This window comes from Dactylosporangium sp. NPDC049742 (assembly GCF_040674675.1).
In the GTDB taxonomy this organism is placed as follows: Bacteria; Actinomycetota; Actinomycetes; order Mycobacteriales; family Micromonosporaceae; genus Dactylosporangium; species Dactylosporangium maewongense.
Genome location: NZ_JBFANF010000078.1, coordinates 1 through 55,022, shown reverse-complemented (window position 1 = coordinate 55,022; position 55,022 = coordinate 1). Strand labels below are relative to the sequence as shown.

At 72.5% G+C, this 55,022-nt stretch carries 54 protein-coding genes, 1 tRNA gene, 1 rRNA gene and 2 pseudogenes; 22 read left to right on the top strand and 36 right to left on the bottom strand.

The features are described 5' to 3' along the window. The first annotated feature begins 111 nt into the window (after positions 1-111). The 5 genes from AB0J72_RS51405 (at position 112) to AB0J72_RS51385 (ending at position 4,699) form a co-directional block, all read left to right on the top strand. Positions 112-999, top strand: coding sequence for a bifunctional DNA primase/polymerase (locus AB0J72_RS51405; protein ID WP_363414038.1), 888 nt, complete (start codon positions 112-114; stop codon positions 997-999). Then, on the top strand, positions 996-1,742 hold the full coding sequence (locus AB0J72_RS51400; protein WP_363414035.1) for a DNA cytosine methyltransferase: 747 nt from the start codon (positions 996-998) through the stop codon (positions 1,740-1,742). The genes AB0J72_RS51405 and AB0J72_RS51400 overlap by 4 nt, the downstream gene beginning before the upstream one ends. A gap of 7 nt (positions 1,743-1,749) precedes the next feature. Next, positions 1,750-3,054 (top strand): DUF3631 domain-containing protein, encoded by a 1,305-nt coding sequence (locus AB0J72_RS51395; protein ID WP_363414032.1) that lies wholly within the window; start codon positions 1,750-1,752, stop codon positions 3,052-3,054. A 236-nt stretch (positions 3,055-3,290) separates the two neighbouring features. Next, positions 3,291-3,494: a helix-turn-helix domain-containing protein gene (locus tag AB0J72_RS51390; protein ID WP_363414029.1), complete on the top strand. Its 204-nt coding sequence runs from the start codon at positions 3,291-3,293 to the stop codon at positions 3,492-3,494. Continuing rightward, positions 3,494-4,699, top strand: a complete 1,206-nt coding sequence (locus tag AB0J72_RS51385; RefSeq protein WP_363414050.1) for a site-specific integrase — start codon at positions 3,494-3,496, stop codon at positions 4,697-4,699. The genes AB0J72_RS51390 and AB0J72_RS51385 overlap by 1 nt, the downstream gene beginning before the upstream one ends. An 80-nt stretch (positions 4,700-4,779) precedes the next feature. Here the strand turns inward: AB0J72_RS51385 and AB0J72_RS51380 are convergent. Next, positions 4,780-4,853: transfer RNA gene (locus AB0J72_RS51380), tRNA-Pro, on the bottom strand. 94 nt (positions 4,854-4,947) lie between these two features. Here AB0J72_RS51380 and AB0J72_RS51375 point away from each other — a divergent pair. The 3 genes from AB0J72_RS51375 to AB0J72_RS51365 all read left to right on the top strand — a co-directional run bounded on the left by AB0J72_RS51375 (position 4,948) and on the right by AB0J72_RS51365 (position 6,808). Then, positions 4,948-5,364 carry a VOC family protein gene (locus AB0J72_RS51375; protein ID WP_363414026.1) on the top strand — a complete coding sequence of 139 codons (417 nt, stop codon included), beginning with the start codon at positions 4,948-4,950 and terminating at the stop codon, positions 5,362-5,364. Positions 5,365-5,462: 98 nt separating this feature from the next. Beyond that, positions 5,463-5,915: a response regulator gene (locus tag AB0J72_RS51370; RefSeq protein WP_363414023.1), complete on the top strand. Its 453-nt coding sequence runs from the start codon at positions 5,463-5,465 to the stop codon at positions 5,913-5,915. A gap of 86 nt (positions 5,916-6,001) precedes the next feature. Next, the gene (locus tag AB0J72_RS51365) at positions 6,002-6,808 is read left to right on the top strand and encodes a hypothetical protein (RefSeq protein ID WP_363414020.1); all 807 of its coding nucleotides are present in this window, start codon (positions 6,002-6,004) and stop codon (positions 6,806-6,808) included. A gap of 135 nt (positions 6,809-6,943) precedes the next feature. On the opposite strand, the gene der is transcribed toward AB0J72_RS51365, so the two are convergent. From der to AB0J72_RS51350, 3 genes are all read right to left on the bottom strand, one after another. Further along, entirely contained in the window at positions 6,944-8,329 is a 1,386-nt protein-coding gene (der, locus tag AB0J72_RS51360; protein ID WP_363414017.1) for a ribosome biogenesis GTPase Der, read from the bottom strand. 39 nt (positions 8,330-8,368) lie between these two features. Further along, positions 8,369-9,040 carry a (d)CMP kinase gene (cmk, locus tag AB0J72_RS51355; protein ID WP_363414014.1) on the bottom strand — a complete coding sequence of 224 codons (672 nt, stop codon included), beginning with the start codon at positions 9,038-9,040 and terminating at the stop codon, positions 8,369-8,371. Between the two features lie 77 nt (positions 9,041-9,117). Next, positions 9,118-9,657 (bottom strand): MarR family winged helix-turn-helix transcriptional regulator, encoded by a 540-nt coding sequence (locus tag AB0J72_RS51350; protein ID WP_363414011.1) that lies wholly within the window; start codon positions 9,655-9,657, stop codon positions 9,118-9,120. A gap of 120 nt (positions 9,658-9,777) precedes the next feature. On the opposite strand from AB0J72_RS51350, the gene AB0J72_RS51345 reads away from it, so the two are divergent. Then, positions 9,778-10,338, top strand: coding sequence for an NAD(P)H-dependent oxidoreductase (locus tag AB0J72_RS51345; protein WP_344513237.1), 561 nt, complete (start codon positions 9,778-9,780; stop codon positions 10,336-10,338). A gap of 22 nt (positions 10,339-10,360) precedes the next feature. On the opposite strand, the gene AB0J72_RS51340 is transcribed toward AB0J72_RS51345, so the two are convergent. Continuing rightward, complete coding sequence (locus AB0J72_RS51340; protein ID WP_363414008.1) at positions 10,361-11,335, bottom strand: WYL domain-containing protein; 975 nt, start codon at positions 11,333-11,335, stop codon at positions 10,361-10,363. A gap of 63 nt (positions 11,336-11,398) precedes the next feature. Between AB0J72_RS51340 and AB0J72_RS51335 the strand changes: the two genes are divergently transcribed. Then, entirely contained in the window at positions 11,399-12,334 is a 936-nt protein-coding gene (locus tag AB0J72_RS51335) for an ATP-binding cassette domain-containing protein (protein ID WP_363414005.1), read from the top strand. A gap of 83 nt (positions 12,335-12,417) precedes the next feature. Further along, positions 12,418-13,188 carry an ABC transporter permease gene (locus AB0J72_RS51330; protein ID WP_363414002.1) on the top strand — a complete coding sequence of 257 codons (771 nt, stop codon included), beginning with the start codon at positions 12,418-12,420 and terminating at the stop codon, positions 13,186-13,188. Positions 13,189-13,194: 6 nt separating this feature from the next. Here AB0J72_RS51330 and AB0J72_RS51325 read toward each other — a convergent pair whose 3' ends face one another. From AB0J72_RS51325 to AB0J72_RS51310, 4 genes are all read right to left on the bottom strand, one after another. Continuing rightward, the gene (locus AB0J72_RS51325) at positions 13,195-13,995 is read right to left on the bottom strand and encodes a pseudouridine synthase (protein WP_344513244.1); all 801 of its coding nucleotides are present in this window, start codon (positions 13,993-13,995) and stop codon (positions 13,195-13,197) included. Continuing rightward, a complete protein-coding gene (gene scpB / locus AB0J72_RS51320; RefSeq protein ID WP_363413998.1) occupies positions 13,982-15,079 on the bottom strand; it encodes an SMC-Scp complex subunit ScpB in 1,098 nt (365 codons plus the stop codon). Before scpB ends, AB0J72_RS51325 begins: the two co-directional genes overlap by 14 nt. Then, positions 15,076-15,999 carry a ScpA family protein gene (locus AB0J72_RS51315; RefSeq protein ID WP_363414047.1) on the bottom strand — a complete coding sequence of 308 codons (924 nt, stop codon included), beginning with the start codon at positions 15,997-15,999 and terminating at the stop codon, positions 15,076-15,078. The genes scpB and AB0J72_RS51315 overlap by 4 nt, the downstream gene beginning before the upstream one ends. A 160-nt stretch (positions 16,000-16,159) precedes the next feature. Beyond that, on the bottom strand, positions 16,160-17,095 hold the full coding sequence (locus AB0J72_RS51310; protein ID WP_203853951.1) for a ParA family protein: 936 nt from the start codon (positions 17,093-17,095) through the stop codon (positions 16,160-16,162). Between the two features lie 169 nt (positions 17,096-17,264). Here AB0J72_RS51310 and AB0J72_RS51305 point away from each other — a divergent pair, with 169 nt between their 5' ends. The 3 genes from AB0J72_RS51305 to AB0J72_RS51295 all read left to right on the top strand — a co-directional run bounded on the left by AB0J72_RS51305 (position 17,265) and on the right by AB0J72_RS51295 (position 20,455). After that, positions 17,265-18,569, top strand: coding sequence for a serine/threonine-protein kinase (locus AB0J72_RS51305; RefSeq protein ID WP_363413993.1), 1,305 nt, complete (start codon positions 17,265-17,267; stop codon positions 18,567-18,569). A 103-nt stretch (positions 18,570-18,672) separates the two neighbouring features. Beyond that, the gene (locus AB0J72_RS51300; protein WP_363413990.1) at positions 18,673-19,326 is read left to right on the top strand and encodes a SigE family RNA polymerase sigma factor; all 654 of its coding nucleotides are present in this window, start codon (positions 18,673-18,675) and stop codon (positions 19,324-19,326) included. Then, a complete protein-coding gene (locus tag AB0J72_RS51295) occupies positions 19,256-20,455 on the top strand; it encodes a hypothetical protein (RefSeq protein ID WP_363413987.1) in 1,200 nt (399 codons plus the stop codon). The genes AB0J72_RS51300 and AB0J72_RS51295 overlap by 71 nt, the downstream gene beginning before the upstream one ends. A 1,328-nt stretch (positions 20,456-21,783) precedes the next feature. Here the strand turns inward: AB0J72_RS51295 and AB0J72_RS51290 are convergent. Both AB0J72_RS51290 and AB0J72_RS51285 read right to left on the bottom strand, forming a co-directional pair. Then, positions 21,784-22,017, bottom strand: coding sequence for a hypothetical protein (locus tag AB0J72_RS51290; protein ID WP_363413984.1), 234 nt, complete (start codon positions 22,015-22,017; stop codon positions 21,784-21,786). Between the two features lie 225 nt (positions 22,018-22,242). After that, positions 22,243-22,824: a TetR family transcriptional regulator gene (locus AB0J72_RS51285; protein ID WP_363413981.1), complete on the bottom strand. Its 582-nt coding sequence runs from the start codon at positions 22,822-22,824 to the stop codon at positions 22,243-22,245. Between the two features lie 60 nt (positions 22,825-22,884). Between AB0J72_RS51285 and AB0J72_RS51280 the strand changes: the two genes are divergently transcribed. Then, a complete protein-coding gene (locus AB0J72_RS51280) occupies positions 22,885-24,096 on the top strand; it encodes an NAD(P)/FAD-dependent oxidoreductase (protein WP_363413978.1) in 1,212 nt (403 codons plus the stop codon). On the opposite strand, the gene AB0J72_RS51275 is transcribed toward AB0J72_RS51280, so the two are convergent. Then, positions 24,066-25,013 (bottom strand): site-specific tyrosine recombinase XerD, encoded by a 948-nt coding sequence (locus AB0J72_RS51275; protein WP_363414044.1) that lies wholly within the window; start codon positions 25,011-25,013, stop codon positions 24,066-24,068. The two genes, AB0J72_RS51280 and AB0J72_RS51275, sit on opposite strands and share 31 nt — an antisense overlap. A gap of 165 nt (positions 25,014-25,178) precedes the next feature. After that, entirely contained in the window at positions 25,179-26,294 is a 1,116-nt protein-coding gene (ald, locus tag AB0J72_RS51270) for an alanine dehydrogenase (RefSeq protein ID WP_360571926.1), read from the bottom strand. A gap of 188 nt (positions 26,295-26,482) precedes the next feature. Here ald and AB0J72_RS51265 point away from each other — a divergent pair, with 188 nt between their 5' ends. After that, positions 26,483-27,220 (top strand): RICIN domain-containing protein, encoded by a 738-nt coding sequence (locus tag AB0J72_RS51265; RefSeq protein WP_363413974.1) that lies wholly within the window; start codon positions 26,483-26,485, stop codon positions 27,218-27,220. 5 nt (positions 27,221-27,225) lie between these two features. Here AB0J72_RS51265 and AB0J72_RS51260 read toward each other — a convergent pair whose 3' ends face one another. From AB0J72_RS51260 to arfB, 3 genes are all read right to left on the bottom strand, one after another. Beyond that, positions 27,226-27,861, bottom strand: coding sequence for an epimerase (locus tag AB0J72_RS51260; protein WP_344513276.1), 636 nt, complete (start codon positions 27,859-27,861; stop codon positions 27,226-27,228). Between the two features lie 16 nt (positions 27,862-27,877). Next, positions 27,878-28,417, bottom strand: coding sequence for a hypothetical protein (locus AB0J72_RS51255; RefSeq protein ID WP_363413971.1), 540 nt, complete (start codon positions 28,415-28,417; stop codon positions 27,878-27,880). A gap of 185 nt (positions 28,418-28,602) precedes the next feature. After that, positions 28,603-29,028, bottom strand: a complete 426-nt coding sequence (arfB, locus tag AB0J72_RS51250; protein WP_363413968.1) for an alternative ribosome rescue aminoacyl-tRNA hydrolase ArfB — start codon at positions 29,026-29,028, stop codon at positions 28,603-28,605. Positions 29,029-29,147: 119 nt separating this feature from the next. Between arfB and AB0J72_RS51245 the strand changes: the two genes are divergently transcribed. Then, positions 29,148-29,552 carry an ATP-binding protein gene (locus AB0J72_RS51245; protein WP_344513282.1) on the top strand — a complete coding sequence of 135 codons (405 nt, stop codon included), beginning with the start codon at positions 29,148-29,150 and terminating at the stop codon, positions 29,550-29,552. Positions 29,553-29,562: 10 nt separating this feature from the next. Continuing rightward, positions 29,563-30,120: a GNAT family N-acetyltransferase gene (locus AB0J72_RS51240; RefSeq protein ID WP_363413965.1), complete on the top strand. Its 558-nt coding sequence runs from the start codon at positions 29,563-29,565 to the stop codon at positions 30,118-30,120. A 36-nt stretch (positions 30,121-30,156) separates the two neighbouring features. Here the strand turns inward: AB0J72_RS51240 and AB0J72_RS51235 are convergent, their stop codons facing one another. Together AB0J72_RS51235 and AB0J72_RS51230 are read right to left on the bottom strand one after the other, a co-directional pair. Beyond that, on the bottom strand, positions 30,157-30,531 hold the full coding sequence (locus AB0J72_RS51235) for a YchJ family metal-binding protein (RefSeq protein WP_363413962.1): 375 nt from the start codon (positions 30,529-30,531) through the stop codon (positions 30,157-30,159). A 1-nt stretch (position 30,532) separates the two neighbouring features. Then, entirely contained in the window at positions 30,533-31,456 is a 924-nt protein-coding gene (locus AB0J72_RS51230) for an AraC family transcriptional regulator (RefSeq protein ID WP_363413959.1), read from the bottom strand. Positions 31,457-31,532: 76 nt separating this feature from the next. Between AB0J72_RS51230 and AB0J72_RS51225 the strand changes: the two genes are divergently transcribed. Next, the gene (locus AB0J72_RS51225) at positions 31,533-32,006 is read left to right on the top strand and encodes an anthrone oxygenase family protein (RefSeq protein ID WP_363413956.1); all 474 of its coding nucleotides are present in this window, start codon (positions 31,533-31,535) and stop codon (positions 32,004-32,006) included. A 75-nt stretch (positions 32,007-32,081) separates the two neighbouring features. On the opposite strand, the gene AB0J72_RS51220 is transcribed toward AB0J72_RS51225, so the two are convergent. The 8 genes and pseudogenes from AB0J72_RS51220 to steA form a co-directional block, all read right to left on the bottom strand. After that, positions 32,082-32,666: an NUDIX hydrolase gene (locus tag AB0J72_RS51220; RefSeq protein WP_363413954.1), complete on the bottom strand. Its 585-nt coding sequence runs from the start codon at positions 32,664-32,666 to the stop codon at positions 32,082-32,084. After that, positions 32,663-34,372: a CTP synthase gene (locus AB0J72_RS51215; RefSeq protein WP_363413951.1), complete on the bottom strand. Its 1,710-nt coding sequence runs from the start codon at positions 34,370-34,372 to the stop codon at positions 32,663-32,665. The genes AB0J72_RS51220 and AB0J72_RS51215 overlap by 4 nt, the downstream gene beginning before the upstream one ends. 70 nt (positions 34,373-34,442) lie before the next feature. Beyond that, positions 34,443-36,539 (bottom strand): hypothetical protein, encoded by a 2,097-nt coding sequence (locus AB0J72_RS51210; RefSeq protein WP_363413948.1) that lies wholly within the window; start codon positions 36,537-36,539, stop codon positions 34,443-34,445. Further along, positions 36,539-37,624, bottom strand: coding sequence for a glycosyltransferase family 4 protein (locus AB0J72_RS51205; RefSeq protein ID WP_363413945.1), 1,086 nt, complete (start codon positions 37,622-37,624; stop codon positions 36,539-36,541). Before AB0J72_RS51205 ends, AB0J72_RS51210 begins: the two co-directional genes overlap by 1 nt. A 2-nt stretch (positions 37,625-37,626) precedes the next feature. Then, positions 37,627-39,156 (bottom strand): lipid II flippase MurJ, encoded by a 1,530-nt coding sequence (locus AB0J72_RS51200; protein ID WP_363413942.1) that lies wholly within the window; start codon positions 39,154-39,156, stop codon positions 37,627-37,629. A 224-nt stretch (positions 39,157-39,380) separates the two neighbouring features. Continuing rightward, positions 39,381-39,977 (bottom strand): annotated as a pseudogene (locus tag AB0J72_RS51195) (hypothetical protein); the annotation flags it as partial. A gap of 556 nt (positions 39,978-40,533) precedes the next feature. After that, positions 40,534-41,487 (bottom strand): copper transporter, encoded by a 954-nt coding sequence (locus AB0J72_RS51190; protein ID WP_363413939.1) that lies wholly within the window; start codon positions 41,485-41,487, stop codon positions 40,534-40,536. A gap of 46 nt (positions 41,488-41,533) precedes the next feature. After that, complete coding sequence (steA, locus tag AB0J72_RS51185; protein WP_363413936.1) at positions 41,534-42,706, bottom strand: putative cytokinetic ring protein SteA; 1,173 nt, start codon at positions 42,704-42,706, stop codon at positions 41,534-41,536. Between the two features lie 190 nt (positions 42,707-42,896). Here steA and AB0J72_RS51180 point away from each other — a divergent pair, with 190 nt between their 5' ends. After that, a complete protein-coding gene (locus AB0J72_RS51180; protein WP_363413933.1) occupies positions 42,897-43,112 on the top strand; it encodes a PASTA domain-containing protein in 216 nt (71 codons plus the stop codon). A gap of 186 nt (positions 43,113-43,298) precedes the next feature. Here AB0J72_RS51180 and AB0J72_RS51175 read toward each other — a convergent pair. The 7 genes and pseudogenes from AB0J72_RS51175 to AB0J72_RS51145 form a co-directional block, all read right to left on the bottom strand. Further along, a pseudogene (locus tag AB0J72_RS51175) lies at positions 43,299-43,757 on the bottom strand (VTT domain-containing protein); the annotation flags it as partial. Positions 43,758-43,808: 51 nt separating this feature from the next. Then, positions 43,809-44,591, bottom strand: a complete 783-nt coding sequence (locus tag AB0J72_RS51170) for an MOSC domain-containing protein (protein ID WP_363413930.1) — start codon at positions 44,589-44,591, stop codon at positions 43,809-43,811. Between the two features lie 1,076 nt (positions 44,592-45,667). After that, on the bottom strand, positions 45,668-47,425 hold the full coding sequence (recN, locus tag AB0J72_RS51165; protein WP_363414041.1) for a DNA repair protein RecN: 1,758 nt from the start codon (positions 47,423-47,425) through the stop codon (positions 45,668-45,670). A 39-nt stretch (positions 47,426-47,464) separates the two neighbouring features. Further along, the gene (locus AB0J72_RS51160; RefSeq protein ID WP_344513306.1) at positions 47,465-48,358 is read right to left on the bottom strand and encodes an NAD kinase; all 894 of its coding nucleotides are present in this window, start codon (positions 48,356-48,358) and stop codon (positions 47,465-47,467) included. Between the two features lie 64 nt (positions 48,359-48,422). Beyond that, positions 48,423-49,235, bottom strand: coding sequence for a TlyA family RNA methyltransferase (locus AB0J72_RS51155; protein ID WP_363413926.1), 813 nt, complete (start codon positions 49,233-49,235; stop codon positions 48,423-48,425). Beyond that, positions 49,235-49,393, bottom strand: coding sequence for a hypothetical protein (locus tag AB0J72_RS51150; protein WP_344513310.1), 159 nt, complete (start codon positions 49,391-49,393; stop codon positions 49,235-49,237). The genes AB0J72_RS51155 and AB0J72_RS51150 overlap by 1 nt, the downstream gene beginning before the upstream one ends. 41 nt (positions 49,394-49,434) lie before the next feature. Beyond that, positions 49,435-50,148, bottom strand: coding sequence for a hypothetical protein (locus tag AB0J72_RS51145; protein WP_363413923.1), 714 nt, complete (start codon positions 50,146-50,148; stop codon positions 49,435-49,437). 126 nt (positions 50,149-50,274) lie between these two features. Here AB0J72_RS51145 and AB0J72_RS51140 point away from each other — a divergent pair, with 126 nt between their 5' ends. Further along, positions 50,275-50,613: an SCP2 sterol-binding domain-containing protein gene (locus tag AB0J72_RS51140; protein ID WP_344513314.1), complete on the top strand. Its 339-nt coding sequence runs from the start codon at positions 50,275-50,277 to the stop codon at positions 50,611-50,613. 7 nt (positions 50,614-50,620) lie between these two features. On the opposite strand, the gene AB0J72_RS51135 is transcribed toward AB0J72_RS51140, so the two are convergent. After that, complete coding sequence (locus tag AB0J72_RS51135) at positions 50,621-51,613, bottom strand: HAD-IIA family hydrolase (RefSeq protein WP_363413918.1); 993 nt, start codon at positions 51,611-51,613, stop codon at positions 50,621-50,623. After that, positions 51,606-52,673: a hypothetical protein gene (locus AB0J72_RS51130; RefSeq protein ID WP_363413915.1), complete on the bottom strand. Its 1,068-nt coding sequence runs from the start codon at positions 52,671-52,673 to the stop codon at positions 51,606-51,608. The genes AB0J72_RS51135 and AB0J72_RS51130 overlap by 8 nt, the downstream gene beginning before the upstream one ends. Here AB0J72_RS51130 and AB0J72_RS51125 point away from each other — a divergent pair. Beyond that, on the top strand, positions 52,608-54,467 hold the full coding sequence (locus tag AB0J72_RS51125; protein ID WP_363413912.1) for a hypothetical protein: 1,860 nt from the start codon (positions 52,608-52,610) through the stop codon (positions 54,465-54,467). The genes AB0J72_RS51130 and AB0J72_RS51125 overlap by 66 nt on opposite strands. A 463-nt stretch (positions 54,468-54,930) precedes the next feature. Here the strand turns inward: AB0J72_RS51125 and rrf are convergent. Then, positions 54,931-55,022 (bottom strand): 5S ribosomal RNA (rrf, locus tag AB0J72_RS51120); the annotation flags it as partial.

Below are 55,022 nucleotides of genomic sequence, written 5' to 3'. Positions count from 1 at the left end.
GGTGGCGTCGGTCCTCGCCGCCGCCGCGAACCCTTCGGCCCCTAACGAGGTGCAGGTCTCCCGCCCGTCGGCCCCGAACCGCCTACCCCTTCGACCTCCGAAGGAGCAGATGTGGAGCTTCGCCCTGCCTCACAAGCGTTGCTGCGCAACGCGATCCGCTACGCCCAGCACGGCTGGCCCGTGTTCCTGCTCGGGCGCACCAAACGCCCCCTCGCCAACTGCGACCCGTGCCGGGAAGCATCCGACGACCACGACCCGGCCGCCTGCGACTGCCTCACCTGCCACGGCTTCTACGCCGCGACCACCGACACCGACCGCGTCACCGCGATGGTCACCGCCAACCCGTGCGGCATGCTCGCCATCCGCACCGGCGCGCCGTCCGGCACCGTGGTCATCGACATCGACCCCGCGCACGGCGGCCGCGTGGATCCCGCGCGCATGCCTGAGACGGCCTGTGTCGCCACAGGAAGCGGCGGATGGCACCTGTACTACCGCCACCCCGGAACAGCCGTCCTGTGTAGTCAGGGCCGCATTGCGGACGGCGTGGATGTGCGCGGGGACGGCGGCTACGTCGTAGCGCCACCGTCGATCCACCCACGCACCGGCCGCCCGTACCGGTGGACCGGTGGCCGGTCCCTGGTCGAGATGCCCCCCGCGCTGATCGAGGCGTGCCAGCCGAACGAGACGCTGCCGGTGACCGTCCTGACCAACCTCGCGCAGATGCGCAGCGCGGGGGGCATCACATCACCCGAAGCGCTGCTCAAGTCGCACCTCGACGCGGTCGCCAAGGCGCCGAAGGGCAAGCGCCGAACCACCCTCTACGGCGCCGCGCGTGGCGTCGCCCGGATGGTCGCCGCCGGAGCGGTCACCGAGGCCGACGCCCTGGCCGTCCTCACCGACGTCGGCCACGCCGCCGGGCAGAGCGAACGCGAGATCCGCGCCGCCATCGCCGGCGGGTTCCGCGACGAACACGTTGCCACGAAAGGGATCGCAGCATGACCGCCGCCGCGCCGGACGGGCCGCTCAACGTGCTGGAGCTGTTCGCCGGGATCGGCGGCCTGTCCCTTGGCCTGCAACGCGCCGGGATGCGCATCGTCGGCCACGTCGAGATCAACCCGTACTGCCGCGCAGTCCTGCACAAGCACTGGCCGGAGGTGCCCAGCCATGACGACGTCCGTACAGCCATCGCCTGGTGGCGTTCCACCGACCGACCACGGGTCGATGTCGTCGCCGGCGGCTACCCCTGCCAGGGAGAGTCCCTGCTCGGCCACCGACGCGGCGCCGACGACCCGCGCTGGCTCTGGCCCGTCATGGCCGATGTCATCGCCGACCTGCGACCCCGCTACGTCATCGGCGAGAACGTCCTCGGCCACCGCACCCGCGGCCTCGCAACCGTCCTCACCGACCTCCGACGCATGCGATACACCGCCCGCGCCGGCGTTGTCCGAGCTTGCGCAATGGGCGCCGCACACCCACGAGCCCGCCTGTTCGTCCTGGCCCACGCCCAGAGCAGCGGACGCCCACCGCGGTGCCTTGACCCCCGAAACGATCGCCCGCAAACAGCAGACCCGCAAGAACGGCCTCAGCCTCACCGACGCGATCGGTGGCCGACCGAACCCCGAATGGGTCGAGTGGCTGATGGGGTTCCCGCCCGGGTGGACCGACTTGCAGCCCTCGGCAACGCCGTCGTCCCCGCCGTCGCCGAACACATCGGCCGACTCATCACCCACGAAACCAGGTGATCCGATCATGAACATCGACACCCAAGCACCCGACGGCGCCGCGATCCTCGACCGCCTGCACGCCACCATCACCCGCTACGTCGTCCTGCCCTCACCCGAGGCCGTGGACGCCGTGGTCCTGTGGATCGCCGCGACCCACGTCCAGCAGGCATGGGCGCACGCGCCCCGGCTCGTCATCCGCGCGCCGGAGAAGCGCTGCGGGAAATCCCGGCTCCTCGACGTGGTCGAGGGCATGTGCTGCAACCCGCTCATCACCGTAAACGCGTCACCGGCCGCCGTCTACCGGGCCATCGGCACCGACGAGCCGCCCACGCTCCTGGTGGACGAGGCCGACACCATCTTCGGCGGCAAGAACGCCGAGGCGAACGAGGATCTCCGAGGGTTGCTCAACGCTGGTCACCAGCGCAACCGGCCCGCGATCCGCTGGGACAACAACCTCCACCGGCTGGAGAAGATCCCCACGTTTGCCATGGCCGCGCTCGCCGGGATTGGCGCCATGCCCGACACCATCGAGGACCGCGCCGTCGTCGTACGCATGCGCCGCCGCATGGCAGGCGAGACGGTAGCGCCGTACCGGCACCGCCGCGACGGGCCGGTCCTGCGCAAGGTCGCCGTCGAACTGACGCAATGGCTGCGCGCGCACCTCGCCGAACTGGAGCGCGCCGAACCGGCGATGCCCCTCGAGGACCGCGCCGCCGACACGTGGGAGCCGCTGATCGCGGTCGCCGACCTCGCGGGCGGTGACTGGCCGGCACGCGGCCGGGCCGCCGCCACCGGCCTCACCGCCGAGGCCGAGGACACCGGGCAGGTGTCCAACCGCATCCGGCTCCTGACCGACATCCGCGCCGCGTTCACCACCCTCGGCGACCCGCCCGCCGCGACCACCGCCGACCTGCTCGCCGCACTCAACGACGACCCGGAAGCACCCTGGCAGGGGTTCGGCCCGGCCGGACTGACCGGCAAGCGCCTCGGCGACATGCTGCGGGAGTTCGGCATCAGCTCCGAGACGATCCGCTTCCCCGTCGGGCAGGCCAAGGGGTACGTCCGCGACGCGTTCACCGACGCGTGGCAGCGGTACTGCCCGGCACCCACGCAGGGGGCAACCGTACCAAACGTACCAACGTCGTTTTCCCAGGTCAGCCCTGGTACGGATTACCTCCCTGGTACGGATCGATCCGTACCACGAACCGTCCCTGGTACGGATCAAAGCGTACCGGCCACCCAATCCGTACCAGCCCTGAGCAGCAAAAACGAGCTTGGTACGGATGGTACGGATACCCCCGGGCGACGTCGGCACGGCGGTGCCGCGTGAGCGCCCGCCGATCGCTGCCGACCAGAGCAGCAACCGCCCCAGAAGCTCTCAGCACCATTCAGCCAAGGGAAGACATCGACGTGCGTAAGATCTTGCGTCCACGGGTCGTACAGCGGCCCGCGAAAGCCGTTCAGCCGGAGACGACCGCCGTGCCAACCCAGGACCGAACCGACGCCCGGACGGCGCTTGTCGTGCACCTGGAGCCGCGTAACACCCCGACCTACGAGGGAGCCAACGTGACCGCCGCCCGGCGACTGCTCAGCACGGAGGACCTGGCCGAGCTGCTCGACGTCGACCCGTCCACGATCCGCCGGTGGCGCACCGCCCGCCCGGTGCAGGGGCCGCCGTTCATCCAGATCTCGGAGAGGGTCACCAAGTATCGGCCCGAGGACGTCGAACGGTGGCTCGACGGCCTGCGCGTTGTGCCCGAGGCTGCCTGATGGCCGCACCGCAGATGCCGCCGATCGGCGTGGACCTGGCCGCCGACGTCGAGCACCGGCCCGACCGAGCGAAGCCCTACCGCGCAAGGGTTCGATGGGTCGACCCGCACACCGGCCAGCGGCGCTCCAAGTCCGAGGCGCACCAGGAACCGGAAGGGGCGCAACGCTGGATCGAGGCCATGCAGCGCGCAGCGCGCGGCGGTGTCGACCCGACCGCCGCAACCATGCGCCTCACCGACTACGGCGAGGCCGTCATGACCCTCGCAACGCGCGGCCTGGAGCGCAAGACCCTCGACCCGTACCTCGCTGGCTGGCGGAAGCGGGTCGTGCCGACCCTCGGCCACCTCCCCGTACGGATGATCACGAACGGTGCCGTTGACCGGGCCGTGCACGGCTGGATCGCCGACGAGTGCGGACGCTCGACCGTGAAGAACAGCATCGCGATCCTCGTACGAGTCATGGAGCAGGGAGTTCGGGACGGCATCATCGACCGCAACCCCGCACGGATCAGCGGATGGCAGCACGCGTACAGGCTCGCCGAGGACGAGTTGGACGACCCGCGCTCGCTCGCCCTGCCGGACTGGGATTCGTTGCTACGGCTCGCCGAGGCGGTCGTTGCCCGGTCACACGGCCAGTTCGCCGGATGGGGAGACGTAGTGGTGTTCGCCGCGTGCACCGCCGCCCGCATCGGCGAAGTGTCCGGCGTCCGCGCCGGGGACATCGACCGGAACACCTGGACGTGGACAGTGCGCCGGCAGACCACGCCCGGACCGGGTGGCCTGATCGACAAGGGCACCAAGGGCAAGCGGGCGCGGCAGGTGCCCATCATCGTGGAGGCACGCGAGTTGCTCACGCCGCGCCTCGACGCCGCCAAAGGACCCGATAGCCGGTTGTTCACCGGGCCGCGTGGCGGGCGGATCAGCACGGCGGTGCTCCGTGACGCCACGCACTGGGATGAAGTGGTGGGAACGCTCGGGTTCGAGCATCTCCGGCGTCACGACTTGCGGCACACGGGGCTGACGTGGCTCGCCGACGCGGGGGTGCCCGTGCACGTGCTGAGGAAGATCGCCGGACACGGGTCGATCACCACGACACAGCGGTACCTGCACCCCGATCGACGCTCGATCGATGACGCCGGAACGGCGCTGAGTGCCCATCTTGCGGCCCGCCGGTCCCCAAATGGTCCCCAGCTTCGAGCGGTCTAGCGCCATTCATCACATCGTGTCACACAGCAAAACGGCCGTTGACCAGGGCGTATGCTCTAGTCGACGGCCGTTTCGGCTTGTCGGGACGGCGGGATTCGAACCCACGACCCCTTGACCCCCAGTCAAGTGCGCTACCAAGCTGCGCTACGTCCCGTGCAACCGGACTCGTCCGGAGCAGCCGCTACAGACTAGCGCATAGGGTTACCGCCGCGCGCAGGAGTATCCCCTGTCCCAACTACGGTGGGGGGATGCGGCTGGATCTGGTGACGGTGGTGGTGGAGGAGTACGACCCGGCGATCGTCTTCTTCACCGAAGTGCTGGGGTTTGAGCTGGTGGAGGACTCGCCGGCGACGACGACCGAGGGGGCGGCGAAGCGGTGGGTCGTGGTGCGGCCGCCGGGTGGGGGGACGGGGTTGCTGCTCGCGCGGGCCGATGGGCAGCGGCAGCGGGAGGCGGTCGGGGATCAGGTGAAGGGCAGGGTGGGGTTCTTCCTGCGGGTGGAGGACTTCAGGGCGACGTTCGAGCGGCTGGAGGCGGCCGGCGTCACGATCGTGCGGCCGCCGCGGGCCGAGGTGTACGGGCAGGTCGCGGTCTTCGAGGACGTCGCCGGCAATCTGTGGGATCTGCTGGGGCCGCCGAAAGCGGGAGACGGCGAAGCGCAGTGACGTAGCGCACACAACCGGCCGGCAACGGAACGAGCGCTGAAGCGCAGCCGGGCGCGGTGAACCTGATGGTCTCAACGGCACAGCAGGAGGTTCACCCGATGAACACGGCCATCGCGTCCGAAGCGCAGACCGCCCGGATTCTCGTCGTCGACGACGACCCGGATCTGCGGGGCATGGTGGCGTACAAGCTGGTGAAGGCGGGCTTCGAGGTCATCGAGACCGACAACGGGCTGGCCGCGGTCGACGCCGCGGTCGCCTGCCTGCCCAACCTGGTGATCCTCGACATCATGATGCCGGGGCAGGACGGACTCACCGCGTGCGAGCAGCTGCATGCGGACCCTGAGACGGCGCAGATCCCGGTGATGCTGCTGTCCGCGCTGTCGCAGCCGGACGTCGTACGCAGCGGCGTGATGGCGGGGGCGGTGCACCACATGGTCAAACCGTTCAGCCCGGACGCACTGCTGCGCAGCGTGCAGTCGCTGCTGCGGGTGCACCCGACGCCGGTGGACCCCAACACGGGCCACGATCTGGGCCGCAGCTATCGGTGGTGACCGAACGTGTCTGTCGTGAAAGCGCAGTCAACGTATCGACAGCGTGATCACGTGCTCTCTTCAAGTAACCACACTTGGAGGGCACCATGGGATACCTCACCCCACCGGTGGACGCTCCGCAGCGTCCCGGCAAACCGCAGGATCAGGCCGACGAGAACCTGAAGGCCAGGATTCTCTACCTGCGCTCCTTCCTGCTGATGCGCACCCTGATCGGCGTCATGGGCATCCTGCTGCCGGTGACGCTCCTGCTCGGCGACGGCTTCCTGTTCGAGGGAGGGAAGCCGCGGGGGTCGCTGAGCGCGTACTACTACTCCGGCATGCGCGACATCTTCGTCAGCTGCCTGTGCGTGACCGCGTTCTTCCTGATCTTCTACAAGTTCTTCGAGCGGAACCTGGAGAACACGCTCAGCATCGTCGCCGGCGTGACGGCGGTGGGTGTGGCGCTGTTCCCGACGGGGCGGCCGGGCGGCGGGACGGTGCCGCTGTCGCCGTTGCAGGAGAAGCTCGGCGAGCAGACGGTGCAGAGCGTGCACTACGTGTGCGCGGCGACGTTCATCCTCTGCCTGGGCGTGATCAGCTACTTCTTCGGCCGCCGCGAGGGTGCCAGGACGCAGCACCGCGACGGGCACCTGGCGCGGTTCTCCCCCGCGTTCTGGCGGTCGTTCCACTACGCGTGCGCGGCGGGGATCGCCCTCGCCGTGGTGTACATCGCGGCGACCCAGGTGTCCCACCGGCTCGACGCGTACAGCCTGATCATCGGCGAGACGGTGTCGGTGCTGTGCTTTGGCGCGTCGTGGCTGGCGAAGGGCCTGGAACTGGACGTCCTGACCAGCGCGTCGGCGGCCCAGGACCAGATCGAGGCGGGCACGACCGAGGAAACGGCAGCAGCCTAGGTGCGTAACGGTGCGCCGCTCAGCTGAGCGGCGCACCTGTCGAAGTCGCGGGCATGGGACTCATGATCTTCGCCGGGCTGGTCGTCGTGGCGGTGGCCGCCGAAGCGTTGCTGCCGCGGCGGGCGCCGGCGAGAGCTACTTCTTCCCGCGCGGGCTGTTCTTCTTGCGGGGCTTCACGCTGATGTGGATCGGGGTGCCGAGGAAGTCGAACTCCTCGCGCAGCTTGCGCTCCACGAACCGGACGTAGCCGGGGTCGAGCGCGCCCGTGGTGAAGAGCACGAACTTCGGCGGCGACACACCGGCCTGGGTGGCGAACAGCACGCGCGGGGCGCGCCCGCCGCGGACCGGGTGCGGGGTCTGCTGCACCAGCGCCGTGAGCCACTGGTTGAGCTGCCCCGTGGGCACGCGACGCTCCCAGTTCGCCAGGGCGGTGCGCAGCGCGGGCGCGAGCTTGTCGACGGCGCGGCCGGTGAGCGCCGAGACGTTGTGCCTGATCGCCCACGGCACGCGGCGCAGCTCCCGCTCGATCTCCTTGCCGAGCTGGTGGCGCCGGTCCTCGTCGACGAGGTCCCACTTGTTGAAGGCGATGACGAGCGCCCGGCCGGACTCGATGACCATGGTGATGATCCGCTGGTCCTGCTCGGAGATGACCTCGCTCGCGTCGAGGAGCACGATCGCGACCTCGGCCGCCTCGATCGCCGCGTTGGTGCGCAGCGAGGCGTAGTACTCGGTGCCGCTGGCGTGCGAGACCCGCTTGCGCAGGCCGGCGGTGTCGACGAGGTGCCAGGTCTCGTCGCCGAAGTCGACGAGGCTGTCGACCGGGTCGACGGTGGTGCCGGCGACCGAGTCGACGACCGCCCGCTCCTCCTTGGCCAGCTTGTTGAGCAGGCTGGACTTGCCGACGTTGGGCCGGCCGACGAGCGCGATGCGGCGCGGCCCGGCCTCGCGGGGCGGGACGACCCGAGCGGCCGGCAGCGCCTCGAGGATCTTGTCGAGCAGGTCGCCGGAGCCGCGGCCGTGCAGGGCCGAGATGGGGAACGGCTCGCCGAGGCCGAGGCCCCAGAGGCCGGAGATCTCGCCCTCGATGCGCGCGTTGTCGACCTTGTTGGCGACGAGGATCACGGGCCGGCCGCTGCGGCGCAGCATCCTGACCGCGGCCTCGTCGTCGGAGGTCGGCGGGATCGTGGCGTCGACCACGAACAGCACCACGTCGGCGGTCTGGGTGGCGATCTCGGCCTGGGTGGCGATGGCCTTGGCCCGCTCCTTGGCGTCGGGCAGCCAGCCGCCGGTGTCCACGACGGTGAAGTACCGCCCGGTCCACTCGGCGTCATAGGCGACCCGGTCGCGGGTGACGCCGGCGACGTCCTCGACGACCGCCTGACGGCGGCCCAGGATCCGGTTGACGAGGGTCGACTTGCCGACGTTGGGTCGGCCGACGACGGCGACGATCGGCACACTCAGCTCGACGTCATCGACAACGTCGACGTCGACCTCGGCACCTGCGGATGCCTCAGCGCTCACGGGGGTCCTTTGCTCAACGGCCGGGGGGCCGGCGCTCGCCTATGCGGTGACCTTGTCCAGCATCCGCTGGAGTCGCTCGACCACCTCGTCGATGCCGAGCGCGGTGGTGTCGAGCACGACGGCGTCGTCGGCTTGGCGAAGCGGATCGGCGGCGCGCGTCGAGTCAAGTCTGTCACGACGGGCCAGGTCGGCTGCGGTCGCGGCCTGGTTGGCCGCATTCTCGGTGCTCCGGCGCCTGGCCCGCTCGTCCGCGGAGGCGGTGAGATAGACCTTCAGGTCGGCGTCGGGGGCGACGACGGTGCCGATGTCGCGGCCCTCGACCACGATCCGGCCCGCCTCGGCGATGATGTCCCGCTGGAGCGCGACGAGCAGCGCCCGCACGGCCGGGACCGCGGACACGGCCGACACCGCCTGGGTGACCTCGGTGCCGCGGATCTCACGGTCGACACCGACGCCGTCGACGCTGATGTGCGGCTCGGTCGGGTCGGTGCCGATGCGCAGCGTCGCCGACGCCGCGACGGCGTGGATCTTCTCCGCGTCGGCGAGGTCGACGTTGTCGCGCAGCACGGCCCAGGTCACCGCCCGGTACATGGCGCCGGTGTCCAGGTAGCGGGCGTCGAGGGCCTGTGCCACCCGGCGCGAGATCGTGGACTTGCCGGACCCGGAGGGCCCGTCGACGGCAACCACCAACTGGCCGCTGTGTCCTGCCACGCCCGATCCTCCACAAAACAATGAATCCCCGATGACACCTGCTGTTCGACAGTACTTGACCGGCCGGTGGCCCTACCTCACGGGAGCACGTCGTCGCAGGAGGATGGCACATCGCCCGGCGAGCTCGGTGAGATCGGCGCGCACGGGGAGCACGGGTCGCTCACCGTGAGCAGGTGCCGCGTCACCGTCTCGTTGAGGTCGATGAGGGCCTCGACGTGCTCGGGGCCGAGCGCGTCGAAGAACCAGTGCCGCACGTGCTCGACGTGGCGGGGCGCGGCGGCGGTGATCGCGTCCCAGCCGGCCTCGGTGAGCACGACGAACGCGCCGCGGGGGTCGTCGGCGCACGGCTCGCGGGCGACCAGGCCGCGCGCGGTCATCCTGGTGATCTGGTGGGTGAGGCGGGTCTTCTCCCAGTCGGCGGCGACGCGGAGCTGGAAGACGCGCAGCCGCCCGCCGGGTGCCTCGGAGAGGCTGACGAGGACCGCGTAGTCGGCGCTGGACAGCCCCGTCTCCTGCTGCAGCTGGCGGGCGATGCGACCCCTGACCGCGGCGTTGACGGCGAGGAACCCGCGCCAGGCGCGCTGCTCCCGCTCGTCGAGCCAATTGGGATCCGTCACACCCGGAAGTCTACGTCCATGGGTGACACATCACCGTGGGACGAGCTAGCGTGACGGTGACGCGTCACCCATGACGTCGCACGAGCAGAGAACCACGTCGCACGAGCAGAGAGTTGGACCATGACCAAGATCGGGATCATCCTCGGCAGCACCCGCCCCGGCAGGAACGGCGAGGCGGTCGCCAAGTGGGTGTACGACATCGCGAGCCGCCGCTCCGACGCGGAGTTCGAGCTGGTCGACCTGCTCGACTACAACCTGCCGCACCTCGACGAGGCGGTGCCGCCGTCCATGGGGCAGTACGCGCACGAGCACACCCGGCAGTGGGCCGCGAAGATCGCCGAGCTGGACGGCTTCGTGTTCGTGACGCCGGAGTACAACCACTCGACCAGCGGCGCGCTGAAGAACGCGATCGACTTCGTCTACTCCGAGTGGAACAACAAGGCGGCCGGGTTCGTCAGCTACGGCTCCGCCGGCGGCACCCGCGCGGTCGAGCACCTCCGGCTGATCATGGGCGAGCTGCAGATCGCGGACGTCCGGGCGCAGGTGGCGCTGTCGCTCTTCACCGACTTCGAGAACTTCTCGACGTTCAAGCCGGGCCCGCAGCACGAGGGCACGCTCGGCGTGGTGCTCGACCAGACGGTGAGCTGGACGAAGGCCCTCGAGGCCGTCCGCAAGCGGTAGACGGCGGTCCGCAAGCGGTAGATCAGGAAGCAGCGGCCGCCCGTGCGAAGCGGGCGGCCAGTGCCGCCGTGGCCGAACGCAGCTCCGGCGGCCCGACCAGCTCCACCTCGACGTCGAACATGCCGAACCACGCCGCGAGACCGGTCCACGACCACGAGCCGGCGCTGACCCGGCACCGGTCCGGGCCCAGCTCCTCGACGATGGCCTGGCCCCGGGTCCACTCGGTGATCGCCGCCGCCGGCGCGTGCAGGATCGCCTCGCCGCGGCACGGCAGCGGGTCGTGGCCCTCGAACCGCTCCGCCACGAACGCCGCCACGTCCGCCGCCGGCAGCGGCCGGGGCGTGAACCGGGGACCGTTGGGTGTGCGCAGCGTCATGCGGTCCACCCGGTACGTGCGCCAATCCACCCGATCGAGGTCGAAGCCGATGAGGTACCACCGGCCGCCCCACGTCACCACGTGGCACGGCTCGACCCGGCGCCGGTCGCCGGTGTGCCCGGCCGCGATCTCCCGCACACCGGCGTAGTCGAAGCGCAGCACCTCCCGCGCCCGGACGGCCTGGCCGATCGCCAGCAGGACCGCCGTGTCGACCCGCGACGGCTGCCAGCCGGCCTTCGCCACCCGGGTCACCTGCAACGCGTCGACCCGCTGGCGCAGCCGGGCCGGCATCACCTGCCGCACCGTCGCCAGGGCGCGCAGCGCCGCCTCCTCGACGCCCTCGACCGACATCGTCGCCGTCTGCAGCGCCACCGCCACCGCGACGGCCTGGTCGTCGTCGAACAGCAGCGGCGGCAGCTCCGACCCGGCGTCGAGCCGGTAGCCGCCGTCCGGCCCGCGGGTCGCCTGCACCGGATAGCCGAGCTCGCGCAGCCGGTCGACGTCGCGCCGGACGGTCCGCGGGCTCACCTCGAGGCGGTCGGCGAGGGTCTGCCCCGGCCAGTCGCGACGGGCCTGCAGCAGGGACAGCAACGCCAGGAGGCGGGCCGAGGTCTCCAACATGCGTCCAGTATCGCCCGCCCTTGAGGACAGAAGCTGTCCGCATCTACCGGCAATCTCAGCGGCATGATTCAGACGAGAGCGCTGACGAAGGACTTCGTCGTCAACCGCAAGACCACGGTGCGCGCGGTCCGCGGCATCAGCCTGGACATCGCGCCGGGCGAGCTCGTCGCGGTGCTCGGCCCGAACGGTGCCGGCAAGACCACGACGCTGCGGATGCTGACCACGCTCATCGCGCCGACCAGCGGCACCGCGACCGTCGCCGGGCACGACGTGGCGACGCGGGCGGCGGCGGTACGGCGGGAGATCGGCTACGTGGGGCAGGGCAACGGCGCCGGCCACATCCACCGCGTCGCCGACGAGCTGCGCACCCAGGGCCTCATCTACGGCCTGGACCGCAAGGCCGCCGCCCGGCGCACCGACGAGCTGCTGGAGGCGCTCGACCTCGCCGAGCAGCGCGACCGCAAGGTGTCGGACCTGTCCGGCGGCCAGCGGCGGCGCCTCGACGTGGCGATCGGGCTGGTGCACGCGCCCCGGCTGCTGTTCCTCGACGAGCCGTCGACGGGGCTCGACCCGCAGAACCGCGCGAACCTGTGGCAGCACATCCTGCGGATGCGCGAGGAGCACGGCATGACGATCGTGCTGACCACGCACTACCTCGACGAGGCCGACACCATGGCCGAGCGGGTCGTGGTCGTCGACCACGGCGAGGTGATCGCCGACGACACGGCGTCGGCGCTGAAGGCCAAGCTGGCCGGCGACAAGCTGCTGCTGACCGGCGACCTCCCACTCATCGCCAAGGCCGCCGGCGGGCTCGCCGGCATGCGCGACATGACCGAGATCTCGGACACGCTGACGTTCCGGGTCAACGACGGACCCGCCGCGCTGCCCGAGCTCATCTCGGCGGTGCCGGGCGCCGTCCGTACCGCCGAGATCCAACGCCCCACGCTCGACGACGTCTTCCTGTCCCTGACCGGCCGCAACCTCCGGGAGAACGCATGAGCGGGCCGGAGCGGAGCGGAGAGACCGCTCATCATGTTGCAGTCATGGTCAGGCCGACGCCGGAGCGAAGCGGAGGTGGCGGAATGACCACCCTCGCCCTGCGCGACGTCCGCATCGTCGCGGCCCGGGAGCTGCGGCCGCTGCTGCGCTCGCCGTTCTCGCTGATCTTCGGCATGATCCAGCCGCTGGTGTTCCTGGCGCTGTTCGGGCCGCTGCTCGCCGGCTCCCTGAAAGGCCAGGAAGGCGGCCTCGGCAGCGACGTGTGGCAGTGGTTCGTGCCGGCGATCCTCGTCATGACCACGCTCTTCGGCACGTCGACCGTCGGGGCGAACCTGCTCAGCGAGTTCGTCACCGGCGCGCACGAGCGCATGCTCGTCACGCCCCTCGCCCGGCACGCGCTGCTGGTCGGCCGCGCGCTCAAGGAGATGGTGCCGCTCGCCGGGCAGGCCCTGATCATCGTCGTGGTGATGCTGCCGTTCGGCTTCGAGCTGCACCCGGCCGGCGCGCTGCTCGGCCTGGCGCTGCTCGCCCTCTTCGGCGTCGGGCTCGGCTCGTTCAGCTACGCCCTGGCGGTCGCGGTCCGCCGCACCGACTGGATGTTCTGGGTCGTGCACCAGACGCTGCTGTTCCCCCTGATGATCCTCTCCGGGATGCTGCTGCCCCTGGAGACAGGGCCGGGCTGGATGCGGGCACTGGCGCAGTTCAACCCGCTGGCGCACATGGTGACCGCCGAGCGTCTGCTCTTCGCCGGTACGGTCAGCGACCGCGCCGTCTGGTGGGGCTTCGCCGCGGCGGCCGCGACCGCCCTCGCCGGGCTCGCGGTCGGCATCCGCGCGATGCGCCGCTCCACCTGACGGCGGCTACTCGCCGACGGCCTTGAAGAGTGCGCCGATCTCCGCCTGGGACAGGTGTCGCGTCCTGCCCGGGCGGAGATCGCCGAGCCGGATCGGGCCGATCTGGGTGCGGATCAGCCGCTGCACCGGGTAGCCGACCGCGTCGAACATCCGCCGCACGATGTGGTTGCGCCCCTCGTGCAGCACGACCTCGACGAGCGCGACCTTCCCGTACGCGTCGACGACCCTGAACGAGTCGACCTTCGCCGGCCCGTCCTCGAGCTGCACGCCGGCCTTCAGCTCCCGGCCCATCGCCCGCGGCACCGGCCCGGCGATCTCCACCTGGTAGGTCTTCGCCACCTCGTACGAGGGGTGCATCAGCTTGTGGGCGAGCCCGCCGTCGTTCATCAGCAGCAGCAGGCCCTCGCTGTCGAGGTCCAGGCGCCCGACGTGGAAGACGCGGGTCGTGAGGTTGGGCACGTAGTCGGCGAGCGCCTCGCGGCCCTTCTCGTCGTCCATCGTGGACACCACGCCGCGCGGCTTGTTCAGCGCGAGGTACACCAGCCGCGTGTCGGTGATCAGGCGCGAGCCGTCGACGTGGATGGCGTCCCGCGTCGCGTCGGCCTTGTCGCCGAGGGTCGCCTCCTTGCCGTTGACGGTGACGCGGCCCTCGTCGATCATCCGCTCGCAGTTCCGGCGGGACCCGAGCCCCGCGGCGGCCAGGATCTTCTGCAGCCGCTCCTCGTTGCGCGGCAGCTCGGCGTCCGGTGGCGCGTCGAACGCGGAACCCTCGAAGTCGGCTTCTGTGGACTTGTCAGCGCTGGGCATCGGCGATCTCATCAATGTCGTCGGGAAGGAACGGGGCGAGCGGCGGCAGCTGGTCGACGCTGTCCAGGCCGAGTTTCTCCAGGAACAGCGACGTCGTCCGGTACAGGAACGCCCCGCTTTCGGGCTCACTGCCGGTCTCCTCGATCAGACCCCGCGTCACCAGCGTACGGACAACGCCGTCGCAGTTCACACCGCGGATGGCCGAGATACGCGACCTGGTGACAGGCTGCTTGTAGGCGACCACGGCGAGTGTCTCCAGGGCGGCCTGGGTGAGCCGGATCTGCTGCCCGTCGAGCACGAACTTCTCCACGTAGGGCGCGAACTCCGCCCGCGTGTACAACCGCCACCCACCCGCGACGCGCCGCAGGTCGAAGCCGAGGCCGAGCTGGGTGTACTGCCGGGCGATGTCCTCCAGGACCCCGCGGATCCGGTCGACGGGCTGGTCGAGCACCTGCGCGAGGGTGATCTCGGTGGCGGGCTCGTCGACGATGAGGAGGATCGCCTCGACCGCGCCGCGCAGCTCGCTCTCCGACATGACCGGCACCGGCTCGGGTTCCGGTTTCGGCTCTGGTACCGCGGCAGCGGGCACCTCGAACAGCGCACCGCTGTCGACCGCGGCTTCGTCGGTTTCCCCAGCGGGCAGGTCCTCGACGGCGGCCTCGACCACTTCCTCGGGGGCGGCCTCCTCGACGACCGCGACCTCAGGCTCGGCGACAGGCGCTTCCTCGACGAGGGACTCGATCGCCTCCTCGGGCGCGGCCTCCTCGACGACCACGGCCTCCGGCTCAGCGACGGGCGCATCCTCCGCAGGCACCTCCTCGGCGAGAGGCTCGGTCACCTCCTCGGGCGCGGCCTCCTCGACGACCGCGACCTCCGGCTCGGCGGCGGCCTCCTCGACCGGCGCCTCGTCGGACACGGCAGCCGGCTCCTCCGCGGCCTCTACGGCGGCGGGCTCCTCGTCGACCTGTACGGCGGCGGGCTCCTCGGCGGGCAGCTGCTCGACGGGGGGCTGGGGGCGAGCCCAGGGCGGGACCCAGTTCGCTGCCTGGTCGGCGAGCGACCTCGACTGGTCGTCCTGGCTCACTGGTCCACCTCGCTGTTCACTGCTTCCGCATCGTCCGCCGCTGGTTCGTCCTCTGCCGGGCCCTCAGCCGGGTCCTCAGCCGGGCCCTCAGCCGGTGGGGTCTCGGGCGGGGCGGGGCTGCCCTCGTACTCCTCGACCTCGATCGTGGCGGCCGCCGCATCGTCCGGGCCCGTCCAGCGGACGAGCAACTCCCCCAGGGCCTGGACCTGCTCGAAGGAGACGAGGTCCTCGCGGTACAGCTCCAGCAGCGCCAGGAAGCGGGCGACGACCTCCAGGGTCGACTCGCAGTCGATGCACAGCGCGCTGAACGTGGCCTCGCGTTGTGCGATGAGACGGTCGCGGACGATGTTGGCGTGTTCGCGGACGCTGACGCGGACCATGTGGATGTGCGCGATCGAGACGACCGGAGGGCCCGCCTTCGGGGTGAACGCCTTCAGCGCCAGCTTCAGCAGCCTCGCCGGGCCGACGCCGAGGACGAGGTCGGGCAGCGCCTCGGCGTACTGCGGCTCCAGGGACACCGAGCGCGGGTAGCGGCGGGACCCGACGGCCTCCAGGCCCGCGATGTGCGCCGCCGCCTCCTTGAACGCCTTGTACTGCAGCAGCCGCGCGAAGAGCAGGTCGCGCGCCTCCAGCAGCGCCAGGTCCTCCTCGTTCTCGACGGTGGCCGACGGCAGGAGGCGGGCGGCCTTCAGGTCGAGCAGGGTGGCGGCGACGACCAGGAACTCCGACGCCTCGTCGAGGTCCCAGTCGTCGCCCATGCCGCGGATGTACGCGATGAAGTCGTCGGTGACGGTGTGCAGCGCCACCTCGGTGACGTCGAGCTTGTGCTTGCCGATGAGCTGCAGCAGCAGGTCGAACGGCCCGGTGAAGTTCGCCAGGCGCACCTGGAAGCCCGCGGGCGCGGCGTCGGCACCGGGCAGCGCGGGCGCATCCGGTACAGCAGCCGCGACGTCCACGACGTCCGCCGGGGCGGCATCGGAGGGCGCATCCACGGTGGACGGATCCGGCGAGGGGTTCGCGGAGTCCACGGTGGCTGGGTCGGTCACCGGAAGACCGTAGCGCAAAGGGTCGCGAAAACCGCTACAACCGCCGCTCGGCCTGCTGGGCGATGACCTCGCGGGCGAGCTGCCGGTAGTTGCGGGCACCCGAGGACGACGGATCGAGCGTGGTGATGGGCGCGCCGGCGACCGTCGACTCGGGGAACTTGACGGTCTTGGTGATGACCGTCTGGTACACCTTGTCGCCGAACGCCTCCACGACCCGCTGCAGCACCTGGCGGCAGTGGGTGGTGCGGCTGTCGTACATGGTGGCGAGGATGCCTTCGAGCTCCAGGTCGAAGTTGAGCCGCTCGCGGACCTTGTCGATCGTGTCGAGCAGCAGCGCCACACCGCGAAGTGAGAAGAACTCACATTCCAGCGGGATCATGACGCCGTGCGCGACGGTCAGCGCGTTGATCGCGAGCAGGCCCAGCGACGGCTGGCAGTCGATCAGGATGTAGTCGTACTCCTTCAGGACCGGGCGCAGCACCCGGGCCAGGGCCATCTCGCGGGCGACCTCGGTGACCAGCTGGATCTCGGCCGCCGACAGGTCGATGTTGGCCGGCAGCAGGTGCAGGCCGGCGATGTCGGTCTTGATCCGGATGTCCTCGACGGTCACGTCGGAGTCCATCAGGATGTTGTAGATCGTCAGGTCGAGGTTGTGCGGGTTGACGCCGAGGCCGACCGACAGGGCACCCTGCGGGTCGAAGTCGACGAGCAGGACCCGTCGCCCGTACTCGGCGAGGGCCGCGCCCAGGTTGATGGTCGACGTGGTCTTGCCCACGCCGCCCTTCTGGTTGGCCATCGCGATGATCCGCGCCGGGCCGTGCCGGTCCATCGGCATCGGCTCGGGGATCGGCTTGCGCATCGTGTACGCCGTCGGATCCGCCGGCCCGAGCTCGGCGCCGAGGTCAAGCGATGCCTGCTCGGCGCGCATCTGCGTCGTCCAAGACTCCGCTTGGTCACCCATGCCTGTCATCGAACCTCTTCGCCCCTCCCGGCGGCTCATCTCCACCCGGGGCCGATTCGTCGTCGGCGATCTGGGGAAGCGGGACGGCCGTTGCCCGACTCTACGTCACTGCAGGGTACATACCCCACTCCGCGCGCCCGGCGTGTCGCGACGGGCTTCGTTGGGTACGGTCATCGACGTGTTGGGACCAGGAGACGTGCTCGGCGACAGATACCGCCTCGATGAGTTCGTCGCCAGCGGCGGCATGGGGCAGGTGTTCCGCGCGACCGACAAGACGCTGAACCGGACAGTCGCCGTGAAGGTGCTGCTGCCGGGCCTGACCAGGGACGCCGAGTTCGGCGTCCGGTTCCGGGCCGAGGCGCGGATCATGGCCTCCGTCGGGCACAAGGGCGTGGTCGGCGTCTATGACTACGGCGAGACGCCCGAGGGCACGATGTTCCTCGTCATGGCGTTCGTCGAGGGCCGCCCCCTCGGCGAGCGGATCACCCGCGAGGGTGCGATCCCGGCCGACGAGACCATGGCGATCGTGGCGCAGGCGGCCGACGCGCTGCACGCCGCGCACAGCAACGGCATCATCCACCGCGATGTGAAGCCCAACAATCTCCTGGTCGGTGACAACGGGGCGGTGACCCTCGTCGATTTCGGCGTGGCCCGCTCGGCAGACGTGACGTCCGTCACCAAGGTGAACGCGGTGATCGGCACGGCGCTGTACATGTCGCCCGAACAGGCATCCGGGAAGCCGATCTCCCCCGCGACGGACATCTACGCGCTCGGCGCGGTCGCGTACCACTGCCTGACGGGCGCGCCGCCGTTCACCGGCAACTCGCCGCTCGAGATCGCGATCAAGCACCTGCAGGACGATCCGGCGCCGCTGCCGGACACCGTGCCGGCCGGCGTCCGGGCGGTGGTCGAGCGTGCCATGGCGAAGGACCCCGAGGACCGCTTCCCGACCGCGGCCGCCTTCGCCGCCGCCGCCCGCGACGCGCAGGTGTCCACCCTTCAAGATCAAGACCTGGCGCTCGTGCCGGCGGCGGCCACCCGGCGGTCCGCGACGGTGGCGTCACCGCGGGTGGTCGCGAACGGCCGCCCGGGATCGTCCGGCGCGAAGCCGGACCGGCCCGCCTGGATCCCGGTCGCCATCGGCCTGGCGCTGCTCGTCATGGCCAGCGGCGTGGTCCTCGCCGCGATCGCGCTCAGCCGGGGCGACAAGAATGGCGACACCCCCAACGGCGTGCCCGGCATGTCGCAGTCCCCCACGGTCGCCACGTCGGGTCCGGCACCCGGTGGGGGCGGCGCCACCCGTACCTCGGCGGCGCCACCCACCAGCGCACCGGCGTCCGCCTCGCCGACCCCCGCCACCAGCAGCGCCGCTCCCCCGCCGGCGACGAGCGAGCCCCCGCCGCCGCCTGCCACGACGACGCAGCCCCAGCCGACGACCGGCGGCCCGACACCTCCTGTCGACGGCTCGGTCCCGCCCGCGTAGCCGGTCGGCCAGATCTGGCGGCGGCCGGGATTTTCTGTCGTACCTTCGTGCAACCCTTCGTGGCGGGGCTTCGTCTACCCCGCGACGAAGGGAGCCCGAACGGGTGAACGAAGACGACGAAGCGCAGTTCCGGGAGTTCGTCGCCGCACGGTTCGACGGTCTGCGCTCGCTCGCCTACCTGACGTGCGGGGACTGGCACACGGCGGAGGACGCCGTCGCCTCGTCCCTGGCGAAGCTCTACGTGCACTGGCACCGCGTCGACACGCCCCTCGCCTATGTGCGCAGGGCGGTCGTGCACGCCCTGGTGGACGAGAGCCGCCGGCCGTGGCGGCGCAGGGAGCGCTCGGTGGGCTACAGCCTGCCCGAGCTGCCCGGCCCCGACCACGCCGAGCAGGTCGACGAGCGGATCCGGATCCGCGCCGCACTCGCCCGGATGGCCCCCGGCCAGCGCGCCGTGCTGGTCCTGCGGTACTACGAGGGGCTGAGCGTTGAGGAGACCGCCGAGGTGCTCGGCCGCCAGCCGGGGACCGTCAAGAGCCAGACCGCCCGCGGGCTCACCGCCCTCCGCGCCCTGCTCGACGCGGAGCCTCGTGACGACCCCGGTGTCCGGCCCCCCGGCCCGCGAGCGTCCGCTCCCCCACCGCAGGCGACACCCACTCACGAGATGGAGAACAGGAGGGAAGGGCATGGAGCACGACCTGCACAGTCTGCTGGCGGCGGCCAGGGACGACGCGCCGCCACCGCGACTCAGCATTGACGACATCACCACCGCCGGCCGCCGGCTCGCCCGGCGTCGCCGCCGCCGTGCCCTCCTCGCCTCCGTCGCCGGCGGCCTGGCCGCGGTGATCACCGGCGCCACCGCCGCGATCGCGCTCTTCAACCCGCCGGTCACCGCGCCCACCGCGGACCCCAACGGCACGCCCGGTCTGGTCGTCGACGCCACCCCGTCCTCCGCCCGCCCGGCCGGCTTCACGTCCGCCGGCCCGTTCCAGACCAACTACAGCGGCTACACCTCCGGGCGGTATGCCGTCAGCGACCCCTACCTGGTCACCGCCCACTACCAGCTGTCCACGATCGACTTCAACGCCGCCCCGTCCGCCGCGCCGACCGTCTCGCCCTCCCCGACCCTCAACGGCAAACCGGCCCGCACCACGTCGCCGGGCAGCATCGTGCCCCGCGAGGGCCGCCTGGTCGTCTTCGACACCGGCGCCTTCGAGCCCCGCGAGTTCAACGGCGGCACCAAGCTCAGCGTCGACGGCCGGCAGGCCCTGCTGCAGCACTCCGCCGGGTCGGTCTCACCGACCGTCGCCGACAAGTACGGCTGCTGCGCCGACCCGGTCATCCCGACCATGGCCTGGCAGTACATGCCGGGCGCCTGGGCGGCCGTCTACTGGTCCCGGGCCGAGACCATGCCCACCCGCGACGAGCTGGTCGCCCTCGCCGAGGCCCTGCCCGCCGCCGTCCCGACCCCCTTCCCCGTCGGCATCCAGGTCCGCGACCTGCCGAAGGGGTACCGCCTCATCGCCGCCAGCACCCGCACGTCCTCCTACGACAACACCAGCCTGTCGGTGGTCCGCCTGGGCCTGAAACCCATGACGCCCCCGCTCACCGGCCCCACCGACCTCGACGGGTACCCGTCGCTCATCCTCACCCTCGGCATCGCCGACCAGGTGACCGGCGAGGCGATCAACAAGACCACCTGCCCGCCCGCCACCAACCGCTGCGCCACCCTCATCGAGGACGGCCAGTTCTTCCTGCAGGCGGAGACCCAGGGCGACCGCCCGATGAGCACCAGCGAGCTGTCGCAGATCCTGAAGACGATGACCGCCGAGGACCCGTTCGACCGGACTTCCTGGCCCGCCGCCACCGCGGCGTACACCCCCTGACCCCGCCGCCCCCGCACGATCCGGTGGACGCTCATTGCTCCACCGGATCACAACCCACACCCGCCCGCCCCCGACACCACTAACCCAGATCACCACCACGCGATCCACACGGCTCCTTGCGTCCGGGGCGCATCTTCAGGCTTCTCACCAAGTCGCATACCGGGCATTGACCAACGTCTCATCCAGCGCCCCAGGCCCTCCATCGCACGAGCCCTGGCCCCGAGCCGGCACGGACGTCGCTTTTCAGCATGTCGCGCCCCTTCTCGGCAGACGCCCATCGACCGCCGGCCCGCAACGACCGACACCTCACCCCGCGACGCCCACGAGCTTCAACCTCCGCTCGGGCGCAGCCCCCGCGGAGCCGGCCCGGCACGGCGGACCACTAGACCCACGCCCCCGCAACACTTCGCGCCCATGACGTGATCGAAGGACAGCCCCGGCCACCATCACGACCACAGCCATCATGCACAAAAGCCGCAAACACTGGCATTGACCAACGTCTACGGCAGGCGGGAACACACCGCACCGCACCCACCCGGCACGGCGGAACACTTGCCCCCTGCGCCCCGCAATACATCGCGCTCTTGACTTGATCGAAGGACAGGCCTGGCCGCGATCACAACCACAGCCATCCTTCGATCATCGCGCCGCCGGCCCACCCGATAGCCGGTGCGCGACCCCCTGTCTCAGAAGATCATTTTGGGGTAGATCGCGCGCCGCCCAATGCGCAAAAGCCGCGAACTAGGGCATTGACCAACGTCTACAGCGGGACGGAGCGCGCCGCCCCGGACAGAACCAGCCCCGCGCCCGCCTGACATGGCAGACGACCTGACCCACGCGACCCGCAACACGCCCACGACGTGATCGAAGGACAGACCCGGCCGCATAGCCGGGCATCGACCAACGTCTACGGTGGGCCGGGAACGCACCGGACCGCGCCGCTGCGGACAGAGCGCGAACACGCCGCCGCCCCAGACGGAGCCAGACGCACCGCGCTGGCCCGGCACGGCGGAATACTTGGCCTATGCGGGGCGCAACACTTCGCGGCCACGACTTGATCGAAGGACGGGTCTGGCCGCGATCACGACCGCAGCCGTCCTTCGATCAACGCGGCGCCGGCCCAGCAGCAGCCGACCCAGGTAGATAGACGGTGCGCGATCCACCCACGGTTCAGAGATCAACTTGGGGGTGGATCGCGCAGGGTCTATGGGACGAAAGCCGCAAAGTTGGGCATTGACCAATGTCCAATGCGGGCAGGGAGCGCGTCGGGCCCGGGCAGGCAGGGAAACGTGCGCTGCCTGCCCGGGCCCGACGCCAAAGGGAGTGGGTTACTTGTGGCGGTTGTACATGCGGGGGGACTTCGACTTGGCGCCCTTGCCGCCAGCGCCCTTGCCGCCGCCGTGCTGCTGGACGCCGGGTGGGAGGGAGCGGTTGGCCTGGGCGCGGCGGATCGCTTCGAGCGGGTTGCGCGGGGGCGCTTCCTCGGACTCGGCGGCGTCGGCGGTGGTGGCAGCGGTGGTGGTGGCGTTGTCGGGCTGGTTGTCTGCGGTACCGGCAGGCATGGCGTCTCCTTCGCGGATGACTGACGCGGAAGTACCTTCCGCGGGAAGGTGAACGGGGACGTGGACAGGCGTCAGCCGCGCAGCGGGCGAAGCGGGAGCCGAGCGAAACCCCACCGGCACAGCGGGGGGTCGTGCGAGAACCCACAACGGGGGCCGCCAAGGCAGACCCTTCACAAAGGATCGCGGCGGCACGCGCGGCGTCAGTGGGCTCAGAAACGCATGCGCCTACGGTAACACGGCTCCCAGGTCCCCGGTGAGGTACCGCTGCACGGTCGCGCCCACCTGGACCACGAGCGACGAGGGGGCGGCGGCGACGACGGGCGGCAGGCGCAGGATCTGCCGGCAGAAGGCGAGGCCGAGCATCTGGGTGGCGACCAGGCCGGCCCGGACCGTGGCCTCGGCGGGGTCGGGACAGACGGCGAGCGCCACCGGAGCGACCTGCGAGGCGAAGATGTCCCGCAGCCGCGAGGCGGCCGCCTCGTCGGTGGCGGCGGAGCGCAGCAGGGTCAGCAGCGCGTCGTCGGACGGGTCGCCCTCCCAGCGCCTGATGAAATGCGCGACGAGCGTCTCGCCGAGCCGGTCGCGCGGGATGCCGGCCACGTCGGGCAGCCGCAGGTGCACGTCGACGGCGGCGGCGAAGAGCTGGGCCTTGTTGCCGTAGTAGCGCATGACCATCGAGGGGTCGATGGCGGCGTCGGCGGCGATCGCCCGGATGGTGGCCCGCTGGTAGCCGTCGGCGGCGAACCGTTCCCTGGCCGCGCGGAGGATCGCCGCGCGGGTGGCGTCGGATCTGCGCTCGGGCTGCATGCCCACAACCGTAGGCCAACAAGCGTTGACAGGAAAGTCAACACGTGTTGGCATTGGCTGGTGTACGACGTCATCGTGGTCGGCGCGAGGCCGGCCGGAGCGGCGACCGCCATGCTGCTGGCCCGGCGGGGGCTCAGGGTGCTCGCGGTCGACCGGGCCAGGTTCCCCAGCGACACGCTGTCGACGCACCAGATCCAGCCGTCCGGGACCGAACGGCTGCGGCGCTGGGGGCTGCTCGACCGGCTGCTCGCCGCCGGTACACCGGCGACCGAACGCGTGCGGTTCGACCTCGGCGGCACCGTCCTGCAGGGCAGGTTCCCGGAGGGCGTCCTGTACAGCCCGCGGCGCACCGTCCTCGACGCGATCCTGGTCGACGCGGCCAGGGAGGCGGGGGCCGAGGTGCGGGAGGGGTTCCACGTCGCCGGCCTGATCAGGGACGACAGCGGCGTCGCGGGCATCAGGGGACGCGACGGCACCGAGCTCCGCGCGCCGGTCGTCGTCGGCGCCGACGGCAAGCACTCGCTCGTCGCGAAGGAGGTAGCCGCGCCGGTACAGCGCGACGTGGCCCCCAGGACGGTCGCCAGCTACGCCTACTGGGAAGGCGTAGAGCACTGGGCGGGCGGCGAGCAGCAGAAGGGCGGCGAGCAGCGGGAGGGCGGCGAGCAGCGGCACGGCGAGCTCTACCACCGCCCCGGCCGGGCGGTGGCCGCGTTCCCGACCAACGACGGCCTCACCATGGTGTACGCCGCCGCGCCGATCGACGAGTTCGGCACCTGGCGCACCGACGTCGAGGGGCACCTCCTGGCGACCCTGGACCGCTGCGGCGACCTGGGCGAGCGGGTCCGGGCCGGCCGGCGGGTCGAGCGCCTGCGGACCACCGTCGACCTGCCCAACGTGGTGCGAGCGGCGCAGGGCCCCGGCTGGTTCCTCGCCGGCGACGCGGGGCTCGTCATGGACCCGGTGACCGCGCAGGGCATCGGCAACGCCCTCGCCGACGCGGAGCTGCTCGCCGAGACGATCGCCGAGGGCCGGACGGACTACCAGCGCCGGCGCGACGCGGCGCGGCTGCCGATCTTCGGCCTGACCACGGGGCTGGCCGCGCTCCGGCCCGCGAAGGGTCTCAACGCGGTGCTGCTCAAGGCCATCGCGCGGCGGGAGGCGAGCACGGAGCAGTTCCTCGGGGTGTTCGCGGGCACCGTGCCGGTGAGGACGTTCCGCAGGAGCGTCCCGCGGCTGCTGGTTCAGCGCGCCCGGGGGTGGGCGGTCGCGTAGACCTCGCGGAGCTTGTCGACGGTGACCAGCGTGTACACCTGCGTCGTGGTCACCGAGGCGTGCCCGAGCAGCTCCTGCACCACGCGGATGTCGGCGCCGCCGTCGAGCAGGTGCGTGGCGAACGAGTGGCGCAGCGTGTGCGGCGACACCCCGTGCGGCCCGTCGACCGGCAGCCCGGCCCGGACGGCGGCCTTGCGCAGGATCGTCCACGCGCTCTGCCGCGACAGGGCGCCGCCGCGGGCGTTGAGGAAGACGTTGGGCGTGCCGGTGCCGGTGCCGTTGGCGACGAGCGACGGGCGGGCGCGGACCAGGTACACGTCCATGGCGGTCCGCGCGTAGCTGCCCATCGGCACGAGCCGGGTCTTGCCGCCCTTGCCGCGCAGCGTCACGAGGCCGTGCTTGCCGGTCAGGTCGAGGTCGTCGACGGCGATGCCGACGGCCTCGGAGATGCGGGCGCCGGTGCCGTACAGGAACTCCAGCAGCGCCTGGTCGCGCAGTCCGAGCGGCCCGGCGTCGGCGGCGGTGGCGAGCAGCCGCGACACCTGGTCGACGTCCAGGGCCTTCGGCAGCCGCTTCGGCAGCGACGGCGGCTTCACGTCCCGCGACGGGTCGGTCGGTGCGAGCCCCTCCAGCAGCAGGAACCGGTGCAGCCCCCGCACCGCGCTCGCGGCCCGCGCCGCCGACGACGCCGACAGCGGCGGGTGCTCGCCGCCGTCCTGGAGGTCGCCGGTCCGCAGCGCCGCGACGTGCCCGGCGATGTCCCGCGCCCCGACGTCGGCGAGGTCGCCGATCCCGCACGCGGCGAGCCAGTCCACGTACCGGTCGAGGTCGCGCCGGTACGACGCCAGGGTGTTCTCCGCGAGCGCCCGCTCGACCGTGAGGTGGTCCAGGTACACGTCGACGGCCTTGCGCAGCACGGACGCGTCAGCGGGCGCGGGCCCGCCGACGGGAGCAGCCGACGCGTCGGTGGACGCGAGCCCACCGACGGGAGCAGCGGACGCGTCGGTGAACGCGGGCACGCCGGCGGCCGCCGCGACCGGAGAACGGGTCGCGGCGGCGTCCGCCGGCTCGAGCGTCACCGTCTAGGCCAGCACTTCCGCCAGCGCGAGGTGGTCCATCCCGTGCGCGTCGGCGACCGGTCCGTAGGTCACGTGGCCGTCGTGCGTGTTCAGCCCGAGCGCCAGGGCCGGGTCGCGGCGCAGCGCGTCCCGCCAGCCCCGGTTCGCCAGCTCCAGCGCGTACGGCAGGGTCACGTTCGTCAGCGCGTACGTGCTGGTGTGCGGCACCGCGCCCGGCATGTTCGCGACGCAGTAGAAGATCGAGTCGTGGACCCGGTACGTCGGCTCGGCGTGCGTGGTCGGGCGGGAGTCCTCGAAGCAGCCACCCTGGTCGATCGAGATGTCGACGAGGACGCTGCCGGGCTTCATCCGCTTCACGAGGTCGTTGGTGATGAGCTTCGGGGCCTTCGCGCCCGGCACGAGGACCGCGCCGATGACGAGGTCCGCGTCGAGGACGGCCCGCTCGATCTCGTAGCTGTTGGACGCGACGGTCTGCAGGTGCCCCTGGTAGATCGCGTCGGCGCCGCGCAGGCGGGAGATGTTCTTGTCCAGCAGCAGGACCTCGGCCTGCATGCCGAGCGCGATCGCGGCCGCGTTGAGGCCGGAGACGCCCGCGCCGATGACGACGACCTTCGCCGCGTACACGCCGGACACCCCGCCGAGCAGGACGCCGCGCCCGCCGCCGGCGCGCATCAGGTGGTACGCCCCGACCTGCGGCGCCAGCCGCCCGGCGACCTCCGACATGGGGGCGAGCAGCGGCAGCGAACGGTCGGTGAGCTCGACGGTCTCGTACGCGATGCCGGTGACCTTGCGGTCGACCAGCGCGTCGGTGCACGCCTTGGAGGCGGCCAGGTGCAGGTAGGTGAAGAGGACCTGCCCCTCGCGCATGCGGTGGTACTCCTCGGCGATCGGCTCCTTGACCTTCAGGACGAGGTCGCCGGCGGCCCAGGTGTCGTCCGCGGTCGGCAGGATCTGCGCGCCGGCCTCGCGGAACTCCTGGTCGGTGATCGAGGAGCCGTCGCCGGCACCGGCCTCGATGAAGACCTCGTGCCCGTTCGCGGCGAGCTCGTGGACTCCTGCCGGGGTGATCGCCACCCGGTACTCGTGGTTCTTGACCTCGCGTGGGACTGCGACCTTCACGTCTCGTGACCCCTCTCCACCAGCGACGACGGTGACGCTGCGTGTACCAGCGGCAGTCTATGGCGCGCTGACCGTCCGCGAAGGCAGCACAGTGTGAACTCCTCCGCGAACGGATTGACACATTGTCGCCTTCTCCGGTACTGCCGCCGCCGAAACGCACCCAGGAGGCTGATCTATGCTGTGCGGCCATGACCGTCTACGGCGGGCCCCGCCCGACCTCGCCCGCGGCGCCCGGTGGCCCTGAGGGCCGCAGTGGCTCTGGCGGGCCGCCGCGCGTCAAGCCGGACCCGTTGCTCTTCGGCGCGTTCGGCTTCCTGGTCGTGGCCGTCATCGTCGGGCTGGTCCTCGCGTTCCAGGGCGGCGGTGGTGGCGGCGGCGGGCCGAGCGCCGCCGAGCGGGCCTCGGGCGCGCCCGCCGAGCAGGCTCCGTCGCAGGCCGCACCGACGTCCGCGGCTCCCCCGCCGCCGTCGAGCGCCGCCCCGTCGCCGACCCCGCCGCAGGCGCTGATCCCGGCGAAGCCGACCCTGCTGCGCGCGTCGCACTCCAGCCTGTGCATGCAGGCCCAGGAGGGCAACGGCGGCGTCGCCACCCAGATGCCCTGCGACAACAACCCGACGCAGGTCTGGATGCCGCAGTCGGTCGCCGGCACGCGGGACGTGTTCGCGTTCGTCAACACGAAGGACAACCGCTGCCTCGACGTCAACGGCGGCTCCAAGGACAACGGCGCGCAGATCCTGCAGTGGGACTGCCACGGCGGCCCCAACCAGCAGTGGCGCCTGCAGCGCGACGGCGACGGCTTCCGGTTCGTCAGCCTCAACAGCGGCCGCTGCATCGGCGTCGACTCCGGCAGCCCCGCCCCGGGCGCCGCCGTCCGCCAGTGGGACTGCGACAACTCCCCCAACCAGCGCTGGCAGCTGCCGACCTGACGCCGCTACAGCGCCGCGATGTCGCGGGACTCCAGGATCTGCTTGGGCGCGCCGGACCGGGCGACGTGCAGCATCGCCCGGCCGATCTGCTGGGTGCTGGTGGCGATGCCCGGGGCGAAGCGGACCAGGGCCGCGCTCAGCGGGGTCAGGACCGTGTAGATCACGCGGAACAGGCGGACCTTGGACACCGCGCCGTGCATCGGCCGGATGAACCCGGGCCGGAACATGTAGGCCCGCAGGTCCATGGCGAGCAGCGCCTGCTCGGCGGTGCCCTTCACCTGCGCCCACTTCGCGCGGCGGTCGCCGCCGGTGCCGGCGCCGGACACGTAGACGAACGTGGAGCCCGGTGACACCGCCCTGGCGGCGGCGAGCGTGTAGTCGACGGTGATCCGCCGGTACACCTCCTCGGACATGCCGACGGAGGAGACGCCGAGGCAGAAGAAGCAGGCGTCGTAGCCGGCGAGGGGGACGCCGGTGAAGTCGGTGAAGTCGGTGTGCAGCGTCTCCCGCAGCTTCGGGTGGCGCTGGCCGGTCAGGGTGCGGCCGACGACCAGGACCTCGGTGACGTCGTCGGCGAGGAGGCACTCGCGGAGCACGCCCTTGCCGACCATGCCGGTCGCGCCGAAGACGATGACCTTCATGCCGACATCATCCCCCTCATGCCCGCAGGACCGACAGTGTGGCGCCCTTCAGCGTGGTGTACAGGTCGGAGTCGGTGAAGTCCGGGCCGGTCTCCTCGCCGATGTAGACGTCGACGTGCTTCGAGCCGCCCAGGCCGGGCGTGAACTCGTCGACGATCGTCCACGTCGGCGCCTTGAGCTTCGCGCACACGTCGGCGGTGACCTCGGCGGTGCCGCAGCGCAGCACGCTGAAGCGGGCGCCGGCACGCAGCACGTCACCGTCGGCGGCCGCCGACACCCACGGGACGAGCGGACGGCCGGCGGTGTCCCGCGGGGCGGTGTCCATCCAGTACCCGGTGTCGTAGGACCAGTTGAGGTACCGCCCGTCGGCGGTGCGGCCGGTCCCCTCGTCCTTGACGGCCTTCACGAACGACGCCGGGAACGTGCCCAGGTCCCGCTGGTCGTGCCCCTTCCGGCAGTCGATCGTGGGGCAGCCGGTGACCCGCTGCGACGCGCCGCCGTGCAGGGCCGCGACGGCCGTGTAGTACACGGTGACCTCCCAGCCCGCCGAGGTCACCGGGCTCGCACCAGACGCAAGAGTCGGCATACCCGACATGTCGGAGATGCCGGGTATCGCGCCGGTCTGCGGCGGGTGTCCGGGCGTCTCGGAGACGGATGCCACCGGGGTGTCGCCGGACGAGCACGCCGCCAGCGCCAGCACACACAGCAACAGCGCGTTTACCCGGACCACATCCTGATCTTCTAATCCTGAGGGCGGCGCCGCTCCTGTTTCCGCAGCGAGGTGAAGCGCTTGTCGGTCAGCCGCCGCTCGATCGCGCCCTTCGAGGGCTTTGTCCGTTTACGCGGCCGGGGCGGCGGCGCGATGGCCTGCGCGATCACCGCCACCAGGCGCTCCTCGGCCGCGCGCCGGTTCTGCAGCTGCGAGCGGTGCTCCGAGGCGACGATCGACAGCACCCCGTCGACGAGCCGGCCGGCGAGCCGCAGCAGGGCGCGCTCCTTCAGCGGCTCGGGCAGCGCCTGGGTGCCCGCCAGGTCGAACCTGAGCTCGACCCGGGAGTCGGTGGTGTTCACCGACTGCCCGCCGGGCCCGCCGGAGCGGCTGAACCGCCACGCCAGCTCGGCGCGCGGCAGTGCAATGTCGTCGGTGACCCGCAAGTCGTCGTCCACGCTGTCAAGGATGCGGGTTTCGGAGTGCATCTTGCACTCCAGGGTGACTTCGACGGTTGTTTAGGATCGGCTCGGGGTACTCTCGGCTCGCAGCGGGGACGCAGCGGAAAGGTGACACTGTGGCTGATGCCGTCGAGACGGCGCTGCTGGTCGAGGAGTTCGACGCTGAACAGATCACCCCGGTGCGGCACGCCGTGAGCCGGTCGGCCGCCGCCGTCGGCCTGCTCGGGCAGCGCCTGGAGGACTTCGTCCTGGCCGTCAACGAGATCGTCACCAATGCCGTGCGCCACGCCGGCGGCCGCGGCGCGGTGCGGCTGTGGACGCTCAACGGCATCCTGCTGTGCGAGGTCACCGACAAGGGCTCCGGCATCCCCGCGGAGCGGCTGGACGGTCAGACGCTCCCGCCGAGCAACGCGATCAGCGGCCGCGGCCTGTGGCTGGCCAGGCATCTCGTCGACGAGGTCACGGTCCTGTCGACGCCGGCGGGAACAATTGTCACGCTTCGCAGCGCCCTGGCGGGTTAGCATCCTGATCGTGCTCCGCCCCTCCTACCCCATCCTGACCGAGCGGCTGACGCTGCGCCCGTTCGCCGAGCGTGACTTCGCCGACCTGCACGCCCTCACCGGCGACCCGGACGTCGTGCGGTACCTGTACTGGGACGTCCACGACGAGGAGATGACCCGGGCCTCGCTGAAGAACCGGATGGCCCAGGACGCGCTCACCGAGGAGGGCCAGTGGCTGGTCCTCGCGATGGACCTCGACGGGCGCGTGATCGGCCAGGTGGTGCTCAAGTGGGAGAGCGCGCTGAGCCGCCAGGGCGAGCTCGGCTTCGTGCTGCACCCCGACTTCCAGGGCCGCGGCTATGCCCGTGAGGCGTCCGAGGCGATGCTGCGGCTCGGCTTCGAGGGGCTCGGCCTGCACCGCATCTGCGGCAAGTGCGACACCCGCAACGTGCCGTCGTGGCAGCTGCTCTCGCGGCTCGGGATGCGCCGCGAGGCACACTTCGTCGAGGACGAGCTGTTCAAGGGCGAGTTCGGCGACCAGTACGTCTACGCCATGCTCGACCGCGAGTGGCGGGCCCGCCGGACCTGAGCGTCAGACCTCGTCGGCGGGCGCCGGACCTGAGGGTCAGACCTCGTCGACGTAGAGCCACGTCCCGTCGGCGGTCTTCACGAACCGACTGGTGTCGTGCATCACTCCGGGCTTGCCGTCGGCCTCGTACCGCGCCTTGAACTCGACCGTGCCCTCGGTGTCGAAGAGCCCGCCGCCGGTGCGGTTCAGGATGTACAGGCCCTTCCAGTGCTGCCCGTCCTCGACCGTCAGCAGCCGCGGCCGGGTCTTCTCGTGCCAGGTGCGCAGCAGGAAGTCGCGGTCGCCGACGACGTACGCGCTGTACCGGGCGCGCATGAGCAGCTCGGCGCTCGGCGGCGCATCGGTGCCCCGGTGGAAGCGGCCGCAGCAGTCGTCGTAAGGCTCGCCGAGCCCACACGGACAGAGTGACATGTCAAGATTGTCCACGATGCTGCTGCGGGCTCACGCCGCGGACACGCTTGAACGCGGCGCTCAACGCGAAAGCACCCCCGTAGCCCACCCTCCTCGCCACGGCGCCGAGGGTCGCGCCGGGCTCCAGCAGCAGGTCGGCGGCGAGCGCCAGGCGCCACCCGGTCAGGTACGCCATCGGCGGCTCCCCCACGACCTCCGTGAACCGCCGCGCGAGCAGCGCCCGCGACACGCCCACCTTCTCCGCGAGGACCGCGACGGTCCACGGGTGCGCCGGGTTGTGGTGCAACAGCGCGAGAGCCGGCCCGACGACCGGGTCGGCCTGCGCCCGGTACCACCCCGGCGCGCCCTCCCCGGCCCGGTCCAGCCAGCCGCGCAGCGCCGAGATGAGCATCAGGTCCAGCAGCCGGTCCAGGACCGCCTCCTGCCCGGCCCGGTCCTTGGCGATCTCCTGCGCCAGCAGCTCGACGAGCGGCCCGTCCTCGCGCACCACGATGGCGTCCGGCAGAGCGCCCAGCAGCCGCCGGCCGACCTCGCCGGCCAGCTCGTAGGCGCCGGTGATGACGAGCGTCGGGCCGTCGGCGTCGGTACCCCAGGTGCGCACCCCCAGGTGCATGACGTCGGCGAGGTCCCGGCCGTCGGGGGTGGTGCACCGCTGCCCCGGGTGTATGACGATCTGCGGGTCGGTGCCGGGCGGGTCGGCGACGGTGTAGTGCCCCGGCCCGCGGATGACCATCACGTCCCCCGGCCCGATCGTCCGCGCCGCTCCGTCGTCGGGGATGTACGTGGCCTCGCCGCGCACCATCGCGACCAGCGCGAGGGGCGCCTCGTCACGGACCCGCAGCGACCACGGCGGCGTCAGCACCGACCGCAGCAGAAACGCCCCGCGGGCCCTCGGCCCGTCGAGCAGTGCCGTCAACGCGTCCACACCGTAGACGATGACACATGCATCGGCGATGCTCGGCCATGGCGCGTCTGCGGGTACACCGGATTGACTGATCCGCATGGAACAGTTGCGCAGCGTCGTCCTCGCCACCGCCACCCTGCTCGTCGGCCTGTCCGCGGGCGTCTTCTTCGCCTACTCCACGTCGGTCATGCTCGCCCTGGGCCGCGTCGAGGACCGCACGTTCGTCGAGGTCATGCAGAAGATCAACACCGCGATCCTCAACGGCTGGTTCCTGACCGCCTACGTCGGCGCCCTGCTCGCCGCGATCGCCGCCGTGCTGCTCCACCTCGGCGGCCCGCACCGCGCGATGCTGCCCTGGCTGATCGCGGCCACGCTGCTGTACGCCGTGGTCTTCATCGTCACGGCGGCGGTCAACGTACCGCTCAACGACCAGCTGGACGCGGCGGGCCTGACCGACCCCACCTCGGCCCGGGCCGCCTTCGAGGCCTCGTGGAACCGCTGGAACACGGTCCGCACGGTCTCCTCCGCCGGCGCCCTGCTGACCCTGGCGATCGCCCTCCTGAAGCACTGACCGCCCGTTCCCATGATCCGGAAGAGTTCTGGTCGCCAGGGCGACGAAAACTCTTCCGGATCATGAGGAACCGGGTCAGGTGGCGGTCGCGGCCGGGCGCAGCGGCTTCCAGTCGCGGTCGCGGGCGTGGGCGGCGCCGAGGATGCCCACCATGCAGGCGGCGTTGGTGACCTCGCCGCTCAGCGCCATCCCCACCGCCGTGTCGAGGTCGACCCAGTGCAGCTCCAGCTCCGCCTCCTCGTGGGTACGGGTGTGGCGGGAGGTCTCCGGCACCGGCGAGATGTCCCGGGCCAGGAACAGCCGGATCTTCTCGTTGGAGCAGCCGGGTGACGGGTGCACCTCGGCGAGGAGGTCCCACGTCGCGGCGGCGAGGTCGACCTCCTCGGCGAGCTCCCGGGCGGCCGCGTCGACGAGGGGCTCGCCCTCCACGTCGACGAGGCCCGCGGGCAGCTCCCACAGCACCTGCCGGACCGCCGGCCGGTACTGGCGGACCAGCGCCACCCGCCCGGCGGTGTCCACGGCGACGACCCCGACGGCGCCGACGTGCACCATGTAGTCGCGCAGGGCGGACCCGCCGCCGGGCATGGCGACGTCGTCGGTGAAGATCGCGAAGACCTTGTTGCGCAGCCGCTCCGTGTGCGACAGCACCTCATAGGTCATGCGTCGACCGTTTCCAGCTCGACGGGAAGGCGGTCGGCGGCGTTGTAGGTGACGGCCGCGCCGACGAACGCGGCGAACAGCGGGTGCGCGCGGGTCGGGCGGCTCTTGAGCTCCGGGTGGGCCTGGGTGGCGACGAAGAACGGGTGCCGCTCCCGGTCCAGCTCGACGAACTCGACCAGCCGGCCGTCCGGCGACGTGCCGGAGATGCGCAGCCCGGCGGAGGTCATGGCGTCGCGGTAGGCGTTGTTCACCTCGTACCGGTGGCGGTGCCGCTCCGACACCTCGGACGCGCCGTACGCGTCGGCGGTGAGCGTGCCGGGGGCGAGGACCGCCGGGTAGGCGCCGAGGCGCATCGTGCCGCCCAGGTCACCCTTGCCGGCGACGATGTCCTCCTGGTCCGCCATGGTGGAGATGACCGGGTCGGTGGCGTCGCCGTCGAACTCGACGGAGTTGGCGCCGGCGACGCCGCCGACGTTGCGCAGGACCTCGATCGTCATGCACTGCAGGCCGAGGCACAGGCCGAGGGTCGGGATGCCGTGCTCGCGGGTGTACTGCGAGGCGCCGATCTTGCCTTCGATGCCGCGGACGCCGAAGCCGCCGGGGATGACGACGCCGTCGACGCCGGCGAGGGCCTGGGCGGCGCCGGCCGGGGTGGTGCAGGTGTCGCTGGGCACCCAGCGGATCTCGACCCGGGCGCGGTGCGCGAAGCCGGCGGCGCGGACGGCCTCGGTGACCGACAGGTACGCGTCGGGCAGGTCGACGTACTTGCCGACGATCGCGACGGTGACGGTCTGCCGCGGGTGGTGGACCCGCTCGAGGAGGTCGTCCCACTTCTTCCACGCCACGTCGCGGAAGGACAGGCCGAGGCGGCGCACGACGTACGCGTCGAGGCCCTCCTCGTGCAGCACGCGGGGGATGTCGTAGATGCTCGGCGCGTCCGGCGCGGACACGACCGCCTCGGCGTCGACGTCGCAGTACAGGGCGAGCTTGTTCTTCGTCTTCTCCGGGATCTGCCGGTCGGAGCGGCAGACGAGCGCGTCGGGCTGGATGCCGATGCTGCGCAGCGCGGCGACGGAGTGCTGGGTCGGCTTGGTCTTCAGCTCGCCGCTCGGCGCCAGGTACGGCACCAGCGACACGTGCAGGAAGAAGCAGTTGTCCCGGCCGATGTCGTGGCGGACCTGGCGGATCGCCTCGAGGAACGGCAGCGACTCGATGTCGCCGACGGTGCCGCCGACCTCGGTGATGATCACGTCGGGGGCGACGCCGTCCGCGTCGGGCGCGGACATCGCCCGGATGCGGGCCTTGATCTCGTTGGTGACGTGCGGGATGACCTGGACGGTGTCGCCGAGGTACTCGCCGCGCCGCTCCTTGGCGATGACCGCCGAGTAGATCTGGCCGGTCGTGACGTTGGCGTTGCGGGACAGGTCCTGGTCCAGGAACCGCTCGTAGTGACCGATGTCGAGGTCGGTCTCGGCGCCGTCCTCGGTGACGAACACCTCACCGTGCTGGAACGGGTTCATGGTGCCGGGGTCGACGTTGAGGTAGGGGTCCAGCTTCTGCATGACGACCCGCAGACCGCGGGCGCTGAGGAGACTGCCGAGGCTGGAGCCGGTCAGACCCTTGCCGAGTGAGGAGGCGACGCCCCCGGTGACGAAGATGTGCTTAGCCTGCCGGCTCGCACCGGTCCGTGTCGAAGAGCGATCCACGGGAGTTCAGCCTAACAGCAGGTGAACGGGGCCGCTTCGGACACTCCGGGCCGCCCAGCCTGCGGGAAAATCACCGGGTGCGGTCGTCGGCGTGGTCGAGGACGCGCAGGCACGCGAGGACGGTCAATGGCGCGGCGGTGGCGAGGGCGGCCCCGAGGACGTTGAGCGACACCCCCTCGATGACCCCGGCGAGCAGGCTGGCCAGCACCAACCCGGCCAGGGCGCCCCGGACCGGCGGGAACACGCCGAGCAGCCGGCGGAACCCGCCCCAGTCGCGCAGCAGCACGAACGTCACGTAGAGAACGGTGCCGATGACGAGGATGGTGAGCGGGCTGGTGACGGTTGTCACCACGTTGGCCTCGCCGATGCGCCGGGCGATGTAACCGACGGTGCCGTCCTGGGTGCGCACGAGGAGCCGCCCGACGCTGCTGCGCTGCGCCTCGGGGCGGAAGAGGTCGAGGACGCCGATGCCGGCGGTGACGGTGAGCGCGGCGACGGCCGCCCAGACCAGGCGGGTCATCGTGAGCCAGCCGCCGACGGCGAGGGCGGCGGCCGCGCACACCCCGGCGGTCAGCGCGACCGCTCCCGAGGCGTCGGCGCCGAGGTACGGGCTGCCGATGACGACCAGCCCGGCCCCGCCGACGACGGCCATGACGAACGGCCGCCATCGCCGCTCGAAGCGCTGCGCGAGGCTGGCGCCACCGAGCAGGACGCCGGTGACGAGCAGCCCGAGGCCGATGACGCCGACGCCCGCGTAGCGCCCGCCGGCCGCGGCGGAGTAGCCGGCGACCCCGTTGAGCTGCAGCCGCGCCCCGGTGAGCACGTCGAGGGCGACGGCGAGCGCGCCGACGGCGGCGACCCCGCCGAGCGGGGCGTTGGCGCGGCTGCGCGAGGAGGTCAGCGCGATGACGGCGGTGGCGACGGCGAGCGCGGCGAGGGTGACGCCGCCGAACCCGAGGCCGGGCGACGACCACCGCCACCAGGGCAGCAGGTCGGCGACAAGCGCGGCGGGCACGGCGAGCGACGCGGCGATGAGCAGCACCTCGGCGGCGCGCACGACGACCCGCGGGGCGGGCGGGTGGGCGATCGGCCCGGCCGGCCGGCGGGCCCACCGCAGCAGCGGCACGACGAGCAGGAACAGGGCCAGCTCGGCGACGACGAGGAGCAGGAAGAAGTTGGAGCCGACCCGCTGCTGCACGCTGGCTTCGCGGTCGGCGTCGGCGAGGCGTTCGACGGCCTGGTCGACGGACGCGGGCCGGCCGTCGCTCATGGTGGCGGCGCCGCCGGCGAAGAGCTTGCCGGGAATCGGCCGGTCCAGCGCCGAGAGGGCGGTCGGGGCGAGGTCGACGACCTGCACGTACCCGGGCCGGGACGTGGACGTCGAGGTGAGCCAGCCGCCGGTGTAGCCGGGGCCCTGCGCGATCGCGACGTGCAGGCGGCTGCTGGCGTCGAGGTCGGAGAGGCCGGCGAGCACGACGACGGCGCGGTCGGGGCGGTTGGCGATGACGGCGGCGAGCCCGGCGTCGGCGCGGCGGGCGTCGGAGGCGCGGGAAGCTGCGTCGCTGCCGGCGATCTGGCCGAGGTCGACGATGGACAGCGCGCACGCGGACAGGAGGTTCTCGTCGACGGCGTCGGCGTAGCGGTCGACCCGCCCGTACGGCCTGGCGGCGGCGACGGCGGCGCCCGGGCCGACGGCGGTGGTGCAGCGGACACCTTCGGCGAGCGCGCCCGGCTGGGCGCCCCAGTGCAGGGCGCGGTTCTTGGCGACGACCCCGCCGAGGTCGGGCAGCGACGCGCCGGTCCTGGTCTGGTCGGCGGAGATCGACACCTGCAGCGGCGGGCACGTGGACGTGATGGGGCCGGTGGTGAACGTGGCGTAGTTGCCGGCGCCGAGGGTGAGCCAGCCGTCGCCAGCGCAGGTGACCCGCCGCGCGGAGCGCACGGACAGCGCGCCGATGGCGCCGTTCTCCGCCAGCTGCCACATGGTGGGGGTGTCGGTCGGGTTGACGTCGTCCCAGCGCAGCCCGGCGACCCCGACGATGATCACGTAGTCGGCGGACGGCGGGACGGCCTCGGCGGCGGGCCGCGGGATGAGGGCGAGCAGCGCGACGAACCCGACGAGCAGGGACAGCAGCGCCGGGGTGAAACGGTGCAGCCGGTGCCGCATCAACGGTCCCCGCTGGCGCGTACCTGTGCGTACACCGCCTCGACCTGGTCCAGGGTGTCGCGCTCGGTCGGCCAGGTGGCGGCGCGGGCCTGGCCCCGCTTGCCGAGCGCCGCCAGCTCCTGCGGGTCGGCGAGCAGCGCCTCGGCGGCGGCGGTGAAGCCTTCGACGTCATGCGGCTCGACCAGCCGGGCGCCGTCGCCGACGACCTCCGGGATGCCGCCGACGGAGGTCGCGAGCAGCGGTACACCGGCGGCGAGCGCCTCCTGGACGAACAGCGGCTGCCCCTCCCACACGCTGGTGACCACGACCAGGTCGGCGGCGGCGAGCAGGTCCGGGACGTCCTCGCGGTAGCCGAGCAGGTGGACGGGCGCGTGCTCGGCGGAGATCCGCTGCGCGAGCGTCATGTAGGACGGGCCGCTGCCGGCGATCGCCACGTACGGCTGCGGCTCCGACCACCGCGCGGCGACCAGGTTCTCGAAGCCCTTCTGCGGGTGCAGGCGGCCGACGGCGAGGACGAGCGGCCGGCCCTCCTCGACGCCGAGCTCCTCGCGGACCTCGTCGCGGGTGCGGGCGGGCGGCGGCAGGACGGGCGCGGGCACGAGCGCGAGCCGGACGTCGCGGCCGCCGAGCTCCCGGATCCGCTCGACGAGGTCGGTGGAGACGCCGAGGGCGACGTCGGCGCTGCGGGCGACCCGCCGCTCGAGGGGGCCGTAGAGCCTCGCCCGCAGTCCTTTGGCGAGGACGAGGTTGTGCCAGGTGACGACGAGCGGGATGCCGGCCGGCCGGGCGAGCGCGGCGACGAACCCGGCGCGCAGCCCGTGCGCGTGGACGACGTCGATGTTCCGCAGCGACCGGCGCAGCGCCCGGACGGCGAGGACGTCACCGGGCTGGGGGCTGGCGGGGATCTCGACGGGCACGAACCGCGCGCCACGCCGGGCGAACCCGAACTGCTCATCGGTGGCGGCCGGGCCGTGCACGCTGACGTCGGCGCCGCGCCCGGCGAGCCCGTCGACGAGCATGCCGACGTGCCGCCCGACGCCACCGGTGCTCGACGCCAGGACCAACGCGATGCGGGCGGCTCCCACCCTCAGCCCCTTCTGTGTCTGAGTCGCTGCAGGGTCCGCCGGTCCATGACCGCCACCCCGGCGAGGAACACCACCGCCACCGCGACTCCGCACAGCATGCCCTGTGCGACGGCGGCGGGCACACCTGGGGTGTCGCTGCCCCATACGGCATTTCTGAGCATCAATGCCACGGTCGTGGCGGCGGCCGCCGACGTGGCGGCGGCGGCAGTCGTGCGGCCGGCGCCCGCGACCGCTTCGGCGCCGGCCCGGGCGCGGACGGCCAGCCAGAGCGCGGCCGCGAGCACGAGCATGCCGATCGAGTTGGCCGCCGCGAGCGCGGCGACGCGCCGGTCGAGCGGCAGCGCCACCGCGAGCGGCACGGCGGTGGCGGCGACGACGGCCCAGCCGACGCCGGTCGCCCAGGCGGCGGGGTACGCGTTGCCGCCCGCGTACAGGGCCCTCGACAGCAGCGCGAACAGCCCGTAGCCGACCAGCCCGGGGGCGAACCAGGTGATGCCGCCGGCGAGCTGGCCGATGTCCGGCGGCCTCGACGACAGCTCGGCGAGCACGACCGCGACCGGCTCGGCGAGCACGACCAGCGCGGCCGCGCCGAGGAACGTGACGACGACCACGGTCCGCAGGGCCGGCGCGAGCGCCTCCGCGAACCCGCGCCGGTCCTTCGCCTCGCCGGCCTCCGCCAGCCCCGGGTACGCGGTCGTCGCCACCGGCACGGCGAGCACCGCCCACGGCAGCAGGTAGATCGTCTGGGCGAGGCTGTAGACGACGACGGCGCCCTTGCCGGCGTAGCCGCTGAGCGCGATCGCGAGCCCGAGCACCAGCTGCTGGCTGCCGACGGTGACGATCCCGGCGACGACGAGCGGCTTCAGGGTGCGCACCTCGCCGACGTCGAACCGCAGCGTCGGGCGCAGCCTCAGGTCGAGCCGGCGCAGCGGGATGAGCAGGCTGAGCGTCAGGACCGCGACCGCGAGGGTGGTGCCGCCGGACAGCAGCCACAGGTCGCCGGTGTCCACCTGGCCGAGGTCCGCGCCGCGCCCGGCGAGCCGCCCGAACGTCACGTACACCGTCATCACCGTCACGCTGGACAGCAGCGGCGCGATGACCGGCCACGCGAACCGCCGGTAGGTCTGCAGGGTGCCCGTCAGCACGATGCCGATCCCGTACAGCGGCAGCTGCGGCGCGAACACCCGCAGCATGTCCGTCCCGGCGTCGACGGCCCCGGCCGGCTGCCCGGGCATCAGCAGCCCGACGAGCGGCCGGGCGAGGAGCGCGACGAGGACCGACATCGGCACGAGCAGCAGCAGGACCCAGCCGAGCAGCGCCGACACCGTCCGGGCCACGGCCTGCCGGTCCTGGCGGGCCACCGACCCGGCGAGCAGCGGCACCACGAGACTGGCGAGGGCACCGCCGGCGACGAGCTCGAAGATGATGTTCGGGATGGTGTTCGCCGCGGTGTACGCGTTGCCGAGGTACGTCGGCCCGACGGACCAGTTGAACACCAGAATGCGCGCAAATCCGGCAATCCGGCTCAGCATGGTGAGCCCCGCGACCAACGCCGCGGCTCCGACCAGCCGCTTCCCCGTCACCCGTCGCGACGCGGTCTCGGCGAAGGCTTCGGCTTCTGTTGCTGCTTCTCCGGTACGGCCATCCGGGCCGCTTCCTCGGCCCCATCGCCCACCTCGGGCTCTTCGACGTCGGGCTCTTCGACGTCGGGCGCGGCGGGTGGGGCGGCCATGGCGGGCGGGACGGTGGGCTTCAGCCGGCCGAGGTGGTCGAGCGCGCGCAGCGCCGGGGTCCTCTCGATGACCTGCGTGAAGCTGACCTTCTCGCTCGCCGCCGTCAGCGCTACCAGCCCCGCGAGCGCGGCGAGCCGGCCGAACGTGCCGGTGCGGGCCACGTACGCGGTGCCGAGCACGGCGCCGAGCGCGTTGGCCCCGGCGTCGCCGAGCATGATCTCCTCGCCGAGGTCGTCGGCGATCAGCGCCCCGGCGGCCCCGAGCGCCCCGGCCGCGACGCCGCCGCCCTTGCCTGCCGCGAGCGGCGCGCCGACCAGCATGCCGGCCTTGATCGCCCGCCCGGGGCGCAGGTCGAGCAGGTTGAACAGGTTCGCCGTGCCGGCGATGACGCCCGCGCCGAGCAGCACGTCGACGGCCCGCCGCCGGGGCAGCAGCGCCGCCGCCACCAGTCCCGCGGCGCCGACCCCGGCGATCTTCACGAGGCCGCTGGTCACCCGGCCTTCCTTCAGCGCCCCGAGGTGGCCCCGGAACCCCTTGGCCGAGTGCTCGGGCCGCCCGCCGACGAGGTCGTCGTAGAGCCCGACCGCGCCCGCGCCGAGCCCGGCGACCGCTGCGGCCCCCATGACGGCCGGTCCGCGCCCGGTCAGCGGCGCTCCGGCACCCCGGCGCTGCCGAGGGGGTGTCGCGCCGCGCCTGCCGGGCCGCCGCGTCCCGTCGCGCTCGGAGGACCGCCCATCGGCTTCCCGGCCGCGCTCCACGGCGCCGCTTCCGGTCCCGAGGCCGGCGTCGCCGCCTCCGGCACCGTGGCGGGCGGTGCGTGCGGCAGCGCCTCCGGTCGCGCGTCCTGTGTCGCTTCCGGCCCCGTGGCCGATCGCGCGACCCGTGTCGCGGCCGGTCGCGCGTCTGGTGTCGCTTCCGGCGCCGCGGCCGGTCGCGTGCCCGGTGGCGCCGCGCCCGGTGGTGCCTCCGCCGGCGCCGCGCCCGGTGGCGCTTCTGGGCGTGCTGCGGCCGGCGCCGCCGAGGACCGCGCCCGCGGCGGCGCCGAGGGCGAGGGCCGGGCCACCGGCGAGGGAGACGGTGCGGCCGCGGAAGTTGGTGCGGTCGAGGGCCGGAAGGCCGCGCAGCTCACGCAGCGCGGCCCTGGCGGCGGCCGCCCCCGCGGCGGCGGCGAGCAGCTTACGAACCACTGACCACACCCGCGGTCTTGGGCAGCAGGCTGTTGGCGCCGCTGCCGATGCCGTAGTGGCCGGTCTTGCCGCCGATCCGCTCGACGAGGGCGAGCACCGCGGCGACCTGACCGTAGGCGGTGACGGCGTTGTCGACCGTCGACACGCTCTTGGCGATCGACGCGTCGTCGCGGACCGCGGACACCAGGCCGTTGGCGGACAGGCCGGCGACCACCAGGTCGTTGGACAGCGCGAGGGCGAAGCGGCTCACGACGGTGAGCGCGACCGCGTTGCGCTCCTTGGCGTCCTTGCCGCTGGCGGGCGCGCCGGAGATGACGATGACCGCGTCCGCCGAGGTCTTCAGGTCGCCGTCGAGACTGATCCAGCCGCCCGCCTCGTACGCCGACAGGACCCTCCGGGTGCCGTCGATCTGCGGGGTGCCGGGCTTGTCTGCGACGAGGACCGCGGCGAGCAGCGCCGCCGACGTCTCCTGGCCCTTGCCGTTGTTGGGCAGCGCGCCGCTGATCGCCGGCGGCGCCGAGGACTCGGCGAGGTCGAGCAGGTTGTCGTCGCTGGACGCGGCGGTGAACTTCTCCTTGATCGTGACGGTGCCGGTGACCTTGGCGCCGGCCGTCTGCAGCATGTCGCCGATCCCGTCGGCGGCGGTGTCGACGTCCTTGTCGCTGCCCTCGATCTTGACCAGCAGCACGTTGCGCCCGGCGAGCTTGCCGTTGAGCAGCATCGGGGCGACCTCGTTCGCGAAGTCCGCGTTCTTCTTCAGCTCCGCCCGGGACTGGTCCAGGTCGTCGCGGAGCTGCTGCTTCTCGTCGGTGATCTTGTTCACCTGGTCGTTGAGCTGGTCGGCGAGCGGCCCGTTCGCCGCCGCGGTCCCGACGACGAGGCCGATGGCGAGCGCCAGGAACACGGCGGCCAGCGACACCACGTGGTACCGGAAGTTGATCACAGGAAACGGTCCCGTCCAGAAAGGAGCAGCGCCCGGTCGAGCGGCGCTAGGAGAACAGCGTGAAGATCAGGTTGTCCCACCACTCGGCGATGACGCTCAGATACGCCCGGCCGATCGTGGTGACCGCGAGCGCCGCCGCCATCGCGGCGATCGCCGAGGCCAGCAGCAGGATCAGCGACGAGCCCGACAGGCTCTGCCGGTAGAGCCTGCTGACGCCCTTGGCGTCGACCAGTTTGCCACCGAGCTTCAGCCGGGTGAGGAAGGTGGAGGCCATGCCGCCGCGGCCCTTGTCGAGGAACTCGATCAGGGTGTTGTGGGTGCCGACCGCCACGAGCAGCGAGGCGCCCTTCTCGTCGGCGAGCAGCATGGCGATGTCCTCGCTCGTCGCCGCCGCCGGGAACGTGATCGCCTCCACACCCAGCCGCTGCACGCGCGCCAGCCCCGGCGCCCGCCCGTCGGGGTAGGCGTGCACGACCACCTCGGCACCGCAGCGCAGCACGTCGTCGGAGACCGAGTCCATGTCCCCGATGATCATGTCCGGCGTGTAGCCGGCCTCGACGAGCGCGTCGGCGCCGCCGTCGACCCCGATCAGCACGGGCTTGTATTCGCGGATGTACGGCCGCAGCACGTCGATGTCGGCCTTGTAGTCATAGCCGCGGACCACGATCAGGCAGTGCCGCCCGGCGATCTCCGTCTGGATCTCGGGCACACCGACGCCGTCGAGCAGCAGCGCGCGCTCCTGCTTCAGATACTCCATCGTGTTGGCGGCGAACGCCTCCAGCTGCACCGAAAGGCCCTCGCGGGCGTCGGCCATCGACAGTGCGACCGTCTCCGCGTCCTGCCGCCGCCCCTTCGCGACCGCGTCCTCACCGACATACACGGTGTCGCCGTCGATGCGGACGGTCTCGCCCTCCCGCAGCCGCTCGAACAGCTCCTCGCCGAGGTCGTCGACGAGCGGGATCCCGGCCTTGATCAGCCCCTCGGGGCCCAGGTTGGGATAGCGGCCCGACACCGACGGCTTCGCGTTGAGCACCGCCGCGACCCCTGCCGCGACGAGCGAGTCGGCGGCGACACGGTCGAGGTCGACGTGGTCGATGACCGCGATCTCACCGGGGCGCAGCCGGCCCACCAAGCGTTTGGTCCGCCGATCCAGCCGCACGACGCCACCGATGACACCCGGCTCGGCGGGCCGGGTGCGGCGCAAGGTTGGAAGTCGCATCTCAACCATCCTGGCATGGACCTCTGACAAAAGCCGCGCGCGACATGTCCACTACCAGGTGGAAGGGGGCCTTTCGCGCGTGGGGTGATGCCCATCACTCTTCCCGACTGTCAGCCAGGCGACACATTTTCCGCGTATTCACGACCCCTCCGGGCTCCTCTAGTCCCTGGAAGCCTCGGAAGGAGCCGCAGTGAACCTCTCGTCGATCAGCCTCACCCTGGTCCCCAACCTCACCGGGAAGTCACCCACCGACGCCGCCACCGAGCTGCGGGCCGCCGGCCTCGAGCTGGGTGTGATCCGTGAGGTCGGCCCCAGCGGCACCATGATCGTCCTGGAGCAGTCGACCCTGCCGCTCACCGTCGCCCCGCGCGGCACCCGGGTCAACCTGCTCGTCGGCCTCCCGTAGACCCTCGCCGCCCGCGTCCCGTTCGCCGGCATCCCGCTCATCGGCACCCCGTCCGGTCGCGGGCGGTGGGGTGGCCCGCCGCAGCGCCTCCGCGACCAGCAGGAGCGCGGCCGCGCCGGCGTAGGCGAGCAGCAGCGCCTGCCAGGGCCGCCCGTCGAGGAACCGCCCGCACATGTACCCGATGGAGCCGGCCATCGCGGCCCACACGCTCACCCCGACGGCCGTCCACGCCTGGAACCGCCCCGCCGGGTAGCCGACCACCCCGGCGGCGAGGGCCGAGGCGGACCGGCCACCGGGCAGGTACCTGGCGAACACGAGCGCCTGGCCGCCCCGCTCGGTCAGGGTGCGGTGCGCCCACCCGTACACCTGCAGCCCACGACGCTTCGTCCGCAGCCGCCGCAGCACCCCGGCCCCCGCCGTGACCCCGATCCGGAACGACACCACGTCCCCCGCGAACGCGCCGGCCGCCGCCGCGACGACGACCTGCCAGATCGCCGGCCGCCCCGTCTGCGCGGACAGCACCGAGACCGCGATCAGCGTCGACTCGCTCGGCGACAACGGCACCACGGCGTCCAGCGCGGCCACCACGAACACGACCAGCACCACCCACGGCGTCGCCGCGAACGACTCAACGAGGTCCCGCATCGCCCGACTGTCCCCTGACGCGCCGAACATCGACCGTCGTGCGGACGACCATCACCCGTCGGTTTCGATACGTCCCGTCTGCTCCACCGTCGCGTACCAGCCGAAACACGCCGCCGTGCCGAGCTGCCCGACCGCCGTCCGGTAATGCCCCGCCAGGGTCCGCAACACCCCGCGGTCCAGGCTCCCCGGCGCCTCCGGATCGAGCGCGGGCACCACGCACCGCGGCGTCGGCAGCTGTGCCCGCAACCGCACGCCCCCGATCGTCACCGCTTCCCCAGGCGCGGGGTCCTCCGGCAGGTCCAGCACCAGGTTCGGCCGGAACCGCCGATGGTCCACCACCGAACCGTGCACCTCCGCGAGCCGGCGCAGCGCCCCGGTCGTCACGACGTGCACCGCCCCGAAGTCGTGAAACCTCCCGCTGCCGATCTCGCTGAGCACCTCGGTGCCGCCCACGCTCCCACCCGCCGCCGCCCAGGACGGGATCATGTCCCGCTCCTGCGGCCAGTACCGCCGAAGCACCGCCCCCTCGGGCACCACATCGGTCACCGTCACCGCCCGCCCCAACCACCCCGACAGCAGCTCACCGGCCGTCTCGTCGAGCACCGCCGACTCCCCGCCGGGCAGATGCACCCGGCCACCCGCGGCCCGGACCTGCAGCAGCCGCCCCCAGAGCCGGGGCTGCTTCGCACTGACCACCACCCCGTCCCGGTCAACGCAAGCCCACCGCCGATCCCCCACCACCCCGTGAGCCCCTACCTCAACCGCCCCGACCCGCTCCCCTCCCGCCGACTTCATCGCGTACCGCCAAACCTCCACCACCCGAACCCCACCCATCCGCCCCACCCTCCCCCGTCAATCCGAACACCTTGCCGGCCCCTCAACAGACATCGGTCAATGCCCCACTATGCCCCTTTCACGCCATCGACACCGCGCAATCCACCCCCAAAATGATCTCTAGGAGGTAGGCACATCGCGCAACATCTATCCGCCCGCACTCGTCCGCCACCAGTTCACAACAGACTCCCCAACCACCGAACCACACAGGATCACAAGTCGCGCCCCCGCCGCCGACCCCTCATGATCCGGAAGAGAACTTGTCGCCAGAGCAACCACAACTCTTCCGGATCACGAAAACCAGCCCCAACACCGAACCGCGACCGGCCGGGCAGCACCACCACCCGCGGGACATCGGCGCCCAAGGCGCCCCTCAGACCAGCGGACACCAGCACCAACCACATGATCCGGAAGAGAACATGTCGCCAGAACAACCACAACCCTTCCGGATCACGAGAACCGGCCCGAACGCCGAGCCACGACCGGCCGGACAGCGAGCCAACACGCCGCAGCACGCACACTCCAACGACCGCCGCCCCAGACCGGCCAGCACCCAGACCAACCACATGATCCGGAAGAGAAAATGTCGCCAGAGCAACCACAACTCTTCCGGATCACGGAAACCGGCCCGAACGCCGAACCACAACCAGGGACAGCCTCACCACCCGCGGGACAGCGGCGCCCCGGGCGCCCCTCAGACCAACGGGCACCAGCACCAACCACACATGATCCGGAAGAGAAGTTGTCGCCAGAGCAACCACAACTCTTCCGGATCACGAGAACCGGCCCGAACGCCGAGCCACGACCGGCCGGACAGCGAGCCAACACGCCGCAGCACGCACACCCCAACGACCGCCGCCCCAGACCGGCCAGCACCCAGACCAACCACATGATCCGGAAGAGAAAATGTCGCCAGAGCAACCACAACTCTTCCGGATCACGAGAACCGGCCCGGACGCAGAGACGCGACCGGGCCGCCGGTCGGAAGCAGGCCCCGGCCGCCGAAGCGATGGGGCAGCGTCACCGCCCGCGGGCTGCGGTGGCCTGCGGGCGGTGGCGGCAGGGTCGGGGTGCGGTCAGGGGTTGGACTTCTCGCGGTCGGCGACCGACAGGAGCTCCTCAGCGTGCGCGATGCCCAGGTCGGAGTCGGGCAGGCCGGCCAGCATGCGGGCGAGCTCCCGAGCCCGGTCGGTGTGCTCGACGACGCGGACGCCGCTGGTGGTGACGGCGCCGCCGGTGTCCTTGGCGACGACGAGGTGCCGGTCGGCGAACGCGGCCACCTGCGGCAGGTGGGTCACGACGAGGACCTGGTGGTCGCGGGCGAGGCGGGCGAGGCGCTTGCCGATCTCGACCGCCGCGGTGCCGCCGACGCCCGCGTCGACCTCGTCGAAGACCAGGGTGGGCGGGCCGCCGACGCCGGCGAAGACGACCTCGATGGCCAGCATGACGCGGGAGAGCTCGCCGCCGGAGGCGCCCTTCTGCAGCGGCTGGGCGGGGGCGCCGGGGTGCGGCAGGAGGCGCAGCTCGATGTCGTCGGCGCCGTCGGGGCCGACGCCGGCCTCGGTGCCGTCGGCGGTGGGGACGGTCGCCGCGCCGCCGGCGGGCTTGGGGGCGACGACGACGTGGATACGGGCGTGCGGCATGGCCAGGCCGGCCAGCTCGACGGTGACGTCGGCGGCGAACCTGCCGGCCGCCTCCTGGCGGGCCGCGGACAGGGTCGCGGCGAGGTCGGCGACCTCGCCGTGCAGGCGGCGGCGCTCCCGGTCGAGCTCCTCGAGCAGCTCGTCGGACGTGTCGAGCTCGCCGAGCTTGGCGCGGGCGCGGTCGGCCCAGGCGACGACGCCGTCGACGTCCTCCGCGTACTTGCGGGTGAGGGCGCGCAGCGCGGCGCGGCGCTCGTAGACCTCCTGGAGGCGGCCGGGGTCGGCGTCCAGGGAGGCGAGATAGCTGCCGAGCTCCGTCGTCACGTCACCCGCGAGGGTGGCGACCTCGTCGAGGCGGGCGGCGAGCTCGCCGAGGACCCGGTCGACGCCGGTCTGCGCCTCGAGGGTGCGCCGGGCCGTGGACAGCAGGCTCAGCACGTCGACGACGTCGTCACCGTCGCCGGTGCCGGTCAGGGAGACGTGGGCGAGCTGGGCGGCGCTGCGCAGGCCCTCGACGTGCTCGAGCCGCTGGGCCTCCTCGCGCAGCAGCTCGTCCTCGCCGGGCTGCGGGTCGACGCGGCTGATCTCGTCGAGGCCGAGCCGGAGCAGGTCGGCTTCCTGGCTGCGCTGCCTGGCATTGGCCCGGCGGTCGGCGAGGTCGTCCTCGACCGCGCGCCAGCGCGTGTACAGCTCGGCGAAGCGTCCCAGCAGCTTCTCGTGCTCGGGCCCCGCGTAGCGGTCCAGGGCGGCGCGCTGCTCGGCCGGTCGCAGCAGGCGCAGCTGGTCGGACTGGCCGTGCAGGGCGAACACGCGCTCGCCGACCTCGCCGAGGACCGCGACGGGCACGGTGCGCCCGCCGACGTGCGCACGGGAGCGGCCCTCGGCCGTCAGGGTGCGGCTCATCAGCAGGGTGCCGTCGTCGTCGATCTCGGCGCCGGCGTCGACGATGCGGCTCTCGACCGCCGCGCGCAGGTGCGCGGGCAGCGTGAGCCGGCCGTCGACGGTGGCGCGGCCAGGGTCGGCGCGGACCCGGCCCGCGTCGGCGCGTCCGCCGAACAGCAGGCCGAGACTGGTCACGACCATGGTCTTTCCCGCGCCTGTCTCGCCGGTGATGACGGTCAGGCCCGGGCCAAGGGGCAGTGTGGCGTCTTCGATAACGCCGAGTCCGGTAATGCGGAGTTCCTCCAGCACAAGCAGAGACACTAGCCGCGGGGTACGACACTTCTCCACTCAGCCGTGCCGTTTGTTGTGTCTCCAACCGTCGACCGGCAGGGCGAACTTCGCCACGAGGCGGTCGGTGAACGGTCGCTCACGCAGCCGGACCACCCGGACGGGGAGCGCGCCGCGCCGCACGGTGACCGTCGATCCCGGCGCGAGGTCCATGACCCGCCGGCCGTCGCAGGACAGCAGCGCGAAGCTGGTGAACGGTTCGACGTTCACGGTGATCGTCGAGGTCGGCGCGATGACGAGCGGCCGGCTGAAGAGGGCGTGCGCGCTGATCGGCACCAGCAGCAGCGCCTCCAGCTCCGGCCACACGACCGGGCCGCCGGCGGAGAACGCGTACGCCGTCGAGCCCGTCGGCGTGGCGCACACGACGCCGTCGCAGCCGTAGCGGGACAGGGGCCTGCCGTCGACCTCGACGAGCAGCTCCAGCATCTTCTCGCGGGCGCCCTTCTCGACCGTCACCTCGTTGAGCGCCCACGAGGAGCCGACCGGCCGCCCGTCGTGCTCGGCGAAGACGTCGATCGTGAGGCGTTCGTCGACGGTGTACGTCCGCTCGACGACCTCCCGGACGGCCTTGTCGACGTCGCCGATCTCGGCCTCGGCGAGGAACCCGACCTTGCCCAGGTTGATCCCGAGCAGGGGTGCCTTCGCCGGCCGGGCCAGCTCGGCGGCGCGGAGCAGGGTGCCGTCGCCGCCGAGCGCGAACACGATCTCCACGCCCTGCGCGGCGGCCTCGCCGCTGACCGGGACGGCGCGCGGGATGTCGAGCTCGCCGGCCTCCTCGGCGAGGACGCGGACCGTGAACCCGTTGTCGAGCAGGTCCGCGGCCACCGTCCGGGCGTGCTCGTTGTTGCTGCGTTTCCCCGTGTGGGTGACGAGCAGCGCCTCCCGTGGCGTCACGCCGCCACCCCTGCGGCGCCGCGACGCCGGCCTGGGCCGACACCGTGCCTGCGCTCCGGACCGCTCACGGAACCAATCCTTCCAGGGAGGCGGAGGCCGCCTCGTACACCGCGGCACGGGACACAGCGGGAGCGTCGCGGCGCAGCCAGAGGAAGAACTCGACGTTGCCGGACGGGCCGGGCAGCGGGCTGACCGTCACCCCCGCGACGCCGAGGCCGAGCTCCGCGGCGGCGGCGGCCACGTCCAGCACCGCCTCCGCGCGCAGCGCGGGATCCCGCACGACGCCGCCCTCCCCGACCCGTTCCTTGCCGACCTCGAACTGCGGTTTCACCATCGGTACCAGATCCCCGTCGGCCGACGTGCAGGCGGCGAGGGCGGCGAGGACGAGCCGCAGCGAGATGAACGACAGGTCGGCCACGGTCAGGTCGACGGGCCCGCCGATGACGTCGGGTGTGAGGGTGCGCACGTTCGTGCGTTCGATCACCGTCACCCGCTCGTCGGTGCGCAGGGACCAGGCGATCTGGCCGTATCCGACGTCCACGGCCGCGACGGAGGCCGCGCCCCGGCGCAGCAGCACGTCGGTGAAGCCGCCGGTGGACGCTCCGGCGTCAAGGCACCGCCGCCCTTGTACCGGGAGTGCCTCGAACGCCGCGAGCGCCCCGGCCAGCTTGTGGCCGCCCCGCGACACGTACTCGTCGCCGGCGGGCGAGGCGAGGACGTTGACGGGGTCGGCCGGGTCGACCTGGGCGGCCGCCTTGCCGGCCACGACGCCGCGCACCTCGACGCGCCCCTCGGCGATCAACGCCGCCGCCTGCTCCCTCGACCGGGCCAGGCCGCGGCGCACCAGCTCGGCATCAAGTCGTGTCCGCCGCGCCATCACCGTTCCTCGATCGTGCCCAACGTCTCCTGCAGCGTGCGATGGGCGTCGGCGTACACCGCGACCTGACGCTGCAACGGCAGCGACGCTACCCCGTTGAGTGCCTCGACCGCCGCCTCGACCCGCCCGAGCGCCGCGGCACCGGGCGGACCCGGCATCGGGCCCGGGCCGGGAACTGGGGCTGGACCAGGAGTGATGCTCACGAGGACGACGCCCGCTTCCGCGGGGAGGTCTTCTTCACAGGCGCCACATCCGACGCTTCGGCGATCTTCTCGACCGCGGCCTTCGTCGCCGCCTTCTTCGCCGGGGCCGACTTCTTGACGGGCGCCGCCGGCGCCTCAGCCTGCGTGGGAGCGGCCTTCGAGGCCGCCGTCCTGCGCGCTGGGGCCGTCTTGGCCGGGGCGGTCTTCGCCGGGGCGGCCTTGGCCGGCGCGGTGGCCGTCTTCTTGGCGACGACCCGCTTCGCGACCGTCTTCTTCGCCGCCGGCGCGGCGGCCTCCGTCTCGACGGCCTCGGCGCCGACCGGCAGCGCCGGCTCCGGCTCGACCGGCGACAGCTCGATCGGCGACGTGGTGGCCGGCGCGGCAGGCGCCGCGGGTGCCGGCTTCACGGCGGCCGCCTTCAGCTTCGCCTCCAGCTCGTGCACGCGGTTCGTCAGCGCCGAGACCTCCTCCGCCGTGGCGAGGCCGACGGCGCCCAGGGCGCGGTCCAGCTCGTACCGGACGAGCTTGGTCATCGCCTCACGGTTGGCCGTGCCGGCCTTCAGCAGGTCCTCCGCCATCACCTGCAGCTGCTCCGCGGTCGCGCCGCTCCTGCCGACCAGCCTGCGGACCGTCTTGGTCGCCTTCTTGGTCGTCGCCTCGGTCATGCCGTAGGCCAGTTCCAGATATGCCCGCCAGGCTTCCTGAGCCATGGTTGCGCCTCTCCTCCAAGTGGTGTACCGCTGTTCACGCTACCGGGCGGTCCGTGACGCCGTACGGTACGGTCACAATCCAAGTGTCCGCATTGGACATTTAGATGCACGGAAACGGGGGGAAACATGGCCACGGTCGAGGAATGCCGCGCCGCGTTGCAGAAGCTCGGGGCGAAGCTCGCCGCGAACGCCGCCGAGGCCCGCGAGAAGCTGGACTTCGACCGCTCCCTCGCCTGCCGGGTCACGGACCTGAACGTGGCGTTCCACGGGCAGCTGAAGGACGGGCAGATCACCGGCCTGACCGACGGCGACGACCCCCGCGCGAAGATCAAGCTCACCGCGACGAGCGACGACCTGGTCGCCCTCGTCAACGGTGAGCTCAACGTCATGCAGGCCTGGACCAGCGGCCGCATCAAGATCGACGCGGGCGTGTTCGACCTGCTGAAGCTGCGGAAGCTGCTCTAGCTCGCGGTCAGAGCCTCATCCACTCCAGTGCCGCCGCGGCGGCGTCGCCCTTCCCCGTGACGGGCCGGACCTCACCCGCCGCCCACGCGACCGCGCACAGCGCCATCAGCGCGTCCACCCGCCGCCCGTCGCCGGTCAGCACCCAGCGGTCGCCGAGGTCGTCGACGCGCCACTGGTTCGTCCCGGCCTCCGGCGGCGTCTCGAACAGCCCCGCCAGGTCCTCCGCGACGAACGTGGGCCGCCGCTCGACCGGTGCCGCGAGCAGTTCCGCGGCGTCGCTGACCCCGGTGAGGACAAGCAGGCTGTCCATGCCCGCCCGGTACGCGCCCTCGATGTCGGTGTCGAGCCGGTCGCCGACGACGATCGGGTGTGCCGCCGCCCGCTCCCGCGCCGCCTCCAGGAACAGCGTCGGGTCGGGCTTGCCGACGATCGTGTCCGGCTGCCGCCCGAGGGCCGTGGCGAGCGCCACGACCAGCGAGCCGTTCCCGGGCAGCGGCCCGCGCGGCGACGGCAGCGTCTTGTCGGCGTTCGTCGCGATCCACGTCGCGCCGGCCCGGATGGCCACCGACGCGTCGGCGAGGTCCCGCATGGCGACGTCCGGCCCGTACCCCTGCACGACCACCTCGGCCTCGTAAGGGTCGGTGACCGGCCGGAGCCCGACGGCCCTGACCTCCTCCTGCAGCGCCGGCGCCCCGAGGATCAACACCGGTGTCCCGGCCGCGAACCGCTCGGCGAGCAGCAGCGCCGTCGCGTGCGCGGACGTGACGACCTCCCGCACGTCGGCGGGGATGCCGATGCGCGTCAGCAACGCCGCGACGTCGCCGGGCAGCCGCGAGGCGTTGTTCGTGGCGTACGCGCTGGGAATCCCCCGCTCGCGCAGCCTCGCACACGCCTCAGCGGCGCCCGGGATGACCTGGTCGACGAGGTACAGGACCCCGTCGAGGTCGAAGATGACCAGGTCGTAGTGGCTGACGAGGTCTTCGCTCGCCTGCTCAGCCACGAGTCGTCCCACTGTCGTCGTTGTCGGCGTCGGTACGGCCGGCGCCCGTCACGGTCCCGCGGTCGTCGACCGTGGGTCCGTCGGTGTCGCGGTCGTCCTCGTCGTCCGGCTCCCCGTCGCGGTCCGCGTCGCCGTCGACGTCGTCGTCCACGTCGTCCGGGTCCTGGTCCTCGCCGTCTACGTCGTCCTCGTCCTCGTAGTCGCCGTCGTCGTCCTCGTCGTCGTCCTCGTCGTCTACGTCGTCGTCATCGTCGTAGTCGTCTTCGTCGTCGCGGTCGTCTTCGCCGTCCGCGTCTTCGTCGTCGTCCTCGTCGTCATCGTCGTCGTAGTCGTCTTCGTCGTCGTAGTCGTCCACGTCGTCTTCGTCGTCGCGGTCGTCGTCCTCGTCGCGGTCGTCCTCGTCGTCCTCGTCCGCGTCGTCCTCGTCGCTGTCGTCGGCGAGGGCGCGGTCGTCGGCGAGGTCCTCGTCGTCGTCATCGTCGCCGTCCAGGACGATGCCGTCGAGCTCCAGGAGCCGCTCGGCCGCGTCGGTGGCGAGGTCCTCGTCGAGGTCGGCGGCGCGCGCGAACCACTCGCGGGCCTCTTCCCGGCGACCGGCACGCAGGAGGGCGTCGGCGTACGCGTACCGCAGCCGGGCCGCCCACACCGCTTCGGGAGCCGACGTCAGCTCGCGCACCTGCAGCATCGCCACGGCGGCGTCGTGCTGCCCCATGTCCCCGCGCGCACCGGCGGCGACGATCAGCAGCTCGACGATCTCCTCGGCGGTGAGCTTCTCCCGGTCCGCGGTCCGGAACAGGTCGATCGCCTTCTCCGGCCGCCCCAGCGCCCGCTCGCAGTCGGCGATGACCGCGATGTGGGTCTGCCGGCCGGTCATCCGGTGGTACGTCCGCAGCTCACCGAGCGCCGTCTGCCACTCCCCGGCGTGGTACGCGGCGAGACCGGCGGCCTCACGTACCACGGCGATACGCGACGCCTTCCGCCGTGCGACGAGCGCGTGGGCGAGCGCCAGCTCCGGGTCGTCGTCGAGCAGCTGCCCCGTCGCGATGAGCCGGCGGGCCACCTCCTCCGCGACGGGCCGGGCCAGCGAGCTCAGCTCGCTGCGCACCTCACGGTCCAGCTCCGCCGGGTCGATGTCGTCGGCGAGCACCGGATCCGCGACGCGGCTGACGGTCTCCTCGCCCTCGACCTCCTCGGCGACGAACCCCGGGTCGCTCTGCCGCGGCCGGTAGCCCCCGGCGTCGTCGCGCCGCAGCCCCTCGGGCCGCTGGAAGCCGGCACCACGCCCGCCGGAGTCCCGGTCACGGAACCCACCGCCACGCGGCCCACTGTCACGCTGCCCGCCGTCGCGCTGCCCGGGCCGGTCGCCGCGGTCGCGCCGCGGGCCGCCCCGGTCGTCCCGGAAGTTCCCGGGCCGGTCGCCGTGGCCACCGGAGCGCTGCCCGTCACGGTCCCGGAACCCACCGGAACCCGCCGGGCGGTCACCCCGGTCACGGAACCCACCGGCGCGGTCGCCACGCGGGCCACCGTCACGATCACGGAACCCGCCGGCGCGGTCGCCGCGGGGGCCACCATCGCGGTCGCGGAACCCACTCGGCCGGTCGCCGCGGGGGGCGCCGTCACGGTCACGGAACCCGCTCGGCCGGTCACCGCGGGGCGCACCGTCGCGGTCCCGGAACCCACCGGGCCGATCGCCGCGGTCGTCCCGGTCACGGAACCCACCGGGGCGGTCACCGCGGTCGCGGTACGCCGGCCGGTCGCCGTCACGATCCCTGAACCCGCCACGAGGACCACCGTCACGCGGTCCACCGTCACGCGGTCCACCGTCACGGAACGGCGGCCGGTCCCCTCGCGTGGCGTTGTCCCGGAACGGCGGCCGGTCGCCGCGGGGGCCACCGTCGCGGTCACGGAACCCACCGGCACGGTCGCCACGAGGACCACCGTCACGGTCACGGAACCCACCGCCACGAGGACCACCGTCACGCGACCCGTCCCGGTCGCGGAAGCCACCCTGCCGGTCGCCGTCACGGAACCCGGGCCGGTCGCCACGAGGACCACCGTCACGGTCCCGGAACCCACCGGCGCGGTCGCCGCGCGGTCCGCCGTCACGGTCACGGAACCCACCCGGCCGGTCGCCACGCGGCCCGCCGTCACGGTCACGGAACCCGCCGGACTGGCCGTCGCGGTCGCGGAAGCCACCGGCACGGTCGCCACGAGGACCACCGTCGCGGTCACGGAACCCGCCCGGCCGGTCGCCACGAGGACCACCGTCACGGTCACGGAACCCGCCAGACCCACCGGCGCGGTCGCCGCGCGGCCCACCGTCCCGGTCGCGGAACCCGCCCGGCCGATCCCCGCGGTCGCCCCGCGGTCCGCCGTCACGGTCCCGGAACCCACCGGGCCTGTCCCCACGCGACGCACCGTCGCGGAACCCGGGCCGGTCACCGCGGTCGCCCCGCGGCCCGCCATCACGGTCCCGGAACCCGCCCGGCCGGTCGCCACGAGGCCCGCCGTCACGGTCACGGAACCCGCCGGACCCGCCGGCGCGGTCGCCGCGCGGTCCACCGTCACGGTCGCGGAAGCCGCCCTGTCCACCGTCGCGGTCGCGGAACCCACCGGAACGCTCACCATCGCGGAATCCCGGCCGGTCACCACCGGAGCGATAGCCGCCGGCACCACCCGAGCGGAACCCGCCCGGCCGGTCACCACGGTCGCCACGAGGCCCGCCGTCACGGTCACGGAACCCGCCGGACCGGTCGCCACCCTCGCGCGGCCGGTAGCCGCCGGAGCGTTCCCCGTCGCGGTGCGCGGGCCGGTCGCCGCCCCGGAAGCCGCCGGAGCCGCCCTCGCCACCTGAGCGGTAGCCGCCCGAGCGCTCGCCGCCGGCCGGACGGTCGCCGGAGCGGTAACCACCCGATCCGCCGGAGCCGGCACGATAGCCGCCGTCACGGGATCCGCCGGTACGGTCACCGGAGCGGTATCCGCCACCGGAGCCACCGTCGCGGTCGCGGAAGCCACCGCCGCGCGGCCCGCCGTCACGGTCGCGGAACCCGCCGGAGCGGTCCTGACCTGCGCGGGGTCCGCCCTCGCGGGGCGTACGGGAGCCCGAGGCCGACCCGCGATCGCGGTCAGCGCCGGTCCAACGTGGTTTGCGGTCGCCGGAAGCGGGGCGCTCGCCCCGGTCCTGCCCGCTGTTGTCGCGGTCGTGGGGTCCTGCAGTCACGACTTCATCCTTCCCGACCGGGGTGCACCGCATGCGCTCGACCCGGTAAACGAATTAAGGGCCGCCCCAGGAAAGGGCGGCCCTTAATCGAAAATTTGTCCGGCGGCGTCCTACTCTCCCACACTCTCTCGGGTGCAGTACCATCGGCGCTGGAGGGCTTAGCTTCCGGGTTCGGAATGGGACCGGGCG

Excerpts from the sequence above, each read along its gene's own strand:
- AB0J72_RS51400 (WP_363414035.1), top strand. The coding sequence starts at position 996 with ATGACCGCCGCCGCGCCGGACGGGCCGCTCAACGTGCTGGAGCTGTTC.
- AB0J72_RS51395 (WP_363414032.1), top strand. The coding sequence starts at position 1,750 with ATGAACATCGACACCCAAGCACCCGACGGCGCCGCGATCCTCGACCGC.
- AB0J72_RS51385 (WP_363414050.1), top strand. The coding sequence starts at position 3,494 with ATGGCCGCACCGCAGATGCCGCCGATCGGCGTGGACCTGGCCGCCGAC.
- AB0J72_RS51375 (WP_363414026.1), top strand. The coding sequence starts at position 4,948 with ATGCGGCTGGATCTGGTGACGGTGGTGGTGGAGGAGTACGACCCGGCG.
- AB0J72_RS51370 (WP_363414023.1), top strand. The coding sequence starts at position 5,463 with ATGAACACGGCCATCGCGTCCGAAGCGCAGACCGCCCGGATTCTCGTC.
- AB0J72_RS51365 (WP_363414020.1), top strand. The coding sequence starts at position 6,002 with ATGGGATACCTCACCCCACCGGTGGACGCTCCGCAGCGTCCCGGCAAA.
- AB0J72_RS51345 (WP_344513237.1), top strand. The coding sequence starts at position 9,778 with ATGACCAAGATCGGGATCATCCTCGGCAGCACCCGCCCCGGCAGGAAC.
- AB0J72_RS51340 (WP_363414008.1), bottom strand. The coding sequence starts at position 11,335 with ATGTTGGAGACCTCGGCCCGCCTCCTGGCGTTGCTGTCCCTGCTGCAG.
- AB0J72_RS51335 (WP_363414005.1), top strand. The coding sequence starts at position 11,399 with ATGATTCAGACGAGAGCGCTGACGAAGGACTTCGTCGTCAACCGCAAG.
- AB0J72_RS51330 (WP_363414002.1), top strand. The coding sequence starts at position 12,418 with ATGACCACCCTCGCCCTGCGCGACGTCCGCATCGTCGCGGCCCGGGAG.
- AB0J72_RS51325 (WP_344513244.1), bottom strand. The coding sequence starts at position 13,995 with ATGCCCAGCGCTGACAAGTCCACAGAAGCCGACTTCGAGGGTTCCGCG.
- AB0J72_RS51310 (WP_203853951.1), bottom strand. The coding sequence starts at position 17,095 with ATGACAGGCATGGGTGACCAAGCGGAGTCTTGGACGACGCAGATGCGC.
- AB0J72_RS51295 (WP_363413987.1), top strand. The coding sequence starts at position 19,256 with ATGGAGCACGACCTGCACAGTCTGCTGGCGGCGGCCAGGGACGACGCG.
- AB0J72_RS51290 (WP_363413984.1), bottom strand. The coding sequence starts at position 22,017 with ATGCCTGCCGGTACCGCAGACAACCAGCCCGACAACGCCACCACCACC.
- AB0J72_RS51285 (WP_363413981.1), bottom strand. The coding sequence starts at position 22,824 with ATGCAGCCCGAGCGCAGATCCGACGCCACCCGCGCGGCGATCCTCCGC.
- AB0J72_RS51265 (WP_363413974.1), top strand. The coding sequence starts at position 26,483 with ATGACCGTCTACGGCGGGCCCCGCCCGACCTCGCCCGCGGCGCCCGGT.
- AB0J72_RS51260 (WP_344513276.1), bottom strand. The coding sequence starts at position 27,861 with ATGAAGGTCATCGTCTTCGGCGCGACCGGCATGGTCGGCAAGGGCGTG.
- AB0J72_RS51235 (WP_363413962.1), bottom strand. The coding sequence starts at position 30,531 with ATGTCACTCTGTCCGTGTGGGCTCGGCGAGCCTTACGACGACTGCTGC.
- AB0J72_RS51225 (WP_363413956.1), top strand. The coding sequence starts at position 31,533 with ATGGAACAGTTGCGCAGCGTCGTCCTCGCCACCGCCACCCTGCTCGTC.
- AB0J72_RS51220 (WP_363413954.1), bottom strand. The coding sequence starts at position 32,666 with ATGACCTATGAGGTGCTGTCGCACACGGAGCGGCTGCGCAACAAGGTC.
- AB0J72_RS51210 (WP_363413948.1), bottom strand. The coding sequence starts at position 36,539 with ATGCGGCACCGGCTGCACCGTTTCACCCCGGCGCTGCTGTCCCTGCTC.
- AB0J72_RS51200 (WP_363413942.1), bottom strand. The coding sequence starts at position 39,156 with ATGCTGAGCCGGATTGCCGGATTTGCGCGCATTCTGGTGTTCAACTGG.
- steA (WP_363413936.1), bottom strand. The coding sequence starts at position 42,706 with ATGCGACTTCCAACCTTGCGCCGCACCCGGCCCGCCGAGCCGGGTGTC.
- AB0J72_RS51170 (WP_363413930.1), bottom strand. The coding sequence starts at position 44,591 with ATGGGTGGGGTTCGGGTGGTGGAGGTTTGGCGGTACGCGATGAAGTCG.
- AB0J72_RS51155 (WP_363413926.1), bottom strand. The coding sequence starts at position 49,235 with ATGGCGCGGCGGACACGACTTGATGCCGAGCTGGTGCGCCGCGGCCTG.
- AB0J72_RS51150 (WP_344513310.1), bottom strand. The coding sequence starts at position 49,393 with ATGCCGGGTCCGCCCGGTGCCGCGGCGCTCGGGCGGGTCGAGGCGGCG.
- AB0J72_RS51145 (WP_363413923.1), bottom strand. The coding sequence starts at position 50,148 with ATGGCTCAGGAAGCCTGGCGGGCATATCTGGAACTGGCCTACGGCATG.
- AB0J72_RS51140 (WP_344513314.1), top strand. The coding sequence starts at position 50,275 with ATGGCCACGGTCGAGGAATGCCGCGCCGCGTTGCAGAAGCTCGGGGCG.